Origin of the sequence: Nostoc sp. (genome assembly GCF_036919575.1) — a bacterium.
Taxonomy (GTDB): domain Bacteria; phylum Cyanobacteriota; class Cyanobacteriia; order Cyanobacteriales; family Nostocaceae; genus Nostoc.
This window is the reverse complement of sequence record NZ_JBALBY010000101.1, coordinates 1-53,412: the sequence shown is the minus strand read 5'-3', so window position 1 is coordinate 53,412 and position 53,412 is coordinate 1. Positions and strand designations below refer to the sequence as shown.

General features: G+C 42.2%; 52 protein-coding genes, 1 rRNA gene and 1 pseudogene. 29 read left to right on the top strand and 25 right to left on the bottom strand.

The features are described from left to right. Positions 1 to 90: ribosomal RNA gene (gene rrf / locus V7K27_RS36575) — 5S ribosomal RNA — on the top strand; the annotation flags it as partial. A 187-nt stretch (positions 91 to 277) separates the two neighbouring features. On the opposite strand, the pseudogene V7K27_RS25435 reads toward rrf, so the two are convergent. The 6 genes and pseudogenes from V7K27_RS25435 to pipX all read right to left on the bottom strand — a co-directional run. Next, positions 278 to 691: pseudogene (locus tag V7K27_RS25435) on the bottom strand (transposase); the annotation flags it as partial. A 65-nt stretch (positions 692 to 756) separates the two neighbouring features. After that, positions 757 to 3,432: a DEAD/DEAH box helicase gene (locus V7K27_RS25430; protein ID WP_334951005.1), complete on the bottom strand. Its 2,676-nt coding sequence runs from the start codon at positions 3,430 to 3,432 to the stop codon at positions 757 to 759. A gap of 113 nt (positions 3,433 to 3,545) precedes the next feature. After that, positions 3,546 to 4,364, bottom strand: coding sequence for a pyrroline-5-carboxylate reductase (gene proC / locus V7K27_RS25425; RefSeq protein WP_334951004.1), 819 nt, complete (start codon positions 4,362 to 4,364; stop codon positions 3,546 to 3,548). Between the two features lie 265 nt (positions 4,365 to 4,629). Beyond that, positions 4,630 to 5,229: a cell division protein SepF gene (locus V7K27_RS25420; RefSeq protein WP_334951003.1), complete on the bottom strand. Its 600-nt coding sequence runs from the start codon at positions 5,227 to 5,229 to the stop codon at positions 4,630 to 4,632. Between the two features lie 642 nt (positions 5,230 to 5,871). Further along, positions 5,872 to 6,540, bottom strand: a complete 669-nt coding sequence (locus tag V7K27_RS25415; protein ID WP_334951002.1) for a YggS family pyridoxal phosphate-dependent enzyme — start codon at positions 6,538 to 6,540, stop codon at positions 5,872 to 5,874. Further along, on the bottom strand, positions 6,537 to 6,815 hold the full coding sequence (gene pipX, locus V7K27_RS25410; protein ID WP_196514765.1) for a transcriptional coactivator PipX: 279 nt from the start codon (positions 6,813 to 6,815) through the stop codon (positions 6,537 to 6,539). Before pipX ends, V7K27_RS25415 begins: the two co-directional genes overlap by 4 nt. Positions 6,816 to 7,155: 340 nt before the next feature. Here pipX and V7K27_RS25405 point away from each other — a divergent pair, with 340 nt between their 5' ends. Continuing rightward, positions 7,156 to 7,377: a hypothetical protein gene (locus V7K27_RS25405; protein WP_334951001.1), complete on the top strand. Its 222-nt coding sequence runs from the start codon at positions 7,156 to 7,158 to the stop codon at positions 7,375 to 7,377. 172 nt (positions 7,378 to 7,549) lie between these two features. Here V7K27_RS25405 and V7K27_RS25400 read toward each other — a convergent pair whose 3' ends face one another. Together V7K27_RS25400 and V7K27_RS25395 are read right to left on the bottom strand one after the other, a co-directional pair. After that, a complete protein-coding gene (locus tag V7K27_RS25400) occupies positions 7,550 to 7,933 on the bottom strand; it encodes a hypothetical protein (RefSeq protein ID WP_334951000.1) in 384 nt (127 codons plus the stop codon). Positions 7,934 to 8,226: 293 nt separating this feature from the next. Beyond that, positions 8,227 to 9,564, bottom strand: a complete 1,338-nt coding sequence (locus V7K27_RS25395; RefSeq protein ID WP_334950999.1) for an Nramp family divalent metal transporter — start codon at positions 9,562 to 9,564, stop codon at positions 8,227 to 8,229. Between the two features lie 258 nt (positions 9,565 to 9,822). On the opposite strand from V7K27_RS25395, the gene V7K27_RS25390 reads away from it, so the two are divergent. From V7K27_RS25390 to V7K27_RS25375, 4 genes are all read left to right on the top strand, one after another. Next, complete coding sequence (locus V7K27_RS25390) at positions 9,823 to 11,811, top strand: heavy metal translocating P-type ATPase (RefSeq protein WP_334950997.1); 1,989 nt, start codon at positions 9,823 to 9,825, stop codon at positions 11,809 to 11,811. A gap of 115 nt (positions 11,812 to 11,926) precedes the next feature. Next, positions 11,927 to 12,172, top strand: coding sequence for a UPF0175 family protein (locus tag V7K27_RS25385; protein ID WP_292791702.1), 246 nt, complete (start codon positions 11,927 to 11,929; stop codon positions 12,170 to 12,172). Next, on the top strand, positions 12,169 to 12,663 hold the full coding sequence (locus V7K27_RS25380) for a DUF3368 domain-containing protein (protein WP_334950996.1): 495 nt from the start codon (positions 12,169 to 12,171) through the stop codon (positions 12,661 to 12,663). The genes V7K27_RS25385 and V7K27_RS25380 overlap by 4 nt, the downstream gene beginning before the upstream one ends. Further along, the gene (locus V7K27_RS25375) at positions 12,644 to 12,946 is read left to right on the top strand and encodes a hypothetical protein (protein WP_334950995.1); all 303 of its coding nucleotides are present in this window, start codon (positions 12,644 to 12,646) and stop codon (positions 12,944 to 12,946) included. The genes V7K27_RS25380 and V7K27_RS25375 overlap by 20 nt, the downstream gene beginning before the upstream one ends. A gap of 811 nt (positions 12,947 to 13,757) precedes the next feature. On the opposite strand, the gene V7K27_RS25370 is transcribed toward V7K27_RS25375, so the two are convergent. The 4 genes from V7K27_RS25370 to V7K27_RS25355 all read right to left on the bottom strand — a co-directional run bounded on the left by V7K27_RS25370 (position 13,758) and on the right by V7K27_RS25355 (position 17,381). Further along, entirely contained in the window at positions 13,758 to 14,846 is a 1,089-nt protein-coding gene (locus V7K27_RS25370) for an aromatic ring-hydroxylating dioxygenase subunit alpha (protein WP_334950994.1), read from the bottom strand. Between the two features lie 662 nt (positions 14,847 to 15,508). Beyond that, entirely contained in the window at positions 15,509 to 16,675 is a 1,167-nt protein-coding gene (locus V7K27_RS25365) for an EcsC family protein (protein WP_334950993.1), read from the bottom strand. A 105-nt stretch (positions 16,676 to 16,780) separates the two neighbouring features. Then, positions 16,781 to 17,146 (bottom strand): type II toxin-antitoxin system PemK/MazF family toxin, encoded by a 366-nt coding sequence (locus V7K27_RS25360; protein ID WP_334950992.1) that lies wholly within the window; start codon positions 17,144 to 17,146, stop codon positions 16,781 to 16,783. Beyond that, positions 17,133 to 17,381: a hypothetical protein gene (locus V7K27_RS25355; RefSeq protein WP_334950991.1), complete on the bottom strand. Its 249-nt coding sequence runs from the start codon at positions 17,379 to 17,381 to the stop codon at positions 17,133 to 17,135. The genes V7K27_RS25360 and V7K27_RS25355 overlap by 14 nt, the downstream gene beginning before the upstream one ends. 150 nt (positions 17,382 to 17,531) lie before the next feature. Between V7K27_RS25355 and V7K27_RS25350 the strand changes: the two genes are divergently transcribed. The 11 genes from V7K27_RS25350 (at position 17,532) to V7K27_RS25300 (ending at position 26,772) form a co-directional block, all read left to right on the top strand. Beyond that, positions 17,532 to 17,909: a hypothetical protein gene (locus V7K27_RS25350; RefSeq protein WP_334950990.1), complete on the top strand. Its 378-nt coding sequence runs from the start codon at positions 17,532 to 17,534 to the stop codon at positions 17,907 to 17,909. Between the two features lie 183 nt (positions 17,910 to 18,092). Then, complete coding sequence (locus V7K27_RS25345) at positions 18,093 to 19,001, top strand: nucleotidyl transferase AbiEii/AbiGii toxin family protein (protein ID WP_334950989.1); 909 nt, start codon at positions 18,093 to 18,095, stop codon at positions 18,999 to 19,001. A gap of 682 nt (positions 19,002 to 19,683) precedes the next feature. Continuing rightward, positions 19,684 to 20,010 (top strand): ATP synthase subunit I, encoded by a 327-nt coding sequence (locus V7K27_RS25340; RefSeq protein ID WP_334950987.1) that lies wholly within the window; start codon positions 19,684 to 19,686, stop codon positions 20,008 to 20,010. Between the two features lie 115 nt (positions 20,011 to 20,125). Next, positions 20,126 to 20,803: a F0F1 ATP synthase subunit A gene (locus V7K27_RS25335; RefSeq protein ID WP_334950986.1), complete on the top strand. Its 678-nt coding sequence runs from the start codon at positions 20,126 to 20,128 to the stop codon at positions 20,801 to 20,803. Further along, entirely contained in the window at positions 20,790 to 21,098 is a 309-nt protein-coding gene (locus V7K27_RS25330) for a F0F1 ATP synthase subunit C (RefSeq protein WP_334950984.1), read from the top strand. Before V7K27_RS25335 ends, V7K27_RS25330 begins: the two co-directional genes overlap by 14 nt. Positions 21,099 to 21,103: 5 nt before the next feature. Continuing rightward, positions 21,104 to 21,913 carry a F0F1 ATP synthase subunit B family protein gene (locus tag V7K27_RS25325; protein ID WP_334950983.1) on the top strand — a complete coding sequence of 270 codons (810 nt, stop codon included), beginning with the start codon at positions 21,104 to 21,106 and terminating at the stop codon, positions 21,911 to 21,913. Position 21,914: 1 nt separating this feature from the next. After that, on the top strand, positions 21,915 to 23,525 hold the full coding sequence (locus tag V7K27_RS25320) for an alternate F1F0 ATPase, F1 subunit alpha (protein WP_334950981.1): 1,611 nt from the start codon (positions 21,915 to 21,917) through the stop codon (positions 23,523 to 23,525). A 2-nt stretch (positions 23,526 to 23,527) separates the two neighbouring features. Beyond that, positions 23,528 to 24,472, top strand: a complete 945-nt coding sequence (locus V7K27_RS25315; protein ID WP_334950980.1) for a F0F1 ATP synthase subunit gamma — start codon at positions 23,528 to 23,530, stop codon at positions 24,470 to 24,472. A gap of 91 nt (positions 24,473 to 24,563) precedes the next feature. After that, positions 24,564 to 26,006 carry a F0F1 ATP synthase subunit beta gene (gene atpD, locus V7K27_RS25310; protein ID WP_334950978.1) on the top strand — a complete coding sequence of 481 codons (1,443 nt, stop codon included), beginning with the start codon at positions 24,564 to 24,566 and terminating at the stop codon, positions 26,004 to 26,006. Beyond that, the gene (locus V7K27_RS25305; RefSeq protein ID WP_334950976.1) at positions 26,003 to 26,413 is read left to right on the top strand and encodes a F0F1 ATP synthase subunit epsilon; all 411 of its coding nucleotides are present in this window, start codon (positions 26,003 to 26,005) and stop codon (positions 26,411 to 26,413) included. The genes atpD and V7K27_RS25305 overlap by 4 nt, the downstream gene beginning before the upstream one ends. Continuing rightward, positions 26,410 to 26,772 (top strand): AtpZ/AtpI family protein, encoded by a 363-nt coding sequence (locus V7K27_RS25300; RefSeq protein ID WP_334950974.1) that lies wholly within the window; start codon positions 26,410 to 26,412, stop codon positions 26,770 to 26,772. Before V7K27_RS25305 ends, V7K27_RS25300 begins: the two co-directional genes overlap by 4 nt. A gap of 233 nt (positions 26,773 to 27,005) precedes the next feature. On the opposite strand, the gene V7K27_RS25295 is transcribed toward V7K27_RS25300, so the two are convergent. Both V7K27_RS25295 and V7K27_RS25290 read right to left on the bottom strand, forming a co-directional pair. Then, entirely contained in the window at positions 27,006 to 27,848 is an 843-nt protein-coding gene (locus V7K27_RS25295; RefSeq protein WP_334950972.1) for an alpha/beta fold hydrolase, read from the bottom strand. A gap of 65 nt (positions 27,849 to 27,913) precedes the next feature. Next, positions 27,914 to 28,639 carry a lysophospholipid acyltransferase family protein gene (locus V7K27_RS25290; RefSeq protein ID WP_334950970.1) on the bottom strand — a complete coding sequence of 242 codons (726 nt, stop codon included), beginning with the start codon at positions 28,637 to 28,639 and terminating at the stop codon, positions 27,914 to 27,916. A gap of 383 nt (positions 28,640 to 29,022) precedes the next feature. Here V7K27_RS25290 and metG point away from each other — a divergent pair, with 383 nt between their 5' ends. The 5 genes from metG to menH all read left to right on the top strand — a co-directional run bounded on the left by metG (position 29,023) and on the right by menH (position 34,394). Next, positions 29,023 to 30,627, top strand: coding sequence for a methionine--tRNA ligase (gene metG, locus V7K27_RS25285; RefSeq protein ID WP_334950968.1), 1,605 nt, complete (start codon positions 29,023 to 29,025; stop codon positions 30,625 to 30,627). Positions 30,628 to 30,793: 166 nt separating this feature from the next. Then, positions 30,794 to 31,423, top strand: a complete 630-nt coding sequence (locus V7K27_RS25280) for a LabA-like NYN domain-containing protein (RefSeq protein ID WP_334951007.1) — start codon at positions 30,794 to 30,796, stop codon at positions 31,421 to 31,423. Further along, positions 31,423 to 32,631 (top strand): LPS export ABC transporter periplasmic protein LptC, encoded by a 1,209-nt coding sequence (gene lptC / locus V7K27_RS25275; RefSeq protein WP_334950967.1) that lies wholly within the window; start codon positions 31,423 to 31,425, stop codon positions 32,629 to 32,631. Before V7K27_RS25280 ends, lptC begins: the two co-directional genes overlap by 1 nt. 96 nt (positions 32,632 to 32,727) lie before the next feature. Further along, positions 32,728 to 33,129: a metal-sensitive transcriptional regulator gene (locus V7K27_RS25270; protein ID WP_334950965.1), complete on the top strand. Its 402-nt coding sequence runs from the start codon at positions 32,728 to 32,730 to the stop codon at positions 33,127 to 33,129. Between the two features lie 449 nt (positions 33,130 to 33,578). Further along, a complete protein-coding gene (gene menH, locus V7K27_RS25265; protein WP_334950964.1) occupies positions 33,579 to 34,394 on the top strand; it encodes a 2-succinyl-6-hydroxy-2,4-cyclohexadiene-1-carboxylate synthase in 816 nt (271 codons plus the stop codon). A gap of 7 nt (positions 34,395 to 34,401) precedes the next feature. Here the strand turns inward: menH and V7K27_RS25260 are convergent, their stop codons facing one another. Continuing rightward, on the bottom strand, positions 34,402 to 35,088 hold the full coding sequence (locus V7K27_RS25260; protein ID WP_334951006.1) for a glycoside hydrolase family 24 protein: 687 nt from the start codon (positions 35,086 to 35,088) through the stop codon (positions 34,402 to 34,404). 335 nt (positions 35,089 to 35,423) lie between these two features. On the opposite strand from V7K27_RS25260, the gene V7K27_RS25255 reads away from it, so the two are divergent. The 4 genes from V7K27_RS25255 (at position 35,424) to V7K27_RS25240 (ending at position 36,783) form a co-directional block, all read left to right on the top strand. Further along, positions 35,424 to 35,888: a DUF29 domain-containing protein gene (locus V7K27_RS25255; protein WP_334950962.1), complete on the top strand. Its 465-nt coding sequence runs from the start codon at positions 35,424 to 35,426 to the stop codon at positions 35,886 to 35,888. Positions 35,889 to 36,013: 125 nt separating this feature from the next. Next, the gene (locus V7K27_RS25250) at positions 36,014 to 36,199 is read left to right on the top strand and encodes a hypothetical protein (protein WP_292823047.1); all 186 of its coding nucleotides are present in this window, start codon (positions 36,014 to 36,016) and stop codon (positions 36,197 to 36,199) included. Beyond that, the gene (locus tag V7K27_RS25245) at positions 36,186 to 36,536 is read left to right on the top strand and encodes a type II toxin-antitoxin system VapC family toxin (protein WP_334950961.1); all 351 of its coding nucleotides are present in this window, start codon (positions 36,186 to 36,188) and stop codon (positions 36,534 to 36,536) included. The genes V7K27_RS25250 and V7K27_RS25245 overlap by 14 nt, the downstream gene beginning before the upstream one ends. 55 nt (positions 36,537 to 36,591) lie before the next feature. Beyond that, the gene (locus V7K27_RS25240; RefSeq protein WP_334950960.1) at positions 36,592 to 36,783 is read left to right on the top strand and encodes a hypothetical protein; all 192 of its coding nucleotides are present in this window, start codon (positions 36,592 to 36,594) and stop codon (positions 36,781 to 36,783) included. Positions 36,784 to 36,795: 12 nt separating this feature from the next. Here the strand turns inward: V7K27_RS25240 and V7K27_RS25235 are convergent, their stop codons facing one another. Both V7K27_RS25235 and V7K27_RS25230 read right to left on the bottom strand, forming a co-directional pair. Then, positions 36,796 to 36,927: a hypothetical protein gene (locus V7K27_RS25235; RefSeq protein WP_334950959.1), complete on the bottom strand. Its 132-nt coding sequence runs from the start codon at positions 36,925 to 36,927 to the stop codon at positions 36,796 to 36,798. 223 nt (positions 36,928 to 37,150) lie between these two features. After that, positions 37,151 to 37,807, bottom strand: coding sequence for an NAD(P)H-binding protein (locus V7K27_RS25230; protein ID WP_334950958.1), 657 nt, complete (start codon positions 37,805 to 37,807; stop codon positions 37,151 to 37,153). A 178-nt stretch (positions 37,808 to 37,985) separates the two neighbouring features. Between V7K27_RS25230 and V7K27_RS25225 the strand changes: the two genes are divergently transcribed. Continuing rightward, positions 37,986 to 38,660: a DUF1997 domain-containing protein gene (locus tag V7K27_RS25225; protein ID WP_334950957.1), complete on the top strand. Its 675-nt coding sequence runs from the start codon at positions 37,986 to 37,988 to the stop codon at positions 38,658 to 38,660. 51 nt (positions 38,661 to 38,711) lie between these two features. Here the strand turns inward: V7K27_RS25225 and V7K27_RS25220 are convergent, their stop codons facing one another. Further along, on the bottom strand, positions 38,712 to 39,182 hold the full coding sequence (locus V7K27_RS25220) for a DUF4079 domain-containing protein (RefSeq protein WP_334950956.1): 471 nt from the start codon (positions 39,180 to 39,182) through the stop codon (positions 38,712 to 38,714). Between the two features lie 396 nt (positions 39,183 to 39,578). Between V7K27_RS25220 and V7K27_RS25215 the strand changes: the two genes are divergently transcribed. Beyond that, a complete protein-coding gene (locus tag V7K27_RS25215) occupies positions 39,579 to 40,556 on the top strand; it encodes an aromatic ring-hydroxylating dioxygenase subunit alpha (protein ID WP_334950955.1) in 978 nt (325 codons plus the stop codon). A gap of 164 nt (positions 40,557 to 40,720) precedes the next feature. Next, positions 40,721 to 42,004, top strand: coding sequence for an ankyrin repeat domain-containing protein (locus tag V7K27_RS25210; protein ID WP_334950954.1), 1,284 nt, complete (start codon positions 40,721 to 40,723; stop codon positions 42,002 to 42,004). 857 nt (positions 42,005 to 42,861) lie between these two features. Here V7K27_RS25210 and V7K27_RS25205 read toward each other — a convergent pair. The 7 genes from V7K27_RS25205 to hpsJ-B all read right to left on the bottom strand — a co-directional run bounded on the left by V7K27_RS25205 (position 42,862) and on the right by hpsJ-B (position 52,544). Further along, positions 42,862 to 44,250: a PP2C family protein-serine/threonine phosphatase gene (locus V7K27_RS25205; protein WP_334950952.1), complete on the bottom strand. Its 1,389-nt coding sequence runs from the start codon at positions 44,248 to 44,250 to the stop codon at positions 42,862 to 42,864. Between the two features lie 1,119 nt (positions 44,251 to 45,369). After that, positions 45,370 to 47,025 carry a signal recognition particle-docking protein FtsY gene (ftsY, locus tag V7K27_RS25200; protein ID WP_334950950.1) on the bottom strand — a complete coding sequence of 552 codons (1,656 nt, stop codon included), beginning with the start codon at positions 47,023 to 47,025 and terminating at the stop codon, positions 45,370 to 45,372. A gap of 47 nt (positions 47,026 to 47,072) precedes the next feature. Further along, positions 47,073 to 48,299 (bottom strand): RNA-guided endonuclease InsQ/TnpB family protein, encoded by a 1,227-nt coding sequence (locus tag V7K27_RS25195; RefSeq protein WP_334950949.1) that lies wholly within the window; start codon positions 48,297 to 48,299, stop codon positions 47,073 to 47,075. Between the two features lie 160 nt (positions 48,300 to 48,459). Then, positions 48,460 to 49,101 carry a transcription antitermination factor NusB gene (gene nusB, locus V7K27_RS25190; protein WP_334950948.1) on the bottom strand — a complete coding sequence of 214 codons (642 nt, stop codon included), beginning with the start codon at positions 49,099 to 49,101 and terminating at the stop codon, positions 48,460 to 48,462. A 122-nt stretch (positions 49,102 to 49,223) separates the two neighbouring features. Then, entirely contained in the window at positions 49,224 to 49,937 is a 714-nt protein-coding gene (locus tag V7K27_RS25185; protein WP_334950946.1) for a DUF502 domain-containing protein, read from the bottom strand. A 736-nt stretch (positions 49,938 to 50,673) separates the two neighbouring features. After that, complete coding sequence (locus V7K27_RS25180) at positions 50,674 to 51,582, bottom strand: glycosyltransferase family 2 protein (RefSeq protein WP_334950944.1); 909 nt, start codon at positions 51,580 to 51,582, stop codon at positions 50,674 to 50,676. A gap of 119 nt (positions 51,583 to 51,701) precedes the next feature. Continuing rightward, entirely contained in the window at positions 51,702 to 52,544 is an 843-nt protein-coding gene (hpsJ-B, locus tag V7K27_RS25175) for a hormogonium polysaccharide biosynthesis protein HpsJ (protein ID WP_334950942.1), read from the bottom strand. Positions 52,545 to 53,412: the final 868 nt, after the last annotated feature.

Sequence of the window (53,412 nt, the reverse complement as noted above, 5' to 3'; positions counted from 1 at the left end):
ACTGAACCCTTCCCGAACTCAGAGGTGAAACGCTGCTGCGGCCACGATAGTTTAGGGGTAGCCCTACGCAAAAATAGCTCGATGCCAGGATTCATAATTTCAACTAAAACCCTCAAGCTGACATCACAGCTTGGGGGTTTTAGTTTATCCTGAACTTTGGGCATGGGTAAAATATCGATGCTCTAGAGAGCCAGTCCAGTAGAAGTAGTTGACAAAAGGTACAGTTTTTGCAGAGGCTGATTTATAGGTGATATCATGTCCGGGTAATGACTTACGATTAAGCGCCAGTTTGAAGCCACGAATGGAAACCCGTTAAGCCACGGATTAAATCTGGCTGTTGGAGTAAATATTGACACCGATGAAATAAAACGTCCTCTAAATCATGGAGTGTCTCAAAAGATTGATTAGCAATTGGTTCGTCTACCACAGTCCACAACCTTTCTGCGGGCTGTAATTCAGGTGAGTGAGATGGCAAAAATGTTAAATGTAGCCCTTCGGGAATCTCTAAACTCTTGCTGCTATGCCATCCGGCTCGGTCAACAGCTAAAAGGATGCGTTTATTAGCACCTAAGCCAAATTCCTGAGCAAAATCGGCTAAAACCTGATTAAACAATTCTGTATTGACGTCAGGAAGAATCCACCAATAAGTTTCTCCGGTTTGCGGATGTACAAAAGCATACAACCATAACCAAACTGGAAGCCCCGCTCACCTGAATGCTGTTATGCAACTTGTGCGAACAACTCAAATTGTCCTGTTCATTCAACTACCTCATTCACAGGGAATCTATCAATCAACTGCATCGCCCGATAGGCATTGCGTTGGAAAGAGTCTGGCAAATGGGGAACGTGGGGTATTTGCGATAATAAATCCAACGTCCGCCGTAAAATTCTCACCACATCGCCTTCATCCAAGGTGGTGTTCTCGCAGAGTTCTGTCCACTCCATTCCTAGCGCCCATTGTTCTACTATGGCAATTAACTCAAACTCCAACCATATAGGCAACGCTACGTTATAGCGCCGTTGTAGTTGGAACATTTGGCGGCGAATTCCCTGCAATTTTTTCAAGGCTTCTGTCACTTCATTACTGAGGTCAAAGTTAACCTTGCTATCTGGACGAGGTGTTTCCATCACCAAAGCTGCTGCTGCTGCTGCTAAATGCTGCGGATCTAAGTTGCCCAATTCACCACTAGCGAATACTAAACCCAGCCACAATTCATTCTCGCCTCGAATCGCGGCAGCGATTCGCCCTAATACTGTGGGGACTAAGTTATCCAAACCCCCAAAGTGTTGCAGAATTGAAATTAAATTCAAAAACTCTTCCCAATGACGTTGTGACTGTTGCTCTACTTGCCCTTGCAACTGTTCAAGTTCGGCTTCTAGTTCGACATAGCGGGCGCGGCGCTTGAAAAGCGTTGCCGCATTGCCTGATTCATGTAGGGGATGAGCTTCTAATTGCTCTTGGACGGCGGTAAGGCGACTGAGTTGTTCTGCTACTTCTGGTGCCAGATGCAAAGATTCTATTGGATTGGGAATACGCGTGGCGATCGCAAATGTTTCTTCATTGCCACGGCGCGACTGTCCTGGTTTCAAAGGCATCTCTGGCGGCGGTAGTACATCAGGTGACACCTCAACTCGCGGCAGTTCGGCATACAAATCGACTACATCCCCTGTCGTTGCTACATACCAGCGATTATCATGTCCCAAGCATACCAAGTAAGGAGCTTGACCCGAACCAGGCGATTTTCCCACTAACACTGCGGTTACGGGTGAAGAAACTGTGATATTTTTGCCCTTGAGACTTAACAGAGTCCCTGACACTGCAAAGTCCAACATCATCCCCAATTCTTCTTGGCGATCTGACTGCGCTTGCTCTTGCAAGGTTTTCAATATCTGGCGTTCCACTTTCAGGCGTTGCCGCAATTTCTCATAAACAGCCAGTTCATTTTCATCAACTGCGACGATTTGCTCATGAAGTTGAGCTAATTGTGTTTGCAGCTCGGCAATCTCATCGTATTCTGGTCTTAAATGCAAGGTGGCCATGTACTGCCCAAAACTACGTTCTATCAGTTCCCTGGTTTGCTCTAGGGTGTGGGTTTGCAGCAAATTGAGTACCATGCCATAACTGGGCGTAAACTGGCTAACTAGCGGGTCTGGCTTGGATGTTCCCAAATATGCCGCTTCTTTGGCTCCTTCAAAGGGAGTTTGGACTGTCACTACATGACCTTGTTTATCCATCCCCCGGCGGCCTGCCCGTCCCGCCATTTGCAAAAATTCGGAAGCGTTCAACAGGCGGTGTCCAGTGTCGGTACGCTTGGAAAGGGTGGAAATTACTGTTGTCCGGGCGGGCATATTAATTCCCGCCGCCAGTGTCTCGGTGGCGAATACTACTTTAATCAGCCCTTGCTGAAATAGTTCTTCTACCAGTGCTTTCCAAGCAGGCAAAATCCCAGCGTGGTGGGCAGCAATTCCCCGGTACAGGGGTGCAATTTGTCCAGAACGCCCGGCATCGGGATTGCGGGCTAAAAAGTCATCAATCTGTTCCCGTAAAATTTGGGACTCTTCACTATTTACCAGCCATAAATCACCCACTTCCGCCACCGCTTTATCACATCCACGGCGGCTGAAGATAAAGTAAATCGCTGGCAGCATATCCCGTTGCTCTAACTGGCTCAAGGTATAAATGATGCCAGGAGCCTCTGGTCTACCACTTCTCCCCTTCTCCCTTTCTCCCCCTCTCCCCTTCTTCTTCTGAAGGCGGGGGTTAATTTTGGTTTTGCTATCATTCAGCAGGGGAAATAACCCTTTGGGATTGCAAAAGTGAAATTCCAAGGGGACTGGACGAAAATCGGAGTAAATTAGGTCAGTTGGGCCGTGGACGCGATTTAGCCAGTCGGTGAGTTGATCGCTGTTGGCAACGGTTGCTGAGAGGGCTGCCAGTTGGACTTCACGGGGACAATAGATGATTGATTCTTCCCAAACTGTACCGCGCTGGCGATCGTTCATGTAGTGGCACTCATCAAGTATCACCGCTTCAACGTCTACTAATGAGATGCCGATTTGTCCAATGGGTGTGCCATAGAGCATATTTCGGAAAATTTCGGTGGTCATCACCAAAATCGGTGCATCCCTGTTAATGGAAGCATCTCCAGTTAACAGTCCGACTTGATCAAAACCAAATTTTTCTCGAAAGTCACGTAATTTTTGATTCGACAGCGCCTTCAGGGGAGTCGTATAAAATACACGTTTTCCTCGCACTAGGGCGCGATAAATGGCGTATTCCCCGACTAATGTTTTGCCCGAACCTGTCGGCGCACATACGACTACGGAGCGTCCGGCGTTTAGGGACGCGATCGCTTCTTTTTGAAACTGATCCAGTTCAAAGGGAAATATAGTCCCTAAGTCAAGTTCTGGAGACGGTGCAGAATAATTCACTCAATCACATTTGCAACCAGATTGTTTACTATACTAACGAGTCTTTTGTCAACTTCGTTATTAGTCATTTGTCTTTTGCAAATGACCAATGACCAATGACTAATGACTCTTTATTATTTTCCCAGTTCTTGCGATCGCTCTGTGGCAGCTTTGACTGCTTCAATTAAAGCTGAACGAAATCCTGCCTGTTCTAGCTTGGCAATCCCCGCAATAGTTGTACCACCGGGACTGGTAACACGATCTTTGAGTTCTGCTGGGTGCAGTTTGGTTTCCTGCAACAGTTTCGCTGTTCCAAGTACAGTTTGCAAGGCTAGTTGATTAGCAATTGCTCTAGGTAAACCTGCGGCTACTCCGCCATCAGCAAGTGCTTCTACTAACAGTGCCACGTAAGCCGGTCCGCTACCAGATAGCCCTGTGACTGCATCCATCAGCGCTTCTGACACTTCCACTACTTCCCCCACAGCAGAAAAAACTTGCTGTGCTATTTGGTGGTGCTTGCGGCTGGTGTATGCACCTGAACAAATCGCAGTAATTCCCGCTCCCACTGTTGCTGGGGTGTTGGGCATTGCTCTAATCACTGGCAATTGCACAAATGCAGCTTCTAACTGACTTAAAGTTACACCCGCTAAGATGGAAATGATTAACGGTGAGTGTTCTCTATTAAGAATATCAATATCTGCTAGTTCTTGAGCGATCGCACTAAACACCTGTGGTTTCACTGCCAAAAAAACAACTTCTTTTGCTTGGCTGAAAAGCTGGCTATTATCCGTTGTCACAGCAATATCGTATTGCTGTTTTAAAAAATCTAGGCGTGAAGATAGCGGTTCGCTAACGATGACTTCTGATGATTGATAAATTCCACGCGCAATAAGGCGGGATAAGAGCGCTTCTCCCATTACCCCGCCACCAATTAAACCAAATTTTATAGTCATTGATTATTAGTCATTCGTCATTCGTCATTCGTCATTTGCCATTTGTCACTATTCTCAAAACCCAGGACAAATGACAAAGGACTAACAACTAATTTAACTTTATCGTAAATCAAAGGGTTTAAGACCCCAAATCTTGGAGACGCACTCGCGTTAGCCTATATGTAGATTTAGTTTCAGACGGGGATTTAAACCCCGACTGAAACTCTCTTCTCTACGAGACGCTGCGCGAACAATTTTGAATGCGTGAATTTGGAATTTTGAATTGTTATTGTGCCATCCGGTTAGTTTCGTTGCCCCAGGTTTGATTTGAAGAACCTGTAGGACGAGAGGGACGTGCTGGCGGTTGTGGTACTTCATGAAGAACACCACCTTGGGTGCTAACTTGCACACAGCTTGGCGTAAACAAAAAGATGCTCTCGCCAATGCGCTCTTGATGTCCATCTAGTGCGTAAGTACCACCCGCAACAAAATCTACTGCTCGTTGAGCTTGATCTGGGTCCATGATTGTCAGATTTAATACCACTGACTTGCGTTCTCGCAGCGCTTGAATTGCCTGGGGCATTTCTTCAAAGGTGCGTGGTTCGAGTACTAAAACTTCCGAAATTCCGTTAATTGCTCCTGGCATACCAATCACATTCCCCATTGGCTTTGAACCTGCTGCTATATCATCTCCCATTGTAGGCACTGGTTCCCGCCAGCGTCGATTTTGAGAGGCTGTACTCTCTTGTGGTGCTGGTTGGGGATTTTCTTGCTGATACAGATTTTGGTAATTATTATCTGTTTCTGGCTCTTCTTCGTAATACTCATATTCCACTTGCTCATTTAGACCCACAAAGTCTCTGAGTTTGGAAAAGATATTGTTCATTGTGTGTGTACTCTCCTGATGCGAATAGCCTGCATTGACTTGGCTTAAGATTGATTGAACTAGGAGCGATGCCTACGGCGGTAAACTACGCTACATCGGTGGATACTTCAGCAAATCTATTGCTATTTGTAGCCTATACTACGGGTTTTGGCGATGAACTGACACTTCTTGGAAAGGTCTGTGCATCGCCTAAACATCATTTGGGGTCAACATTATATCCTAAGGTTTGTCCGAAGGAAAGTTGTTTATACCCCATTTTCCCTTGGCGATTACTCTTGTCAATACTATATCCTTTGTTTCCAATTGCACCAGTCTCTTACAAAATTCTTGCGATCAAATTTTGAGCTTCTATTAATACTGCCCTGCAAGGTTGATGAACAATAGGCTAAGAGCGATCTTTTAAAAGTATTGCGCGAATATAATTCGCTACTACGCAAGCGAAGTCCACCGACCTGGACTAATGCCAAATCAAAGAAAATCGGCGGGAATCCCACCCCTTCAAGGGGTGTCCGGGATAGCCGCCCGCCGATTTAGTCATTAGTCATTAGTCATTGGTCATTGGTACTAATGACAAATGACAAATGACAAATGACTAAAAACTCCACCCACAAGGGGATGGAGTTTTTTATTTGTTGGAAATCCCTAAGAGCGATCGCCAAACAATATGGTTCCTAATCGTACCATCGTTGCGCCTGCTTGCACTGCTAGTTCGTAGTCGCCTGACATACCCATAGACAGGTGCTGCATTTTAATGTGCGACCAGTTTTGCTCCTGGATTTCTTTTGCCAGTTCACGATTGAGATTAAACACACTTAAAATTTCGGAATCATTTAATCCTGAAGGGGGAATTGTCATCAAACCTTGAATTTGTAAATTTTTGTATTGATTGAGTGTGGGTAAATCAGCCAACAATTCTGCTACACTCCAACCAGACTTGTTGGGATCAGGAAGAATTTTCACTTGTAGGCAAACCTGGGGACTCACTCCTAGCTGTTGTGCCAATTGATCTAAACGCTGTGCCAGCTTCAAATTATCCACGGAGTGAATCCAAGGGAATTGTTCGATGGCTTTTTTGGCTTTATTGCCTTGCAAATGTCCAATAAAGTGCCAGGTAATATCCGGTAAGTCTTGCAACTCGGCTTGTTTGCTGGCGGCTTCTTGAATACGACTCTCCCCAAAATCACGAATTCCTGCGGAGTATGCAGACCGAATGGCCTGGGCAGAAACTTGCTTGCTAACAGCAATCAATCGGACTGAAGTTGGCAGTGAGGAGCGAATGGAAACAATACGTTCGTAAATCGAACTGCTCATTGGAAGGTGCGTTGGAAAACACTCTGAAGCTGATCGTACTCTTGAGATTGTCCACTGCGCCGCAGAGTACGTAAGCGATTTTCCAACATCATTCTAGCCTCAGTACGTCCTAGAGACTGGAATTTAACACCTTTAACGTCATTTGCGACCAAAAAAAATAAGCGCTGGGCATAAAGCGTGGTGAACAAATCCTGGTTCTCATCAACCATACAGATTTTGTAGAGTAACCCCCAAGTTGGATGGTTTATGTAAGTTTCTGCGTTTTCTGAATTCATTTAAGAGTCAAGGTGTAGTCAAGGTGGGAGTATGTATATCTTTTCGCAGTGAATTCCAAACATTCAGACGATAATACCAACATTCGTCAGAATATTTGCTTAAAATACAAAACTGCGGTTACGAAGACCTTGATCTAGTTCTTAATGGGCAGATGAAGCTAGTGGTAGTGAGGCGAAATGGTACAACAGAAGCCGCGAAGCGTAGATTGACAGAGTAGAGGCTGATTGATAAACATTACCATCTGCTTTGGTGACTTCAATTTATCAATCTGTAGGGAGAAGGCACAAAATAGTCCTGATCCTCTTGTCGAAAGTTCAGCGTGGCAAGGAAAAACACCCTTTGAAGTTCCCAACGGCAACAGCGAACTTTTTAACTTCTTTCTATATTGCCACAAATGTCGCCCAATGGCGCAAAATTCTGAATGGGGAGTGGGGAATGGGGAATGGGGAGTGGGGAATGGGGAGTAGGTACACAAAAGAAAACTATCCTTACTATCCTCTATTGATTATTTCTTTGCGTAAGAGTGTCTGTCCATCTGTGCGTCCTCTTCGTCAACATTAATTTGAGGGGTTTGGAGTAGTGCTACAAACCGCCCCAACAATGAATTTAGATTTGACCAAATAATAGTAGTGGTATCTAGTTAAAAATGCTTTTTTGGTTTCGTATATCTTCTATACGTGATTAATCACGTTTATCTAACAGAAGTTATAGTCGCTATCAGCCCTCTTCAATCTTAGTACACCAAGTTTCCAGTACCGCGTAACTGACGCAAAGAATTTATACACAATGGACAGTCACATTTAAATAACTTAATTGCAGCATCACTTTCCTCGTCGGTAAAATTCAACATGGCAACATTCTGATCTGATACTGATGTGACAATGGTTGAGGAACGTGTAGATGAGGTATACGGTTGCTTTCTCTCTGAATCTCGAATGCACACAAAATCTGTTCCACCATGTGGGTTCGTGATACAGGTACGACCGTCTTGGGTGTGCATTAATCGCTGAGTAATACTACTACTAGCATGGGCAGGATGAAATACTGCCAGGGTAGACATCAGCGACACAAAAATTGAGGAGGTGGAAAGCAAATTCAGGATAATTTTTTTGTTCATAAATTCCTTGAGAAAATTGTCTACTAGCTTAGGGTATTCGATTCACTTTCAAACTTCAAGTGAATTTTTACTGAGAATAGCTAGATTGACACTTGTTACCCAAAAAAGTTCCATATCTACACAGATAGATCGAAAATTAGGTGGGTATAAATAAACATAATACCGAGAACCCAGACTTTTCGCCATGTCCTGAGCGTTTTATGTTTAATTAGGTTAATCTACTTACCTGGTTAAAGTCTGCGTAGACGCGTAGCGGTGAAGCAGCGCTGCACAGAGAAGTCGGAGTAAACATTCTAGCTAGGACTCGTAAACAGCCAGCTTGAAATAGTTTGCAATAACAGCCAAGCATTTAAACTGCCGATAATAATCGCTACTAACCACGATAAAATCTGCAACCACCAAGGATTGACAAACTCACCCATTAAGGATTTATTACTTGTAAACATCACCAATGGTACGACGGCAAATGATAGCTGTAAACTCAAAATCACTTGGCTAAAAATTAGTAAGCTACCTGTACTCTTTTCTCCCAAAAGCATAATTGAAATTAATGCTGGGATAATGGCAATTAATCTAGTTGATAACCTACGTAACCAAGGTTTCAGACGCAGATTCAAAAAGCCTTCCATGACAATCTGCCCTGCTAAGGTGGCGGTAAGGGTTGAACTTTGCCCGGAAGCAAGTAATGCCAATCCAAAAATTGCGCTGGCGGCATTCACACCCAATAAGGGAGAGAGCAATTTATAAGCATCTTGAATTTCTGCAACATCCTGATAACCAGAAAAATGAAAAGTGGCAGCAGCAATAATCAAAATTGCTGAGTTGATAAACAAGGCGAAACATAAAGCAACTGTACAATCGATTGTGCTAAACTTAATAGCTTCCCATTTCTTTTGGGATGTTGATTCCCAATCCCGTGTCTGTACGATTGATGAGTGCAAATACAGGTTGTGTGGCATCACTGTTGCCCCCAAAATACCAATAGCAATGTAGAGCATTTCTGGGTTCTGCACAATTTCTATTTTGGGAACATATCCTAATAAAACTCCTCCCAAATCAGGACGTGAAAAGATGATTTCTGCTGCAAAGCAGATGCCTACAGTTGCTACTAACAAGATTACCAAAGCTTCTGTATAGCGAAAGCCTTTGTTTTGTAGCAGTAACAATACAAATACATCTAGGGCTGTTATACACACGCCCAAACTCAAGGGAATGCCAAAAAGCAGTTGCAGCGCGATCGCACTTCCCAAAACTTCCGCTAAGTCACAAGCGGCGATCGCTATCTCACAAAGTACCCATAACCCAAAGTTGACACGCGGATTGAAGTGATCTCGACAAGCCTGCGCTAAATCTCGCCCCGTTGCTACTCCCAACCGCACACACAACGATTGCATTAAAATCGCCATCAAGTTGGAAAGCATAATCACCGTTAGCAGCGCATAACCAAATTTAGCCCCGCCAGCTAAATCAGTCGCCCAGTTACCAGGGTCCATATACCCTACAGATACGAGATATCCTGGCCCTGCATAAGCCAGCATCTTGCGCCAGATGCTTTTGGTGTTAGGAATTTTAATGCTGCGGTGAAGTTCAGGTAGGCTGGGCTTCCTGTCTGGGTTTTCTGGAAAGGGCATTTGTTTACACTCTCAATTTTTCATAATTCTGTCATAATTTCTGAAAAAACTGACAAGAATAGCTACCTTGATAAGGTTACAAATCTTAATATTCGCTAAATATGGCTAAATATTAGTAGAAAGATTCAACAATAAACCTAAATTTTGTATTGATATAGATTCTCGTTCTTAAATTCTCAACTTGTAAAAACTTCTTTTTTTCATTACATTTGAGAACAGGCTCATATATCAAATAACTTACTAGCCTTAACAGATAAAATGAAGCAAAAAGTACATTCAGAATCTTCAGATTGTTCCCACTGTGAACACGATCATCACGAGAATCATAACCATGATCATACTCATGATGAGAATCATAACCATGACCACAATCACGACCACGGTGGAGAATTCAATCTGAAAAATGAGGTATTGCCCTTGGTAGTGATTTTAAGTTTATATGCGCCTGGTGTAATTTTTGAAAATCAATTACACAATACACTTTACTCAATAGGTGAATATCTGCTTTTCATTCCTGCCTATTTATTAAGTGGATGGAGTGTTTTAAAAACTGCTGGGCGGAATATACTCAGAGGTAGAGTATTTGATGAGACATTTTTGATGACAGTAGCGACAGTAGGGGCGATCGCAATTCATAAATTACCCGAAGCTGTCGGAGTCATGTTATTTTATAAAATTGGGGAATTGTTCCAAGATATTGCCGTTAGTCGTTCCCGTAATTCTATTAAAGCTTTATTGGAAGTACGCCCAGATTATGCCAATATTCAAACAGAGGGAGAACTCAAGAAAGTATCGCCAGAAACAGTAAATATTGGGGATATTATCGTCGTCAAACCCGGAGAAAAGATTCCCTTAGATGGCGAAATTATAGATGGTAATTCGCAAGTTGATACATCTGCACTAACTGGAGAATCTGTGCCGCGAACAGTGAGGCTGGGAGAAACAGTTTTGGCTGGGATGATCAACAAAATGGGTGTTCTCAGCATTAGAGTCACAAAACTTTTTAATGAATCTTCCATTGCTAAGATTTTAGACTTGGTGCAAAATGCCAAAAGTAAAAAAGCAGAAACCGAAAAATTTATTACTAAATTTGCCAGATATTATACACCAATAGTAGTTTTTACATCTCTAGCAGTTGCACTATTACCTCCTTTATTCATTTCAGGTGCAACTTCTTCAGAATGGGTGTATCGCGCCCTAATTTTATTAGTTATCTCGTGTCCGTGTGGACTGGTTATCAGTATTCCATTAGGTTACTTTGGAGGTGTGGGAGGTGCAGCTAGACGTGGTATTTTGGTTAAAGGCTCTACTTTTTTAGATACTTTAAATGCAGTTAATACAGTAGTTTTTGATAAAACTGGAACGTTAACCAAAGGGGTATTCAAAGTAGTAAAGATAGTACCTTTAAATGGCTGGAATGAACAAGAATTGCTACAATTAGCTGCCCAAGTAGAATCGCATTCAAATCATCCGATCGCTCAATCTATCCGCAAGGCTTATGGTGGAAAAATCGATGAATTTGAGGTGAAAGATTATGAAGAGATCGCAGGTTATGGAATTAGAGCCAAGATTGAAAATAGGGTAGTGATAGCGGGAAGCGATCGCCTATTACATAGAGAGAAGATTGCTCATGATAATTGCGAGTTAGACGGAACAGTTATTCATGTAGCAGTTGATGACATTTACGCTGGATATATAGTCATTGCTGATGAACTAAAAGAAGATGCCAGACTTGCTATTCAAACACTCAAGCAAATGGGTGTAGAGAGAACAGTAATGTTGACAGGAGATAATCAAGCGATCGCTTCCCGGATTGCTCAACAGCTTGGCATAGATACCTATGAAGCAGAGTTATTACCTGAAGAAAAAGTTAATGCCATTGAAAAATTAATTAGCACCGCCGGCAAGCATGGTAAAGTTGTCTTTGTTGGGGATGGCATTAATGATGCGCCAGTGATTGCTAGAGCAGATGTTGGTATGGCAATGGGCGGCTTAGGCTCAGATGCAGCGATCGAAACTGCCGATATTGTGATTATGACAGATGCACCGTTAAAAGTGGCAGAAGCAATACAAATAGCCAGAAAAACAAGGCAAATTGTTTGGCAAAATATTGGGTTTGCTTTAGCAATTAAAGGTGTATTTATTGTATTGGGTATTTTAGGTATAGCGACAATGTGGGAAGCTGTTTTTGCTGATGTCGGAGTAGCAATACTTGCAATTTTAAACGCAACTAGAGCGATGAAATAAATCAGGAGCGCGGAGCAAGGGAAAAGCTCCGCCGAGGCGTCAAAATACAGAATTGGTGAATACTCTACCATAAATGGATAGTGCTACGATGCAATCATGAGTTAATGAAACTTCTATGAGCTTGGTTATTCCAGACGAACTTCTTAAAATTAGTGGTCTTTCAGAAGAGGAATTATGGCAGGAAATCGTAATTTTGCTTTTTCAGCAAGATAAAATTAGCATCGGTAAAGCCAGCAAATTAGTTGGAATGAATCAACTAAAATTTCAAAAATTACTAGCTAATCGCGGTATTTGCATACACTATGATGTGGCTGAATTTGAAGAAGACCTCCAGCACTTACGTGAAAAAGGCTGGCTATGATTGTAGTCAGTGACACGTCACCATTGAGCAGTTTAGCCATAGTTGGGTATATATCTCTTTTGCGAGAGATATACAACACAGTAATAATTCCTGAAGCAGTTGCTAATGAATTAGCAAACACAAGTGATGAAGATGAACGAGTAACAGCCGTACTTTCTTTGGATTGGATTGAAATTCGACGAGCTACTGATCAAGAAGTAGTTGCAAGGCTTCAAAATGAGCAAAGACTTGATTTAGGTGAATCGGAAGCAATAGCCCTGGCGCTCGAACTTAATGCAGACGAGTTACTTATTGACGAACGGCTTGGTAGAAGAGAAGCGGCTAAATTAGGAGTCCCAATTACCGGATTATTAGGGATTCTTTTGGTAGCTAAACATAGAGGTTTAATTGCTATTGTCAAACCAGTTATAGATGATTTAATGACTGAAGCGGGTTTTCGAGTCAGCATTGAGCTTTATACTGATATTTTGAATGCAGCAGGAGAATATTAATAGCATACAAATCAAATGTGATGTCTGGCGACAAGCAGTTTCACATTTACACACCACTAATTTAACTGCTAGACAGCGAAGGCGATCGCAACAAAAACTAGGCGCACTTCAGGCAGAATTTGACATCCCCAGCGAGAAGTTTAAGCAGATAAAGAAAGCTGTAGCAATAGAGGCTGGTACGGCAGTCAAGTTTCAATTAGAACAGCAGCTTCTTGATGAAAAGACAAAACTGGCACATCTTAGCGATGAACTGGATAAAATTGAGTCTTCATTGCAATCATGAGACTTACAACAGAATTCAGAATTCAGAATTCAGAAGTAAAACAGGCTTTGAGACGAATCATTGTGTACTTCACTTTCCTTGAAATCTGCTGTATGTAAATATACAGTTATTTGGCTGATGTAAATCAGGATTTCCTAACCCAGACTACAAGAAAAACAGAGATATTCAGCTAATTGGTATTTGTTTATACTATTTCAATTTTTTGTAGTCGTTATACTCATGACTTAGGTTCTACCTGGGAATTAGGAAGTGGCTTTGCCACTTCTTTTTATTAATCTCGTAGCCCAGTAATAAATTAAAAATTAAAAGTAATTTCGTTGAACTTTTAACTTTTATCGAACAGCAATATTGGCGCCAGTCGTCAGAATTCATGTTAGGTATTCTGAACGAAAAAGCGGATGAATAATCGGCGTTTTTGCACCCCCACCAAAAATTCTAGTTTTGTGGTGCAACAATTCCTGCGCCGGTCCCATGACGCCAAGCCGTAGAGCGTCTCCGGCTCCGCTCCTGAATTCTGACTTCTGAATTCTTCTTCAATAATTGTTATACTATTTGACAAAATACCTGCTAAGTTGATGTGCAGCTAAATTGTATAACACGAAAACCCAAAAATATTGTAGTGCGGGCAACATGAGCGCGTCCAATATACAAATTAAATACGCAACAGCTTACACCTACATTGATAAGGGCGTGTAACTATACGCCCCTACAACCGATTCATTAGTTACAAAGATAGTTGACAATGCTATGATTTCGTGTCAGTTTAATTGACCAAACAGTTTGACGGGATTATAGCTATATAGACATGATACTAATCATTACTCATTGTATCTTGCCATCTCTCACGCTTGGGCTTACTCTCCACATCGCGCGATCGCGCTTCTTGCCAAGTCCCCCACATTAGGGATTGCTGGTTTTCAACATGGTTAATAAACTGCATGATTGATTGATCTGCCTTGATGGGAGTTTTCAAATCAAACTTGATTGTTTGGACAATCTTGATGTCACCCATGAGAAAGTACTTACCTGCAATCTTAGTCAGCCATAGCACAACTCGATTGCATAACCAACCAAAAATTCCTTTACGTTTCTTAGTAATCAACATGATTTGACCTTCAGTTTTTCCCCCTTCATGAAGGCGAACTGCAAACATCGTGTGGACATGGAAGAAATCGGGGCCAAGTGTCACAATACCAATGCTACCATACCAATAGCAAATACTGTAAGTTATGGCATTTTTGTAGAAAAGACGGATGAGCTTAATGAAAAAGAAATTGTCTTTGATGGGCGTAGTATTGCTGAAGATAATAGCATTATCGTTGAGTTCTTGTCTTTCAAAAATAACTTCTAATGGCAGTTTATGAACTGCATTGAGGTGTTGAGCATCAATCGCATTAATCATCACCACATTGGGGTGACAGTTCATTACGAAATGAGAATGAATGGCGACATCACACTCTTTTTGTTCCAACTCTGGAACAAAAGGTAGGGGTTGTTGTGGTATTTCTCCAGTCCAAACCCAAATCATTCCATATTTCTCAGCAGTAGGCCAAGTTTGTAACTTTAAGGAAAGCGGCGCATCTAAACATGGGATATCAATACACATCCCTTCAGCATCAAACTTCCAGTGGTGGAAAAAACAACGTAGTGCATTACCCTCAACTTTGCCTTCAGCAAGGTGAGCGCCCATATGTGGACAGTAGGCATCAAAGGTAACTACTCTTTTGTCTTTACCACGGTAAATCACTAATTCTCTGCCCAAAATCGTGACAGGTTTTACTTCACCCACCCGCAGATTTTGAGAAGGTATTGCCCAATACCATCCCTCAATAAAACGCTCTGGATTATTAAAATTTTTAGGTTTACGGGTTGAGCTAAAAGTCTGCGAGTTGAGATTCATTTTTATGGTTTCACTTGAAGTGAAGCAGTTAATCTAGAATTAACATGGTGACTTTAAAAAAACAGTTACTTTCAGTACCATGACAAGCTAGCCTCTCCATTTCGGATCAGCTACCGTCTACACACAAGTCATCAAATTTTACCTAAAACAAAACCTCACCCTGTCCTAACGGACATCCCTCTCCTTAGTAAGGAGAGGGACAGGTTTTGCGTAGCAGAACCAGGGTGAGGTTTCTTTGAGCTAATAAAATATCAGCGAAATTAAGCTAATATTCATTCATAATAGATATTTGAAAAATTAAGACTTAGTAAAATCTCTAATTAGATAAAAATTTCAACTACTGATGCTAAACAAAAAAATAGTGAAGATGCGTAGGCGTAGGCCGTCGTAGACATCGCACGACAATTAATTTCCGAGTTTTGTGGTCAACAAGTCGTTTTTACCCTTGATGCAATACAGTGCCAAAAAAACTGTATCACTGATCATCAATAGTGGCAATAACTACCTGATTCGATTAAAAGTTTTTTCTTTCTTTGTATGAAACCACCCTGCTTCCCTAGTAGGGAAGAGGGAGAATTCAAAGCCTCTGCCCTTCAAGATTTGGAGAGAGGTTTTCCAGATAAGAGGGAAAAGTCAGATCCTCAATGCTCCATCCCCATACTCTATGTCTGAATTGGATTTGTATCAATGTCAAATTTGTTAGCGATCGCGTCTATTATTTCTTGCTCAACTGGTGTAGTCTGATTGTCAAGTTGGGCAATTTTGTAACACTGAGTCAACAAGGGTATGGCAAAATCACGATTTAGCTGATTGAGCAATATATCTAAAGACTTAGGTGATTTGATATTTTGGGCAATGGCATCCAAGGAGGTAGAACTGAGGTTTACAGCTTGTAATTCTGGCAAAATTTGTTCCCAAGTCTTCTCTGGATGACTAGCAAGGATCATGTGAACTAAAATTTGATCCATGATGGCTTGTTGAGCGATCGCACTTTCGAGATATTTCTCACTTTCAGCTTTTAATGTTGCTAGTGTCTGTGGCGATGTGAGGGAAGTTGATTCATCGAGTTTAGCTTCGTAAAATCGACAAGCAGCATACCCCAATGAATAGATCATCGTTGCATTTGAACTAGCTGCGATCGCTACACCCGCCAAGGGCACATTTCGCAACAAGCCTAATCCCGCAGCTTTCAAAAGACGCTCTCCACCCAAAGCCAAACCAAAGATTGCCAAAACCTCACCTTTACGAGCCGGATCTTTTAAATTTAGCCCGTAGACAGATGCAATTTGATAAAGCATTTCTGACTGCAATTTTGTTGTCGCTGTTAAATCAATTGCAAACAATGCCACTGCTAGTCCTGGCAAAATACTAGTTGCTAGTCCAACTGTGGCTGCTTGGGTTGCTTTTTCCACCATGATTCGGTGAGCAATCTGGCTGGGTGATTCATTGGGATACTTTTGCTTAAGCTTGTTTACCGCCGCTTCTGCTTTTTCCAAATCAATAAGGTTAGTAGTACCAATTAGCCAATTGAGATTTAACACTCCAGATAGTTTTCTAATCAGCCAATTTTCGCTAAGGTGATTCACAGCCTGACCGCTAGTTTGAGTTGTTTGCTCAATTAACTTGTGTGTTTGTTTTGCGATCGCTTCTCCCACACTTACTCCTGTGTCTAAAACTGCTTTGCCAGTCTGAGCAACAGTTTCAACAAAAGACTCTAATCCAGACGGTTTATTTTCTACTGATGATTGAGCCTGGATTTTTACTTCTGAAGTTTCTCTGGGTGAATTAACTAATTTATTCACCTGTATTTCTTGCGGTTTGTCTGCCATTTGACACCATCCTGTAAAGCCTCTCTCTTTAAACTTGTAACGAAAAAGTGAGTGGCTTGACATCCCTCTAGAAACGTAAATATCAGTTTAAGATTAACTATTTTTTTATCTGAACAACTGTGTTAATCCATTAGTAATAGGAACATATTGCTCAGGGGTGAGTGTTCCCAAATACGCCAAAACTCGATTTATATCTAATCCCCGTGTTTGATCTAGTAAGAGAATAGAAGACAGAGGTAAACTACCAGCACCAACTAACAAACGCGGGTATAAGCTGGGATTATTGAACACCCAAGAACCACTCTGGGTAGTTAAAGGTGCAATCATTAGGATTGGATAGCGGACTTCTCCCCAAGGTATACCGACCACTACAGCAGGTCGAGTTCCTTGCTGTTCAGGTTCTCTAGGAGTACTAGTAGGCAAAGTCACTATAACTACGTCGCCACACTCAAGCAAATCAGGTTGGAGCATCCTTGCCACCAACAACTGTTAGCCCAACTCCAGAGATATATTCTACTGGTTTGTTTTTTGGCTGTCCTTGGGAACCCCAATCATAAGAGTCTTCTTGAAGCAAAATTCCTTCGCCTTGATTAATTTCCTCATTTAATAATTGCCACAGTTGATGTTTTTCTTCTAAAGGAAGGTTGGCAATGGCATCTAGGAGTGATTCAAAAGGAATTTGCAGTTTGACTGTTGTTTTGGTCATAGTGTGTTTTGAGTTTGTTTAACAAAAAAAATTAAAGTATTATAGCATGACAATGACAGCAGATGCTAAAGCGGTCAGAGCATCGCCAATCCGGGACAATTAAGATGGATTTAACTACATTGAGTACTCAGTAGCACTTTGGAGTCGATAATGGGAGAAGCGAAACGGCGCAAGAAGTTAGACCCCAATTGGGCTAAATCAGGGGGATTCAGTCAGCCTAACAAACCAAAAATTACCTACTTGACTCAAGAACACTCCGACTATGAAAAAGCTAGTGAGTTAAAAAATACCTTCTACCCTAACAAAAATCGAGTTTACCTAGTCCGCCTAGACTACCGTGATGGTGATTACTTCGTCGGAGCAGTACACGCATTTTTGCAAGGATCGGAAATTGCAGTCAACGCTATGTGGTCAGCTAACCCCAATACTCAACGCACGGGTCTAGAGGTCATACAAAGTATTCGTCGAGACATTGGTTTGAAGGCCAGAGACGAAATGAGTCAAGCCTCGGTCATAATTGTGGAATAATACCCCACTGTGTTCTCTTCTCCTTGGCTGTGGAACATGGAAGGACATAAGTAAGCTAGAGAGAGAATTTTGATATGACTGCCAAGTTCTGAAGAAAACTTAGTAACCACTAAAACAATAGTCGAAAGGTTTGACAATATTTTAAGACAATTAACTACAAGATAAAATTTAAAAATTAATTTGATGCTCAATCCACAAAAGCTACCATTTCTAGAGTCTATTGGTTGGCAGCTAAAAAATGTATATCAAATGAGTGAGAAAGAAATTGTTCAATTGTATCAACGCAATTGGCATCATCAAACTACCTTCAAAAATTTAAAACAAGAAGAAAAGGATTTTGTTCATTATTTAGCAAAAAAATATAACTCTTGGATATTACCGGATTTTGAAATGTTTAATCTCGACCATCACAATAATATACTTAAAATCCTTAATGCTTTCAATCCAGAAGTTTTTAAAAAAGCTTCTGCATACTTTGGCGGTGGTACACTCTTGGCGTTAGAGTATGATGAATACAGGCTTAGTAAAGATATTGATTTTCTCTTCCCTTATGGAACTGAAAATTACAGGTATTTAAGAAATTTGATTGACGACGAAGGAATTGTAGCATTATTTCAAAGTACAATAGATATCAAATTAGGTGACAATACAATAAATCAATATGGTATTCGTTTCCCTGTTGTAGTCAATGAAACAACTATTAAAGTAGAAATTGTAGCCAATGGTATTTTTACTTTAGACCCTCCTGTTTATCCAGAATGGACAAAAATTCCTTGTCTGAGTATAAGCGATAGATTTACATCAAAACTAATGGCTAATGCTGACCGATGGAACGATTCAAGTACACAATCTAGAGATTTGATTGACTTAGCAATATTGCGTGTAAATAACGAAATACCCGCACGTGCAATCGCTAAAGCTTCAGAAAGCTACGAAGTAAAAAAGCCATTAGTTAAAGCCATCACTAATTTTACTGAAAAAGAAAGATATAGAGATAAATGTTTTCAGGAGTTAAACATACCTTCAGAAAAATTTCCAATAATAATGGATGGAATAAATTGGCTTCTTGTTGACTTTGAATCTATGAATTAAAGGAATTTAAAATGCAATCATCACTACCATTATCTGACCGCGTGATAAATCTTGCATTAGCATTGGTAGGAGAATTTGCTTGTTTGTGGTTATGAAGAGTGGCTGAAAGAAGCTGAATAGAGCTTATCTCTTACCTCGTTGAACCCTCATTTCAAAAAGAAGTTCTGCATATTCTTATAGGAGAAGCTCAAGCGATGCCTACGGCGGTAAACTACGCTGTTTCCCAATTTTTACTCGCTTGGATTCAATAGAAAAAGCTGACTCGTTCATGAAATACTTTCTTTGAGACGAGCAAGCAAATCTAACTACTAATACTGTGACACTACGAGTACAAATCCTCAAGGCTCGAATGGCACGTTGAATTTGGTAACGATTTATATCGTAATCAATCAATTCAATCAATAAATCAAGCCATAGCCCCTCAGAGTAGTTAACAAGGAGAGTTATGTGAAACCTTGTTAAAGAAGTCGGAAGTCGGAAGTACACTTTTGCAACGGGGATTTAGCGCACTTATTGCGGTCTTGGGGTCTCCCCAAGAGGAGCAACTCAAGCAAGACAGACCCCGCCACAAAACTTTCTGCCTGTCAAGAGGGGGGAATTAAACCCCCGAACTCTGTTTAACAACATTGGCATAAAATTCACGCGCGCATAACTTTTCAAACAGCCTCTGAGGAGATTTGATATGAACAGCCTCTTCTTTTTACCTGTTACTTTATTGTTAGGAATTTTGCTGGGAAATCTCTACTTTCGTGGCTTGTGGACAACGGTGCAGAAATTATCTACAACCCAAAACCCAATTCTATTAACGTTAGGCAGCTTTTTTGGGCGGTTAGCGATCGCGATCGCCGGATTTGCTTTCGTACTAGCGATCGCCCAAGAGAACGCACTTTGGCATCTGATTGTTTGCTTAGGTGCGTTTATTTGGGTACGCAATCGCATCATTGAAACTCACATTATACACTTCAAAATGTCATATTTTAATACTTCAACAAATCTGAGAAAAAACTGACCACATTATTAAACATTAACCGTGATATTTTATCGGGTCAATCAATTTGGGATTGAGGAAAAGCCTCTAACAGGATTAATCTAAAATCTAAAATTGGCAAGGTCAAGGAGACTCAATGCAGATTAGTCCAGATGAAATAGTGTTTTGGAATTGGGGATTTGTGACGATCAATGCCACTTTAATATTTACATGGATGATCATGCTACTGTTGGGCATTGGTGCTTGGTTGGTGACGCGCAAACTATCCACTGACACGCAGCTATCCCACTGGCAAAACCTGCTGGAAGTCTTAGTTGTGAATTTACGCGATCAAATTCAGCAAACCAGTGGACAAAATCCCGATCGCTATTTGCCCTTTATCGGCACCCTGTTTGTTTTTATTGCCACTTCCAATTTATTAGCGATCGTTCCTGGTTATCACCCGCCCACTGCCTCACTGTCTACCACTGCGGCCTTGGCAATATGTGTATTTTTTTCCGTTCCCGTTTTTGGTATCAGTCAGTCAGGAATCTGGAAATACCTCCACCACTACATAGAGCCAATTCCCATCCTATTTCCCTTTTATATAATTAGTGAACTCTCACGGACTTTAGCTTTAGCAGTGCGTTTGTTTGGGAATGTGATGAGTGACGGCATGATTGGGGCGATTTTAATATCGATCGCACCATTCTTCTTTCCAGCCATTATGCAGGCTTTAGGATTGTTGACAGGCTTAATTCAGGCATATATTTTCGCGGTTTTAGCAGTTGTTTATATTGGTTCTGCGAGTAATGAAGACTATGGCTCAAAATGAATCGCTATCACTTGTACTGGGAATTGTTGGCACTGTGTCAATCTTAACGGCAGGGCTGACTATGGCCATCGGCTCCATCGGCCCAGCCCTCGGCGAAGGTAAATCTGTTGCTCAAGCACTCAGTTCCATCGCCCAACAACCCGACGCAGCAAATACAATTACCCGCACATTATTTGTGGGATTAGCATTTATCGAATCCGTGGCAATTTATTGCTTTGTAATTGCGCTAATTCTGCTGTTTGCCAATCCATTTTGGAACTATGTGGTTGGTGCGATCGCCAAAGCAGGAGCCTAGATAAAGTGGAGATTAACTGGTTTACCTTCGGGGCGCAAATCCTCAACTTTTTTGTCTTGATCTTTGTGCTGCAACGCTTTTTATATAAACCGATTACCAAGGCAATGGCACACCGTGAGAAGACAATCTCCGATCGCTTGTCGTCGGCATCTGAACAAAAAGAAGAAGCAGAACAGGAGGTTAAGCATTATCAGGAAATGCAACAGCAATTCAGAGACCAAAAGACAGAATTGCTGACTCAAGCAAAATCAGAAGTGGAAGAAACCCGCGAACGCTTGTTGAAGGAAATGCGTGAGTCAGTGGCGAAGGAGCGATCGCAATGGCAAAGCAATTTGCAAGGTCAGAAAGACTCTTTTTTGCACGAAGTGGGCGATCGCACAATGCAGCAATTACAAGCAACCGTGCGGCGGGTGTTGACAGACTTGGCAGAGTCGGAACTAGAAACACAAATTGTTAGGGTATTTTTGCAGAAATTGCACGATCTCACCGAAACAGAACGTGCCGAACTGGTGACAACTTTAACTGATTCGACAAAAGATAGCATTCCGTTGACGTTGGTTAGTACCTTCACCCTACCGCCGGATATTTGTGCAGCGATCGCTACGGTTTTGCAAGACTACTTTAAGGCGATAGATTCAGGCAAAATCGAACCGACTTATGAGATTGAATCTAGTCTGATTTGTGGGATCGAACTACGCGGCACAGGCTACAAACTAGCGTGGAGTATGGATACTTATTTAGATAGCATCACCGAAAATTTGGTTACGGTTTTTGCAGCAGAAGCTGAAACAAATCAGAACTCAGAGGAGGGATGATGTGAAGAAGGAAGAAACCTTACAGACAGTTTTGCAAGATACTTTTGCACTGTATAGTCAAGTTCTCGATCAGCATGAAGCAAAATTGCGATCGCAGGAGATCGGAATTGTGCAATCGATTGGTCAAGGAATTGCCAAAATCGCCGGTTTACCGAATGTACAGTCAGAGGAAATTGTCAGTTTTACTGGCGGTAGTTTGGGGTTAGTGTTTAACCTCGATCCCGAAGAAGTTGGGGTAGTTTTGCTTGATTCTAGTGAGCAACTCCAATCAGGTACCCAAGTGCGGCGCACTGGCAAAGTGCTTGATGTCCCTGTGGGCGACGCGCTGTTAGGAAGAGTGATCGATCCTCTCGGTCGCCCCCTCGACGGTAAAGGCGTGGTGCGAACTTCCCAACGCCGTCCCGCCGAACGCGATGCCCCTAGTATCATGGATCGTGCCCCCGTGAATGTGCCTTTGCAAACTGGAATTAAAGCGATCGATGCCCTGATTCCCATTGGACGTGGACAGAGAGAATTGATTTTAGGCGATCGCCAAACGGGTAAAAGCGGTCTTGCCCTCGATACAATCATCAATCAAAAAGGCAAAAATATTCTCTGTGTCTATTGCGCGATCGGACAGCGTAGTGCGGCTGTTGCCAAGGTAATTGCCGACCTCAATGAGCATGAGGCGTTTGCCTACACTACCGTCGTCATGGCAGCAGCAGAAAAGCCACCGGGCTTACAGTATGTCGCTCCTTATGCTGCTACTGCGATGGCGGAATATTTTACAGATCAAGGGCGCGATGTCCTAATCGTTTACGATGACCTCACCAATCATGCTCGCACCTATCGAGAAATCTCTCTGTTAATGCGCCGCCCACCTGGACGCGAAGCCTATCCAGGGGATATTTTTTATATTCACTCGCGCTTACTCGAACGCTCTACACATTTAAACGCCAAACGAGGTGGTGGTTCCTTAACTGCGCTGCCAATCATTGAAACAGAGGCACAAAATATTGCTGCGTATATCCCGACTAATCTAATTTCGATTACCGATGGACAGATTTATCTTTCACCAATCCTCTTTCAAAAGGGAGTATTACCTGCGATCGATGTCGGGAAGTCGGTTTCGCGGGTGGGTGGTAAAACCCAACTTCCTGCTTATCGCAGTGTTTCAGGAGATTTACGTCTTTCCTATTCTCAATTTGAAGAACTAGAGGCTTTCTCTCGCTTTGGTACGCGTTTAGAAGAATCGACTCGCCTCACTTTAGAACGCGGGCGACGGGTACGTGAGATTCTCAAACAAAAGCAATATGCGCCAATGCCGGCTGCTGTGCAAATAGCTGTAATGCTTTCGGTGACGGCAGGCTTGCTCGATTCCGTCCCCATCACTAAAATTGCGATTGCAGAGCTTGCGATCGCCCAAGCCATATCCACCGAGTTAGCCGATCTTTGCCTGCAAATCGAAAGTGGAGCCGTATTGAAGGATGCCGATCGCGATGCCTTACTAAAGGTTGCTACAACTGCGATTGCAACAGTTGTAAAGGATACAAAAGATCCAAAGGATACAAAAGATCCAAAGGATACAAAAGATCCGAAGGATACAAAAGATCCGAAGGATATAAAGGAGTAGCCATGTCATCCATTGAGCTTTTGCAACGCCAAATCCACACTGCCCAAGAGCTGCAAGCCGTGGTGAAAATGATGAAAGTATTAGCGGCCTTAAACATCCACCAATACGAACAGGCGGTTGCGTCCCTCGCGGAGTATAACCGGACTATCGAAATGGGTTTGCACGTCGTACTGAAGGCAATACATACACATGAGGCTTCCCTCCTACATAGTAACGGTGATGGCTTTAAAACTTACTCACAATCTTTTTCGAGTGACCTTGGTGGTTGCGGCGTAATTATCTTTGGCTCTCAGCAAGGGATGTGTGGTCAATTCAACGAACAGATTAGCCACTATGCGATCGCTGAATTAGAGAAGTTAAAGCTCTCACCCGAACATCTGGCGATTTTTGCCGTCGGATCGAGATTGATTTCCCATTTAGAAACCGCAGGCTATGGAATTGAGCAAACTTTCGCCATGCCAAGTTCGCTAGCTGGGATCACATCAATGGTTCAAGAAATCTTGCCGCACATTGCCAGATGGCGCGATAGCGAACAAATTGGCCAAATTCTCTTGTTTTACAACCACTTACATTCCAATACGTTATGCGAGCCATATAAGCTGCAACTATTGCCACTTGATGGCGAATGGCTACAACATATCTATTGCCAAGAATGGCTAGCGGTGAACGCAGTCGAACCGCGATCGCGAACTCTACCAACTTTTACGATGCCGAGCGATGTTTTGGTTGCGTCTTTATTACGACAATATTTTTTTATCTTGCTCTATCGGGCTTTTGGTGAGTCCCTCGCTGGTGAAAATGCTAGCCGTCTCGCTTCGATGCAAGTTGCCGAGAAAAACATCGAAGAGCGGCTGACAGAATTTACTAGTCAATTTCAGCAAAAACGCCAAACTGCAATTACAGATGAATTACTAGAAATTATTTCCGCCTTTGAGTTAAGCCATTAGATGATTGCTTATTTCAATGTTACAGTTCTATCCGTCATTATTTAATGTCATCGCCAATAAAGTTAAAACATAAAACGAGCGACGAAATCAGATGAATGGAAATCAAAGTATTAAATCATCTTCCCAATCAAATCATTCCCAAGAGCAAAATCTTGGTTCTATCCTCTCCGTGCGGAGCAGCATCATCGATATCCATTTTCCCAAACGTTTGCCATATATAAATAGCCAGTTACAAACAGGGAAAGGAGGTAATCTGGCGATCGCGGTGGTTTCACATCTGGGCGCTCAGGTGGTGCGGGGTGTAGCACTTGCCCCAACCGCAGGTTTGACACGCGGTGAGATTGTGATTGATACTCAGCACCCGTTACAAGTTCCAGTGGGCGATCGCCTTTTAGGAAGAATGTTAAACCTATTTGGCGAAGCGATCGATGAGAAAGAAGCGATCGCAGGTGGCGAATGGCGATCAATTCATGCCACGCCAATTGCGATGTCAGAACGAGTTACCAAAGCGGAAATCCTCAAAACTGGGATCAAAGCCATCGATCTACTCACACCTTTGGAGCGAGGTGGTAAAACAGGTTTGCTTGGCGGTGCGGGCGTTGGCAAAACGGTGCTAATTACGGAAATGATTCACAATATGGTTAAGCAACACCAAGGTGTAAGTTTATTTTGTGGGATTGGTGAACGCTGTCGAGAAGGTCTTGATCTATATCAAGAAATGGAAGCAACCGGCGTTCTCCCAAATACAGTTTTAGTCTTCGGACAGATGAATGAAGCACCGGGAGTCAGATTTTGGGTAGGACACGCGGCGCTAACAATGGCAGAATATTTTCGCGATCGCTCCCAAAAAGATGTATTGCTTTTAATCGATAATATCTTTCGCTTTATCCAAGCAGGTTCAGAAGTATCGGGACTGATGGGGATACTACCTTCACGGGTGGGTTATGAACCAACCCTCGCCACTGAACTCGCTCAACTAGAGGAGCGGATTTGCAATACATCGGCAGGGGCGATTACTTCTATTCAAGCGGTTTATGTACCTGCGGATGACTTCACCGATCCCTCTGCTGTCGCTGTGTTTTCCCATCTGTCAGCCGCAATTGTGTTGTCACGTAAACGGGCGAGTGAAGGGCTTTATCCTGCCGTGGATTTGATGGAATCGAATTCCAAAATGCTGATGCCTCATATCGTTGGCGATCGCCATTATCAGATCGCTCAAGCAGTACGCAAAACCATCAGTACCTATGAAGAACTAAAAGATATTATTGCCATGTTGGGCTTAGAAGAATTATCGCCAGGCGATCGCCAAGTAGTATCCCAGGCGCGACGTTTAGAACGTTTTCTCACTCAACCCTTCTTTTCCACTGCTCAGTTTACAGGTTTGACAGGGAAATTAGTCGAATTAGACGATGCCCTAGAAGGATGTGAACGCATTCTCAATGACGAGTTTGCTGATACACCAGAGCGATCGCTCTACATGATCGGCTCAATTGATGAAGCCGTAAAAGCTCCAAAAGAGGGCAAAAAATCATGACCGAGCCATCCTCAGAAATGCGACTCAAAGTTGTCTTACCAACCAAAATCCTGATAGAAACAGCCGCAATCAAAGTGATTGCAGAAGCGGAGAATGGGATGTTTTGCTTGCTACCTCGCCATATAGATTTTGTGGCGACCCTTATACCAAGTTTGTTATCCTTCGTCTCACCCCAAGGACAAGAACAATTCCTCGCCATCGATCAAGGAATTTTGATCAAGCATGGGGATGAGGTAACAGTTGCGACCCAAAATGCAGTTCCAGGTGGCGATTTGGGAATATTGAGAAAAACCGTTGAGCAGGAGTTTCACTTAATCGATGAACGCGAAAAAACAGCACGTTCCGTTTTAGAAAACCTAGAGATAAACACAATTCGGCACTTTATCGACTTAGGTAAATATCCATGAAAACCCCACCCTCTCGTAAGTCTCGCTCCCAAACACATCTCAACGCCAAAGCGATCGCTAATCAAGCACGTCGCAAACTTTATGCTCGCCAAGCGAAACCTCATGGTGGCGTTTTGTTTGGCTTAGGTTTTGTCGGCTTGGTCGGCTGGTCAGTCGTCGTACCAACTTTATTAGGAATGGCACTAGGCATCTGGATCGATTTCCAATTTCCCAGTGGTTTCTCATGGACATTGGCACTGATGCTGGCAGGTTTAAGCATTGGTTGTTTGATTGCTTGGGAATGGGTATCGCAAGAGCAACAACGTATGGCAAGAGATCAACCACCCGATGATTCTCCTAACCAGGAACAAAGAGACTGAACCCAATGGCACGAAGATAAGACCAGCTTGTATTACTCATGTAATATCTCTTAACTCGGTTTTCTGCGCGAATGCTACTCATACCCCGAATAGCGATCGCGGTTAGAGGAGAAACTCAAATGTCCCGAAGGTTTAAGTCCCCAGCAAGATAGGCAGCGTGTTTTGATGCCTCAGCTAAATCCCCGTCACAAAACGTAATTACGAATTACGAATTACGAATTATTTTAAGGGGGTTAGGAGGGATCTTCGAGTTTGAAAACATTCCCTAGCCCACCTATATCAGCATTACTTTCTAAAAAGTCGTTATTTTTAAGAATTTCATAGAGATTAGTATCTTGCTCTAGCAAGCAAGCGTGTCCACAATGGGGCAACACCACAATCTTGTTATTTGGTAAGATATTTCCTATCCGCTTCACTTCAGTTACAGAAGGCAAAAGGCGATCGCTAGCACCAGCAATCAACAAAACTGGTTGAGTCAAGCGACCTAACTGTTGCTCATCAACATGAAACTCTCGCAGTAAAGACAACCGCCAAAGAACGGTTTCTGATGGGACAGAACGCATAGTTTTTAGCAGATCATGGCGATCGCTTGGAGAAATGCGGGGCAAAGATGCTAGAAAAGGCAACAAGCCCAATGCACCAACATCATACAACCCTGATGGCACTAAGTAAGTAAGTTGGGATGCCCAACTCAACCAAGGACGAAGATGAAAGGACGAAGCTGGATTAATTAGAATAATTCGCTTAAATAAATGCGGTGTTTGGATTGCCACTTTCATTGCCAAGCAACCACCAAAGGACTCACCACACAGGTAAACTGGCCTCTGAGAGCTTTTTTCTAATTCGGCGTGGATCAAGTCCAATACACTCTTAGTTAACACATCCCAAGTGTTAAGGTCTTTGCGGGGGATCGCCAAACTGCGGATGTCAAAGCCAGCTTCTAATCCAGCAGTTTGCGATCGCAATAGTTGACCAGTTCCATCCATTCCTGGCAAATATACCAATAGTGGATACTCTGGCTGTACTCGTTCAGGAGTCAGAAAACAAGGATTTAGCTCAACTTCTGGAATAGTCATTAGTCAATGATATAAAACTTTTGGAGTACTGATTGTTACTTATAAAAGCTTCCGTGTTTTTGATTCTAATAGCAACCTTGACGCAGTAAATTGCTAATTTCGCCCTGACAGTGTTCCGTCAGTTCAGCCACAACAGTTCTGGCCTGTTTACCGTGATATTTTTTCTGATGTTGGGGCGTAATCCAATAAGGGCGACCGATTAACACCGCAACCCGCCGATAAATTACCAAAGGATGCCAACCACCTTGGTTAAATAAAGGTTCTGAAGGGTCAAATACACTCAAAAGCTTTAAGGGGAAGCCATTGGTGTTTACCTCTTCTAAGGAGGCGATCGCGATCGGCAAAATAGCTAAATCCTGCACCTTCGCTCTCAATGCCAAATGAGCAAATCCCCGATGAAATTCACCCACCTGGTTTGGCTGAGTCAATTTCACCATTGGTTCAGTCCCTTCTGGAAATACTCCCACCATCTGCTTCGACTGCAATAGCACCTGCGACTGCGAAAAAAAGCTTTGCTGGCGGTTTTGAGTTTCCTCTAAAGGAAAACACCCCAATTGTCCGGTGACAATCTCCCGCATTACTGGCACTTGTCCCATATAGTGATGGCAAGCAAAGCGAATCGGACTCGATAACGCCGCCATTAAAATCAGTGCATCCATAAAGCTGCGGTGATTGCTGACTACTAACACGCTAGCATCGTGGGGAATGCGGTCTTCATAATAGCGAAACATTTGCGTTGAGAATGCCGCCACCAAAGCGCGAGAAATCTCCAGGGGGCTATTTCTACTCATACCTAATCAATATATTTTTCCGGTAAATATGGCAGTTTATCTTAAATTAATTTTTACATTTCTTTACTATTGCCATCACCGTCTTAAGATAGAAATGTCTGATCCACAAAAGCAGCTAGATTTTCTGCGTTTGGGATTATGTATTGCTGAACACAATAATATGATCTAATAGTAACTATTTAAAAAAACTATGATTAGTTATTTTCCATCTTTTAGGCAAAAATCAGCTGAATTGATCCATATTACAAAAGGATTCTTGACCTGAGAAATTTGCTAATATTAAGTTATTATTGGAAAAAATAGGAATAGTATTGTATAATTTCCTGGTTTTACCGGCCAAACCAAAGATGTAAAACGTTTTAATAAGTTAATTTATATTTTGCATGAATCTAGTGAATAAAAAAGAATTGACATTTGCACTGACAACACCGCTATATTATGTCAACGATGTCCCACATATAGGCAGTGCTTATACGACGATCGCAGCAGATGTAGTCGCGCGATTTCAGAGGCTGCTGGGGCATCGGGTATTACTAATTACAGGTACAGATGAGCATGGGCAAAAAATACAGCGATCGGCAGAAAGTTTAGGCAAAGCACCACAAGAGTTTTGTGATGAGATTGTCCCTAGCTTTGTGAGTTTGTGGCAGTTACTAGACATTCAATACGATCGCTTTAGTCGGACTACTGCACCTCGTCATGAAGCGATCGTCAAAGAATTCTTTGAGCGAGTCTGGGAATCTGGTGATATCTACCAGGGACAACAAAAAGGCTGGTACTGCGTATCCTGCGAAGAATTCAAAGAAGAACGGGATCTGCTAGAAGGACACCGTTGCCCGATTCATATTAACAGAGAAGTCGAGTGGCGAGACGAGCAAAACTATTTTTTCCGCTTATCGAAATATCAAACTAAGCTGACAGAATTTTATCAATCTAAACCGGATTTTATTCAACCAGAAAGTCGGCGTAATGAAGTCCTCAGCTTTGTAAATCAAGGGCTGCAAGACTTTTCAATTTCACGGGTAAATCTAGATTGGGGTTTTCCGGTACCAGTTGATCCCAAGCACACCCTTTATGTCTGGTTTGATGCGCTGCTAGGTTATGTCACAGCATTACTAGAACCAGATGCAGAACCGACTTTAGAAAATGCTTTAGAAACATGGTGGCCGATTAACTTGCACCTAATTGGTAAGGATATTTTGCGCTTCCATGCAGTTTATTGGCCAGCAATGTTGTTGTCGGCTGGCTTACCCTTGCCAGGGCGAGTATTTGGACATGGGTTTTTGACCAAAGATGGTCAGAAAATGGGCAAAAGTCTGGGTAATACCCTTGATCCGGTGGCGTTAGTTCAGCGCTATGGTAGTGATGCCGTTCGTTATTACTTCCTTAAGGAAATCGAATTTGGCAAGGATGGAGATTTTAATGAAGTAAGGTTCATTAATGTTCTGAATGCAGATTTGGCAAATGATTTAGGTAATTTGCTCAATCGCACCTTGAATATGGTGAAGAAATACTGCGCCCAGAATCATGTCCCATCAATCGGCAATGAAGGGATTCCTGACGAAAATCCATTGAAAGCAATTGGTTTACCTCTAGGAGAACAGGTAAAACAAGCATACCAGGAGCTAGCTTTCAGTCAAGCCTGCGAGTCCATCCTTTCACTGGTGCAAGCCAGTAATAAGTTTATTGATGAACAAGCTCCTTGGTCATTATATAAACAGGGACAACAGGAGTCGGTGGAAAAGGTTCTCTACGCAGTTCTAGAATCAGTTAGACTAGCAGCTTATCTGATATCCCCAATTATTCCGAACATCAGTAGCGATATTTATCAGCAGTTGGGCTTCGGAATAAACTTTAACGATCAAATACAAACTTCAGTTATCGCTCCTTTTGCCACCCATGCGACATGGGGGATACTATCTAGTAAACAACAGTTGGGTACACCCCAACCGGTTTTTAGGCGAATAGAACCCCCGAAAAACGATTAGTCCTTATCAAACTCTGATTTTGTTCAATTTGTTATTCTCTCAAAAAATTTATCGGGGCTTAACTTAAATTAGCCCCGAAACATTATCATAAGCCGCTGTGACTAGCATCTAAAAGTTGGTAATTTGTATCAAAAATAACAGGGATAAAAATTGAGGTATCACAATGATGTTGAATAATTTTGAAACCGATTCAATCTTTACACCAGAACAAGTTTTGGAGAATCGGGGCAGGGTTGCCATATTTATTGATGGCTCAAATCTATTTTACGCTGCATTGCAACTAGGGATCGAAATCGATTACACGAAGCTCTTGTGTCGATTAACTGGAGGTTCTAGACTACTGCGTTCTTTTTTCTACACGGGTGTAGACCGGACAAACGAGAAGCAACAGGGGTTTCTGCTGTGGATGCGTCGCAATGGCTATCGAGTCATTGCTAAGGATTTAGTCCAGCTACCAGATGGCTCTAAAAAAGCTAACCTGGATGTAGAAATAGCTGTAGATATGATGGCGCTAGTAGATTCTTATGATACCGCAGTTTTAGTTAGCGGTGATGGAGATTTGGCTTATGCGGTAAATTCAGTTAGTTATCGCGGCGTGCGAGTAGAAGTGGTGAGTTTACGTTCGATGACCAGCGACAGCTTAATTAATGTCAGCGATCGCTACATTGATTTAGAAGCCATCAAAGAGGAGATTCAAAAAACCCCTCGCCAAAGCTATCCATACCGGCCTTTATCTGGTATCGGTTTTTTGGAAGACCCCAGAACTAGTGATGGACACCTAGAAATCCAAGAATAATGGCGTATCAATTTCATCAAAGGGGGAGACGGGGAAAGAAAAAAAGTCAAAATTTCTCCTCCACTTCTTCCTTCCTTCTTTTACCATTGACCTTTTTCTTGGTATTTGGTTTAGTTGCTTGCGGGGGGAAAACCCCCTCAGCTTCTCAACAAAATACTGGGGGATCATCTGATCAAGATAACAATTTAACTTTCTTTGATGTCACCTTAGAACAAGCAGATGAAGTGGGAAGACCGATTTGGAAAGTCAGAGCTAAACGGGCGAAATACACCAAAGAAAAACAAATTGGTCAGGCTGAAAGTCCTTATGGTGAACTATACCAAGATGGCAAAGTTGTTTACAAAATCAAGGCAGATGTAGCAGACATTGAACAGGATGGAAAGCAGTTACTTCTTAAGGGTAAGATATTTGCTATAGACCCTAGTAATGGAATTGTGTTGCGAGGTAATGAATTAGAATGGCGTCCTAAAGAAGATTTGTTGATTGTCCGCAATCAGATTAACGGTACTCATAAACAACTACAAGCAGTGGCGCAGGAAGCGCGAGTTAAAACCCGCGAACAGCGCATGGAATTTTCTGGAGGGGTAGTAGCCAATTCCACTGATCCCCAAATGCAAGTCCGAACTGAGCATTTGATCTGGAATATTAAAGAAGAAAAATTGATTAGCGATCGCCCCATCCAAATTGACCGCTACAAAGATAATAAAATTAGCGATCGCGGCAGAGGAAATTCTGCTGAAGTCAACCTAAAAACGAAAATTGCCACTATTCAACAGAATGCTCAATTAGAATTACTAGACCCACCAGTGCAAATAGCTAGTAACTCTATGATCTGGAACATGAATGCCGAAACTGTCACTACAAATTCTCCCGTGCGGATGTTCCAGCGTGTTGAAAATATTACTGTTACCGCCAATCAAGGTGAAATGAAAATACCGCAAAAAACGGTTTATTTAACAGGTAATGTCAACGCCATTGGTCAGCGTCGCCAGTCTTTGAAATCTAATACATTAACTTGGTATTTAGACAATAAGTTAGTTGAAGCTCAAGGAAATATACTTTATCGGCAAGTTGACCCACCTTTAAATTTTACGGGTGAGACAGCCGTTGGTAATCTGCAAACAGAAAATATTGTTGTCAAAGGTGGCAGTTCTAGCGGTAGAGTAGTAACGGAGATAATTCCTCAAGAAAAAGCCAGTCGTCAGTAGTAGAGTTAGGGGGAATGAGTCCCACCTTCACTCAGAAATTTTGGGTTGGTCGAGTACTAGGCTAGGATCATACTACTACAAGTCCTTTGATAACTCATGAATGGATCAAACCGATTAGGCAAGGAATCCTTGTCAATATCCCAACAAGCAGAACATTCCCAACATCACGATACAGATCATGAGCATACAGATCATACTCATGGGACTGGAGATTTGGCTCATGCTCACATCCATAGCGAAGAGTCTTTACGGCGAATTGTCAATCGATTATCGCGTATAGAAGGACATGTTCGCGGTATTAAGACAATGGTGCAGCAAAGTAGCCCTTGTCCTGATGTTCTATTGCAAATTGCCGCAGTTCGCGGCGCATTGGATCGGGTCGCGCGAATTGTTTTGGATGAGCATTTAACTGACTGTATTGCTAGAGCCGCAGAAGAAGGTAATATTGATGTTGAAATTAAACAGTTGAAAGCTGCTTTGGATCGATTTTTACCTTAAGAATTAAAAAAAATAAAAAATTAACTATAGCAGTCTGCTTTGATTTCTGTTCGCGCAGCGTGGCGTAGCCATAATTATTTGCGTAGACGCGATTAATCGCGTCTGTGAGGAAGAAGCCTTTTCGGGGTGTACTGATTTTTTTCAAAAATCAAATACGAGTCCTATAGCACGACAAGACATTTTGTAGAGATGTCAGATTTGGTGTATTGACTCAGGTAGAGGGTTATTTATGCCAAAATTAACACAAGTGTCTCACAGTCATAGCAGATAGTCTGGGCAGTTCCAAAGCATGATATTACCTATCTTGTCAAGGATTAAAATAATTCCAGGACTTACGCAAACAATAGCCGAAACCCTTGTTTTCAGGTAGGGGCAATTCATGAATTGCCCCTACAGCGTGTACTTTTGCGTAAGTCCTAAATTCGTAATTCGTAATGACGCTCGCGGAAATGACTTTGAAAAAATATAAATTTAACTATTATTTAAATGTCAATATCAATAAACCTCTAATTCTTTTCTTGCACGGCTTCATGGGAAACATTAATGAATTTGATGAAGCCATAAAATTACTAGCTGAAGATTTTTCTTATCTCACTATTGACTTACCAGGGCATGGTAAAACCCAAGTTTTAGAAGGTGATGAATACTATAAAATAGAACCTACGGCTCAAGCAATAATCAATTTATTAGATGAATTAAAAATAGATAAATGCCACTTAATTGGTTATTCAATGGGCGGAAGATTGGCTTTATACCTAACTCTACATTTCCCAGAACGTTTTATTAAAGTTGTATTAGAATCAGCTTCACCAGGTTTTGCAACAGAAGCAGATCGATTAGAACGAGTTAGACGTGATGCTCAGATAGCTAGAAAATTAAGCAGAAGTATTATTCAAACTGATTTTGCTACTTTTCTGTCAAATTGGTATAGTCAGCCAATTTTTGGTTATATCAAAAATCATCCAGAATTTGAAAGATTGCTAGAAAATCGTTTGCAGAATCATCTGACTGAATTAACGAAATCACTCCAATTTATGGGGACTGGTAATCAACCATCTTTATGGGAAAAACTCAAAGACAATACAACGCCTTTACTTTTAGTAGCTGGTGAAAATGATCAAAAGTTTAGAGATATAAATACAGAAATAGCTAATATATGTAAAGTTGCACAACTCAAAATAATTAGTAATACTGCACATAACATTCACTTTGAAAATCCTGTAGAATTTGTGCAAAATATCAGAGAATTTTTCAATAAGCAGTAAACTTATTTTACTGCTTCTTTGGCTGCTTACCTAATGGCTGAATTTGGGGAGTTGGGGCTAACTTTACTTTTGGTGGTTGCTTCGCTGCGGTTAATTCCTCTTGCAACATTTTCTGATAAATCTTAGACAAAGAGCTACTAACAGAATTAGTTTCTATGCCATATCCTAAACTTGTCCAGGTGGGAGAGAGTAGCCGCAAAACATCATTTAACTTTCCCTGACGCAACAGTTGAGAAATATCAGTTCCCCAAACTTTAGAATCACTTAACCAACGGTAAACTACTACATCTTGATATTCTGCTTCAAAACTATAACCAGTCCAAAACATCATCTGCATCGGCTTTGGATGATAACGGGGAGCTAAACGATACCAAGTAATGTTGATAATTTGATATCTGCCAGCAGCAGTGGAACAATTACCTATGTTGGGGCCTGTGACAATTGTGACGCATATCTCAGGATGTCGGCTAAGGTCGTTGACTTGCTGTCCACCATACAACAGCGAATAGGGACGGTTGCCACTTGCCTCACTCGCCGAGATGGTTCGCATTAAAGCGCGGATATAGGGGTCGCCCTGTTTCATCACCAAAGGCGGCTGTTTATTTTCAAAGACGGGATCAGAAGGCGATCGCAAGTCTCCAATATACCATTGCAACAAATACACAAAGCCGAGAAGCGCAGCTATTGGGCCAATAAGTTTTTCAACACCTTTGAATTCAAAGCTTTTCAGAGTCCGACTCCTTCAAATTTGCTCTCTTTGCTAACAACAATGATTGACGCGCTCATTCTGGCAAAGTTCACACCTTCTTGTCAGTTATCATTCCCGATTCGCTCATTTTTTTAAGAATTAGAAAAACCCAGTATAAATTAAGTATAGCAAAGGACATACTCCCAAAAATAGCAAGCGATCGCTCGTCTATCGTGAATGAGTGTAAGGGTAAAGCGCATTGCTAAACCCTTTTGAATGTGGAATAGTGCGATCGCTTACCTATGTTATAATTAGAGAATTGATTTTTCCAGCGATTAGCTATGACAACAGAAATATTAAAATCTGTTGAACCTACCCTTTACGATGAAGATTATTATTTATGGGTAGAAACAACGCTTAAACAATTAGAAAATAAAGATATTGAAAATCTTGATTGGCAACATTTAGCAGAAGAAATTGAAGCTTTGGGAATTGAACAAAGACGAAAAGTAGAAAGTTACTTAAAACAATTATTAATCCATCTTTTACTTTATCGTTATTGGGAAACTCAAAAAGAAGATTGTCAAAGAGGCTGGCAAATAGAAATAACTAATTTCCGTGATGAGCTAGAATTTTCTTTTCGTTCCAAAACACTTTATAACTATTCTCTTAACTGCTTAGATATAGTTTATATTAAAGCCAGAAGACAAGCAATTCAAAAAACAGGTTTACCGCCGGAGATTTTCCCAGAGAAATGCCCTTTTACTCCTGAAGATATTTTCAATAGTGAGTACTTTCCAGAATGAAAGTGATTTTGTGGTGAATGTGCGTATATGTTGTGGTATGCTGCATCTACGCCCGCCGAAGGGCATCGCTTGTATCTCAATGAGAGAGTATAATAAAATCAGCTTGTATCCATCTCTTAAGCAATATGAAAGGATATATCCAAAATCAAACTATTATTCTCCAAGACAGTTTACCCAACACATTACAAAATGGTGATGAAGTTGAAATTGTGATCATTTCTATCAAAAAACAAAAATATCATTTTCCTACATTCAAACTGGATATAAAAGAGGAATATTTAGATCCAGAAAAGATTTATGAACAAGATTAAAGTATTTTTTGATACTAACGTTTTAATCTATGCTCATGATGAATCATCGCTTTACCACCATAACTCTGCACATCTATTAAATCTAGTATTTGAAAATAAAATTCAGGGAGTTATTGCAGAACAAAATATCATAGAACTATACAGAATTTTAACTAATCCTGCTGCAATGCAGAATAAATCATTAACCTCTTGGGAGGTTAATCAACTGATTACTGAAATTTATTTAAGCGGTAAATTTGAAGTACTATATCCTAACCAATTAACCACAGAAAAAACCTTAGAATTAGCCGTTAATTATAACTGTATATCAGCAAGAATTTTTGATATTCGTCTATAGTAATCCGCTTTGATTATTGAACTTATTTGCGTAGGCAGGGAGTAGGGAGTGGGGAGTGGGGAGTGGGGAAGAAGCCTTTTCGGGGTGTACTGAGTTTTTTCAAAAATCAAATAGGAGTCCTATAGCAGGATTAGTGATTACGTATCCAGTAGATTACTTTGCAACTTATAATATTAAGCACTTTCTCAATATTGAAGGTTTAACGGCTATGACACCTGAACATATTTTGTCTCTTTTATCATACTAAAATTGCATTTTTTCAGAGGTAATTTTTCAGAGCGATCGCTTGTCTGTCCTGAATAAGGGGTTTAGCATTGCGCTTTACCCCTACGTTTTGGGTATGGAATGGAGCGATCGCTTTACGGAGTAGAATCAAGGGGCGGTCAACCAATTTTGGATTTTGGATTTGCGATTTTGGATTAACCTCGCTCACCCTTCTCTACGAGAGGCTACGCCAACGACAAGCTCAGGGCATCGCTTGGGGACAAGGCTTGAAGATGCAAGGATTTTGGATTTTGAATTTATTCCGCTTGACTTCGGGCGGGGCATGAACCGAAACAATCTAAAATCTAAAATCTAAAATCTAAAATCGCTAGGTCAATTTAGATCGGATATCAGCACTGTTGAAATAGCTCCTTAAAACTTTTTGAGGCTGCTTCCGGTTTGGCAACAATTTCGACAATTTTATTGCGTGCATCTGCTTCAAACAGCGCCTCAACAGCAACTTGAGCGACTTTTTGCCTGGGGATGCTACCCTCGAAAAGTGTATCAGCACTCTGCATCACGATCGCGTCGAGGTTATCTTCATTCTTCAAACCACCAGGCCGCACAATCGTATAAGTAAGACCACTTTTCTGGATGTACTCTTCAGCTTGTTTTTTCCACACCAAAATCAGCCAAAACAAGTTGAGTGGATGGAATAACTGCGAAGTACACAAAGAAGAAACAAAGACAAAATGCTCAATTCCCTTTGCCTTAGCAGCATTTACTAAATTTTTAGTCCCTTCAAAATCCACTTTATAGGGGCCAGTGGGGTCAAAGCTAGGTTTTGCCCCAGTCGCAACCAACAAAACTGTGCTATCTCCCAACGCAGCATTCAGAGTTTCTGGTTGTAATACGTCGCCTACTACCAATTCGGCTTCAGGAGACAGAATACCCCTAGCTTTCTCTATATCCCGCACCAAGGCTATGACGGGAATATTCCGCGCTATCAACTCTTGCACAATCCGGCGGCCTGTTTCACCCGTTGCCCCTGCTACAAATGCTTTCATGAGAAATGCTATCCTGGAAAACTATTATGTGCTTGTTCAGTTCTTTATTTTAGTAATTCTATGGAGTTGATGGCAGATTAATGAGGTTTCGGTAAAAATGGGATACTAGTACTAAATGACCCAAGCATCTGGGGAACTATAAATATAGACGATCAAAAAATTATACAGTAACGCATTTATGCTTTCAAGAAAAAGCGAATATAAATCCTGGGAAATAACAGAAGCAGTTTTACCTGTAGCGTCCAGCCAAGAACAAGCCCAGGACGTATTAATCCAAGCAAATGTAGCGACGCTCACAACATTTTCCGGTAGTTATCAAGATTGTATGGAAATGCCTGCCCCAAGAGAGAAGGTTGCTGAATATCTTAATGCTCACGCCTCATGGTTTGCTCATTGCGCCCAACCCATGAAAGTGCAATCACTTGGGGAAAATGGCTACGCTTTAGTAATTGGTCGTTTTGGTGCTTTTGGTTATGAAGTCGAACCGAAAATTGGTTTGGAATTGTTGCCCCCAGAGGAAGGTATTTACCGCATCCGTACAATCCCCATTCCTGATTACCATCCGCCTGGTTATGACGTAGATTATCGGGCATCTCTACAGTTAATAGAAACCGATCCTTCCACTAGCATTGCTGAGGTTACGAGAGTTGAATGGGAATTGGATTTAAAGGTTTATTTGCACTTTCCCAGGTTTATTCAGCGCTTACCCCAAGCTATAATTCAATCTACAGGCGATCGCTTACTTAACCAAATTGTCCGCCAAGTCTCCCGCCGCTTAACTCGCAAAGTTCAAGAAGATTTTCAGAAATCTTTAGAAATACCCTGTGGTGGCAATTCCAAGCAAAAACGGTGAGTCATTTGTCAGTTGTCATAAACTAATGACAACTGACAAAGGATTACTTAACTATGCTTTAGTGAGAATTTTTTGGACAATTTGCACGCCAGTAACAGCCTGCCAAGCAAAAAGTCCCAAAAGGGTGAAATTCAACAGAATGTGAGTTGCACGCGCCCAATTTGCTCCTTTCTGCATATAAGGAGACAAAGCAGCAGAAAATGCAATCAAAGACATCATACCCAGTCCTGCTAGTAAGTGAGACCCGACAAATAACTTTTGGTTATTAATGTAAGTGACAGCCATAGCAGCGATCGCACCTGTCACCATCAAAGCTAGGAGTATAGACCCCATTTGGTAGTGTCTGAGGTTATATCTACCTTTAATCAGTTCTTTCTTTTCTTCCCCCTGAGCATTTCTGGTACGCTGTACTTGCAGCCCCAAGTAGGCAGCATAAATTGAGAGTGCTAATAGCGCCCACATCAGCACCGGATGAATGAAGTTCAGCCAATATTTTACCGACGCAGAAAGTTCCAGACTCATAGTGTTCTCGCCCAAGTATTAAATATTCATAAAAATTAGCATAACTCTATTTTATGTGCTTAAAGTTGCCCAAATTAAAAGAGACTGAGGGATGAGGAGAGAAGAAAAGAGTTGGACTAAATTTGTGAACTTAATGAATGCACCCATAGATAAAGTACGGTTGGCTTGACCGAAACTTAACGCCTCTGGACAAGAAGATGCCGACATCCTTGGTTGAAGGGGGAAGAAATCTCTATTCTTAGCTAAGGCTCAAGTTTAGGTAAGTATTTTTAAGCAGATAGTCAAAAATATCAAGAACTACGTAAAATTCTTTGTGAACATGATAGGCGTTTAGGATCGCGTTCCAAATTAAGATGATTAAGATATAGGTATTTAACCTGATGGGTGTCGATACTCATGGTGCAAGACCAGATTTTGCAGAATGATTGGCATGTAATAGCGCGATCGCAAGACCTCAAACCGGGAACAGTCCTGCACAAGCGCTTATTAGGCTCAGATATAGTCCTCTGGCATAATGGCAACAAAGTCTTAGCTTGGCAAGACGTTTGCCCTCATCGTGGTGCTCGTCTTTCTCTAGGATATGTCAATAAAGATACCCTTGTTTGTCCTTACCACGGTTTAGCCTTTAACAGCGAGGGTAAATGTGTACTAGTTCCAGCTAATCCAGACCAATCGCCCCCCGCACAAGCTTGTGTAAAAACTTACCAAGTTCAAGAGCGTTACGATCTGCTCTGGGTTTGTTTAGGGACACCAAAACAAGACATAGCTCCGTTTTCTGAGTGGGATGATCCGGTCTATCGCAAGATTTTCTGTGGCCCCTACTACTATCACTCTAGCCCTCTGCGGGCGCTGGAAAATTTCATCGATCCGGCACACTTCCCAATTATGCATTCGGGATTATTTGCCCTCGCCAGTCGTCCTGAGTTGACGCACTATGAATTAGAGTCTCTTCCAGATGGGATTAGTTTCAAATGTGGTTTGTGGGAACTAGATTTTAATTCGGGTAATCCTCTCGAAGCACCACTGATTTTCAACACTTACGATTACCGCATCTTCCGTCCGCTAGTGGCATACTTTAAACTCGGTCCTGGAGATCATCGTTTAAATATCTTCTATACAATTACGCCAGTCGATGAAGATGAGTGCGTAGCGCAATATTGGTTAATGGTGAACAGCGTCCGTGAAGTAAGAGTGGAAGTCTATCTAGATATTCAAAATCAAGTTGCTAGTCAAGATATTGCCATTGTCGAGTCCCAGCAACCCCGACGCTTACCTTTGGATTTGCAAGCAGAAGTACATTTACCGAGCGATCGCTATTCTATTGCATACCGTAAGTGGCTCAAACAACAGGGCGTTACTTTCGGCACTATTTAGAACTTGGCGATGCTTCTCATTATGGTTAAGAAAAAAGATTTAGATCACCTCAACTCACTCGCATTCATCCCACGCCATAATCTTTGATTATGGCGTGGGATGAATGCTACTTGAGCTAAATTTTAAGAATAGACGAACAAAACCCCCTGTATGGGATCTCATCCATGACTGAAAACAACGATACTTTGCTGCTAAAAGCTGCTAAAAGTGGCGATATCAAGGGGCTGTGTGCGGTACTGGCCGCTGGGGTCTTGGTGGATGTGTGCGATCGCCAAGGCACGACGGCGTTAATGTTTGCTGCGAATTTAGGCTACACCGAAATTGGGCGATCGCTGTTAGATGCCGGGGCAAATATCAACTTGCCCAGAAAACTCTATGGTTTGACAGCTTTGATGTTGGCAGCTAGTGCCAAACAGCTTGACATTGTGCAGCTTTTATTATCCAGAGGTGCTGATGTCAATGCCACTAATGAAGATGGCAGCACAGCTTTAATGGCAGCAGTACTCAAAGGTCATATCGATGTAGTGCGAGTTTTATTGGCTGCTGGTGCCCAAGTTAATATCGCAGACAAAGATGATGATACTGCGTTGAAACTCGCCGTTAAGCAGGGAAAAATAGAAGTTATAGAAGCAATTCTCCAAACTGGTGTCGATGTCAATATTCAAGATCAGGAGGGTGAGACAGTCTTAATGCTAGCGGCAGACTTGGGACATCTGAAGATTGTGGAAGCACTCCTAGCAGCAGGGGCGGATGTGAATGTGAAAAACGCTGATGGTGGAACTGCTTTATTAGCAGCAGCAGCAGCTGGACAGAGTGCGATCGCAGCAGCTTTACTAGATCGAGGTGCCGAGATTAATCTCCAAGACCAAGATGATGAAACTGCCCTACATCTTGCCGTTGTGGAAGGCTACATTGATGTAGTGCAAGTGTTACTTAACAGGGGTGCAGATGTCCATATTAAAAACCATCTGGGTGATACACCACTGCTTGTAGCAGCGTTGCAGGGATACAGCCAAATTGTCGAGGCATTGCTGCATTCTGGGGGAGATATTAATGGGAAAAACCTTGGTGAAGTACCTTTAACGTTGGCTGCATCACAAGGACACACCCAAACAGTGAAAGTATTGCTAGACTATGGTGCTGATGCCAACACTCCGGGGGATGATGGCAAAACTGCTTTGCTCAAGGCAACCGAACGCAAGCACACAGAGATTATACATTTACTGCTGGCAAAGGGGGCAGATGTGAATTTTCAAGACTCCGCCAGGGCGACATCATTGATGTGGGCTGCCTCAGCAGGTTATGACGAAATTGTACAGTTATTACTCCAAGCTGGGGCAGATGTGAATTTAAAAAACCGGGGTGGTTATACTGCTTTGATGATTGCAGAATTTAATGGTTATAAGAATGTCGTGGGGAGTCTGCAAAAAGCTGGGGCGCAAGAATAAGCTGTTGCGTATTTAATTTGTATATTGGACGCGGGCTTTTCGGCCCGCACTACAATATTTTTGGGTTTTCGTGTTCTACAATTTAGCTGCACATCAACTTAGCTAATAGCCATCTGAATTCTTCATCTAAAATTTTCTCATAAATATCTTGACAAATCATTAAATCAAGGTTATCGACTTAAATACCAAGAAGTTTAAAAAAAACTAAATCTGGACGTGAGAAACAAAGAAAGCAAAACTCCGTCGTAGCTGTTGTGAACTTGCTACGGCGGAGAAAGGAAAAATTAAAACGCCAAAACGGAGTAGGCTAAATGCTTGCGTCACAAGGATAGAAATAAAGCAAAAATGAACAAGTAAATTTACCTTTGACTTTTTACCTTGTACCTTTTACCTTTTACCTAGTCTCCCCCTTGGCGTTTCCTACTGTGCTAGATGTGCAAAATATATAGTTTTTACTTGAACAGAAAAGTATTCTAAGGATCATTTTTTATGTATAATCCTAAAGGCTAAATACAAACAAGTCACCAAAAAAGGCTGATGTGAGACTATTTGGGCGATCGCTACCGAAAGTCAAAGAAAAAATAATTGAAGAAGAATTCAGAAGTCAGAATTCAGGAATCAGAATTCAGAATTCCGAATACTCTACCCATAAAGGGATAGAGTTTTAAGGCGAGAATATTTTAATTTTTTTCGCCCACCCTTCGACAAAGCTACCTCGGCTGCACTCGGCACAAGTCAGGGCATCGCCAGGGGCGAGGTTTTAACCAATATTCATCACCCACTCGTACAGAATTCATGACTTTATTCTGACCGGAGGCGGAGCGTCTCCGGCTCCGCTCCTGAGTTCTGAATTCTTCTTATAAAATTTGCAGAACAACTAGTGTCATATCATCAGTGTTTTGCTTATCAGCACCGATGAATTGCTGAACTTGGTCAAATAGGTAATCCACAATCTCTTCTGGGCCATTGCAGTACTTACAAGCCGTATTGAAGCCAGTGACAAAATTCTCTTCATCGAAGCGATCGCCACCTGCGGCAGCAGCATCGGTCAAGCCATCTGTATAATAAATAATCGTATCCCCAGACTCTAACTGTACCTGGGCATCTTCATATTGGCTGTTAGCATCCAAACCGATTAACATTCCTAGAGTATCTAAACGGCTGACAGTTTTCGTAGCTGCGTGCCACCACAAAGGAGGATTGTGTGCCGCATTACTATAAGACAAAATTCGGCTGTAGGGATTATATTCTGAGTAAAATAGCGTTACAAAGCGGTGGGAATTTTCCAAATCCGCATACATAACTCTATTTAAGTTTTGTAGAATTCCGGCTGGGGAATTACCATGTAGCACTTCTCCCCTTAGCATTCCCCGCATCATCGTCATAATTAGCCCAGCCGGGACACCTTTGCCCATGACATCTCCAATAACCAAACCCCAGCGACTAGTTTCCGTGCTGTCTTTAGTCTTGGGCTGAATCTTATTGTGATTGGTAGCAATAAAGTCGTAGTAGTCTCCGCCGACGCGATTGGCAGGTTTACAACGTGCCGCCAGGACTACTCCAGGGATTATGGGGCATTGACGTGGCAGAAGTCGCCGTTGAATTTCTGCGCCAATTTCTAGTTCTTGGTCTAAGCGTTCTTTTTTTCTTAGTTCTACAGCTAGTTCATCGTTTTCGATCGCTACTGCTGTTTGGTCTGCCACTAACCTAACTAACTTTTGCCTAGTTTCTGTCCAACTATATTCTGGATCGCGGCTCAAGACATAGAGCCATCCCCGTTCTGTATGCTTCACCAGAATCGCCGTACCAAAGATTTGTACATCTGGCCCCAAATAGTGATGCATCTGGTCATCCAAAATCCCCGTGGCATTGGCTAGAGGGGCAGTATTGGGTATAAGCGTGATTTGACTGCTGGCTATTTCTAGCGCTTTGCGGATATTTTTTCGCTGGCGACTATCTTGCCAATGTAACTGCTCTAACCTGACTTGACCATGTTTGTAGAGAAACAGGGCGCTGCCGTCTGCATCCGTCACTCTTGTTGCCATCAGCGGGATCAGTTCCAAAAACTGATTCAAATTATTGAAACTTCTCAGGGCAAATCCTAAAGAACTTAGCAAATCTTGAATTTTGTTCTGTTCCCGGTGCAACCTTGCCACGAGTTCTTTGAGTGCCACGACTGGTGTGACATCCGTCGCAGCACTACTATTGTTTTCAGTGGGTTGAGAGGGCAGTTGAGACACAGGCACAGGTACTATTGCACTTTATATTGGTAGATTTTAGATTACTTATAAATCTTTTGGCTTTGGCATTGCTAAACCATATTTAGACAATACTTGTGATTTTAGCAAGAGTATAAAGACGTAACAGGCAAATTTTATAAGTATTTTATTTGCTTATTGTATTTCTGATGGAATATTCGTAATTTCAAATCATGTATTTTTAGTCCAAATCCAACCCGTAAAAATTACTAGTTTCGGTGATAGTTAAGAAAGCTTTTCATTTTTTCATAACTTAATTCCCAAAGCATATCTCTAAAGTTATAAAAATACTCTATTCAAAGAATAATTCCTAACGTTTTCAGAGTGACTGTTTGGCAGAGGCAACTAGGAGACTAGAAGTATTTTGAGTGAAAACCTCTAGAAGCGCTCAAATCGAGCTTGGGTTGGGAAAAAACAGACTTACACTCATTCCCAAACCTGAGAATATGTAAATAAGTCCTCAAATACTTAATTTGTATACCATAATTGTCGGGATAATGGCCAAAATTAAGCTTTTCCATTTTGAATTTCTCGTTTTAGGAATTTTGAGTTGCTGAAGATGCAAAACTTAAACCCATTGAAACGAGACAAAAGTGAGTTAAGCTATCTTTTGAGTCAGGTTTATTGGGACAAACTCATGGTTTTAGGGCTTGAGATGTTTCCAGTATTTTGTTTCTAGTACAACACGGCGTAAATAAAACACCAATTCAAAATCAATGAAACGCTTACGGGAGCATCTCACTTTCTTAAAAAGCCTTGTAAAACCTCACCCCAACCCTCTCCTTAGTAAGGAGAGGGAGCAAGAATCTTTTTTCTCATCTGGTATATTTGCAAAACTGAGATGCTCCCAACGCTTACGCTGTATACCTGTTTTAATTTTGAATCAGTGAATTTTGAATTCCGCCATAGTGTACTAGTACAGCACGGCGTAAATAAGCCACCCATTTGAAATGTCTAAAACCCTTACGGAACAGTAATTACGAATTACGAATTACGAATTACGAATTACGCAAAGCGGTACTAGTTAGTTCAAGTGATAATACCAGATTTAGTCATCCCTAAATTTATCAGCTTGTCAAGAAAAATTTTTAACTCCAAATTTTTCAACTAGCCACTCAAGAGGGCCTCCACAAACTCATAGCTGGAAAAGGGGCGCAGGTCTTCAATTCCTTCGCCAGCACCAATAAAGCGAATGGGTAAACCTAGCTGCTGCACAACAGCAAGGGCAACGCCGCCTTTAGCGGTGCCATCCAGCTTGGTTAAGACAACGCCACTCAGTTGGGCAGCTTGAGAGAAAACTTCAGCTTGCCGCAGTCCATTTTGACCTAAAGTGGCATCTAGAACTAAAAGAGATTCTACTTTGGCATTTGGGGCTTTTTTGTCGATAATTCGCCGGATTTTACCGAGTTCGTCCATTAAATTTTTCTTGTTTTGCAGTCGCCCAGCTGTATCTATCAGAAGTAATTCGGTTTGACGCGCTTGAGCGGCTGCGATCGCATCAAACACAACTGCTGCCGGATCTGTATTCTTTCCCGGATTGGCAATTACTTCTACACCACTTCTGCTACCCCAAACCTTCACCTGTTCGACGGCGGCGGCGCGGAAGGTATCTGCTGCCCCAATCAAGCATTTATAGCCAGATTTTTGTCCCAAGTGGGCAATTTTGCCGATGGTGGTGGTTTTCCCGGCACCATTCACCCCGGTGATTAACCAAATGTTTAAGGTTTCTTTTTCTGGGGTAAAGGTAGTTTTATGGGATGTAATGCTTGGTGCATCCAGCATATCCCGGAGGATTTTTTTCAGGTAAGCGATCGCTTCTTCTGGTGCGGTAACTTCTTCTCGAAGTTTTTTCTGTAGGGCATTGATAATAAAGTCTGTCGCCTCTACACCCACATCAGCTTGCAGGAGCAATGCCTCAATTTCCGTCACGGCAGCTTGGTTAAGCGGTCCTTGACCAACGATCGCTTTGAGTTGGTTGAGAATACTACGGCGAGTTTTGTCTAACCCTTGCCGAAGCTTTTTCAGCCAGGTAATTTCTTCAATAGAAACGTCTTCTGGACTTCTACCTTGAGCTGCTAGGACTCTCGCCGACCAGACAAACCCATCATCAAATACCAGTCCAGGAATTTCCTCTCCTGTCTCTGAGGTTGCAGCTACTGGCTGTACTACCTCCGCTTCTGGGACTTCAATGGCGGTGGCTACTAGTTGTTCCAGCTTGGCTTGCCGTTCTGCCGCCGCCCGTTCTAAGAAAGATAGTCCTGTTGACTGTGCTGCCTCTGGCGTAGCTAGTGGTTCGGTGGGTATTGGTTCAGCTTCACTTGTGGTTAGTTCTGGGCTTTTGATATCTGGCTGATCGGGAATTGCTGCCACTGAGGAATCTTCTGTAATTTCTGACTCAGTAGCAGCTGGGATAACTTCTGGCTGTGCAATTTCTACCGTTGTACTAACAGGTTCCTCAGTTGCTTCTGGTTCGGCGATTTGGGCAATTGCCGTTTCTGGAGTTTCAGGTTGTGCTGAGGTATCTGCTGAATCTGGCGGGGTTTCTACTACCTCGGCTTGTTGTTTTTGCTGAATATTTTTGTAGGCAGCTTTAGCAAACGCCAACAAATCTGCCGTTGTGTCTGGTGCAGTTTCAGCAGTTGGTATTGACGTTTCGGCTGGCTCTGGTTGGGGTTCTTGTGCAGGAGGAGTTTCTTCCTGCTTCTTTTGAGAGGGAGTATCAGAAGAATCGTTATATTGACGACGGAACCAATTAAAAACCATTGCAGAAGTATTGGTTATATGAATTATGAGTTTAGACACTCTCAGGGCTAAAGCCACTGAGATTCTTGGTTCAATGACTCGCCGTTAGACGACAGGTTTGCACCAATCGCCCAAGAGGGCAAATCTCCCCAAACGTAAGTTCCCGTGTGCCCCACGGTACTAAGTCCTAATTTTAAGATGTTGATGGCTGCATTCACATCTCTGTCTTCTGTGTACCCACAATAGGGACAAACATGAGTTCTAGTAGACAGAGATTTTTTCACCTTCTGACCACAGTTAGAGCAGTTTTGGCTTGTGTTGTGGGGAGGAACGGCGACCGTTACCTTCCCATATTTATGTCCAAAGTATTCTAACCATGAGCGGAAAGTTGACCAGCCAATATCACTGATTGACTTAGCCAGATGTCGATTACGTACCAAGCCCTTAACATTTAAGTCTTCATAGGCGACCAAATCGTTAGATTGGATGACGGAGTATGCAACACGCTTGCAATACTCTTTTCGCTGCCTACTTACTCTTAAGTGCTTACGGGCATATCGATTTCTAGCTTTGTGGTAGTTGGTTGATTGCGGCTTTTTGGCTTTTTTCTTTTTCGGATCGTACTTCTTGGATTTCTTGCGGTTAGCACGATTTAGCTGCTTTTCAGACTTGCGGTAAAACTGGGGTGACTGCTCCACGTTGCCTTTATTATCAGCAATGAAATATTTCAATCCCAAGTCAATACCAACTACCTGCCCAGATGGTTGTGTTTCGACCCTAACATTAACGTCAATCGCAAATTGTGCATAATACCCATCGGCGCGGCGCACCAAGCGAACACGCTTAATCTGCTTAATCTCGTAGTAATTTAAGTCGTAGGTTCCCTTTAGTTTCAGAGAGCCTATTCCTTTTTTGTCTGAAAAAGTTATAGCTTTGCGAGTTTGTGAAAGCTTCCATCCTGATGTTTTATATTCAACAGAACGGCAGTTTTTCTTAAACTTTGGATAGCCTTTTCTACCCTTAACTTTTTTCTTGCAGTTATTGTCAAACCGAGATATTGCACTCCAAGCACGTTCAGCAGCAGATTGCCTAGCCATTGAATTGAGTTCATCGGCGAAGGGAAATTCATTAGCTAATACAGCACAATATTTATTGAGGTCATATCGTCCAGCATTTTTATTATCCATCCAATAGCGTAAAGCTTTATTTTGAATGAATTGGCTGGTACGAATAGCGTCATCTATTGCACGATATTGCTTATCTTTTCCTTTAATTTTGAACTCGTAAACTATCATCGGCTCGACCTACCAACTACAATCTTATGTTAACGTAACCTACATAAAATAGCCAGATATCATCAGAATACGGCGATTAAAATCGCACGCGTCGCTTATATCTCAGCCCTAAGGGGACTGAGTTTTACGCTTACCGAGTGTCCATATAAGTATAAAAAAACTACGCACTCTTTTTCTGGTCACTGACTCGGCGCAAAACACCGTTAATAAACCGATGACCATCGTCTCCACTGTAGCGTTTGGCTAGTTCCACAGCTTCGTTGATGGCGATACTGTCTGGAACTCCTAAGAACTTCATTTCTGCCACAGCGATTTGGAGGATATCGCGGTCAATTTGGGCGAGGCGAGTTACTTGCCAATCTACTAAGGCAGTAGAAAGGAGTTGATCTATAATGTGTCGATTTTCGTTGACGGTAATCACAAGCTCTTTTGCGTAATTCCGAACTCCCTTATCCTGATTAGCTAACTGAATCAATACTGGGAAATCAACTGCGGTACCCAACTGATTGATTGCTGTCTGGGTGCAGGCGATCGCTTCTTGCAGCATTGTTCTAGCAGTATTGATGTCGGAAGCCCTAGTTTGGCTACTTAAGAGGCGATCGTTACTGCGTTGCAGTTCACCTGCGGCATTATCGAGGGTATCTTGCACTTCTGAGGTCAGAGTGCGTACTGCTCCTAGCACCAACTTGGATACTAGTTGATCGTCTTCCAATTTATCTAATTTCTTTGGGTTGACTGGCAATTGGCTAAGGCTTAAAAGCGCCAATTCACGAGCAATTTGCTGGGGTTTCCGAGGTTGCATAAAAGTGAGGGGTGATTGTGCGAGAACTGATTAACTAGGCGGGACAAACTTATAAGTCTATCAACTTTGGCACAGTCAAACAACAACATTACGCATTTGCTTGTGAGTATGCCAGATTGATTTTAAGTTTCTTCAACGGGAATAACCTGCTGCTTGATTTCGTCGTGTTTCACTTCCAGTGTGGATTCTTTGGCGAAAACCAAGGGCGTATTGGGGGCGACAATCCCACCTGATACAACTATTTTAAAGGCATCTTCAATGGACATAGAGAGGTTCACCACCTCGTCTTCAGGAACGACTGCGTACCATCCGGTAGTGGGATTCGGGGTGGTGGGGATAAAAACACTTAGCACGGGACGAGACATCTGGGCTTGAATATCACTGCTGATTGCACCCGTGACAAAGGCGATCGCCCAAATTCCTCGCCGGGGATACTCTACCAAAATTACCCGGCGAAACTTGCCATTAGAATCTTTTAAGATTGTTTCTAAAAGCTGTTTGAGGGTTTTATATACCTGTCCCGCTAAAGGAATTGCGTGTAATAATCGCTCACCAAAATCTAACAACCAGCGCCCAGCAATATTGCGAGCCATCAAGCCCATTAATAATATACTTAGTAGTGGTACAGCTAATCCTACTAATAAATTCAGTATATTTACTAAAATTGGGTTTAACCCATCAAAGGGATTCAGTTGTTTGGGAATTTGGGTGAGGAAGTTGATTACCCAAGTAGCAATGGTAATTGTCAGCCAGATAGTGGTTGCTAGGGGAATTATTACCAACAAACCAGCAATCAGGTCGTTTTTTAAGTCCTGTTTTAGGCGATCGATTACCAAGCCCCGATTCTCCTGTTTTAAGCTAGAGGAACTTTTGTTATTGGCAGGACTTACGCAAACAATAGCCGAAAAGAGTGATTTTCTTCTTAGGGCAATTCATGAATTGCCCCTATAGCGTGTGGTTTTGCGTAAGTCCTAATTGGTATCCATACCAGCAGATTCGTCAAATTCCGAAGACTTTAACTTTGGCAACTTCTGCCGCAAGTAACTGTCCAAAACGCTAGCACCTTGGCTGCTGCCGCAAAAACACGTACTTGTTGCTGGAAATCAGCTATTTTCCGATAGCATACACATAGACATCAACCAATCCGATGGCGAGTGGCTATTCTCAGAGGATGTTACTTTTCTTTGTAAGACTTGTAAATGATTGTTGCAAGTCTCTTAAATATTACTAATCTACCGCGCTCAATCAAAATTTGGTGATGATTGCGAAAGCACGGCCAGGTAAATTGAGGAATGATTTTATCTGGCTAGTTGAGCAGGAGCGGCTTTTATGAAAATGTTCCGTTAAAAATCTTAATTTATTATATATTGATGGCAGTTCTAAATCATCAGAAACAACATCCCCGACTTTTCCAAGAAGTCAGGGATCTATGGCTTTCAATTTTCAGTGCTTCTCGTTTAGATGTAGCACTCCTGTACTACCCTAATCAATAACTCTTGAGTTCTAAGTTCTGATTTTGCGATCGCATACCCGCCCACCAGAGGCGATCGCTACTTTTGAATCAAAACTTCTTCACGCCACATCAGCCTGTGTAGTTTCAGAATCGGCGCACTGCACCTGTTCTATACTCTCCTGTGCCAGAATTACTGTTGCGTCTAAATTAGGTTTTGGTAGATACTTCATTTCCCAGACTTTGAGCAAAATCAGATATTCGTAGAATGCCTGCAATGTACACCAAGCAAGTCCAGCGCGTCGATCTAAACAGCCGCCTAAGATAAAATACATATATATAAACCGTAGCAACGGTCTAGCGGGTAAACGCAAAGACAAATCTTTCAGGGCGCGGCGTTTTTCGATTTCCGATTTGCCAAAGAATAAATCTCGCCAGTTTACCTTTCCTTGCTCTAATTGATACAATGTTTCTTGAGCTTCATCTGTAGAATAACGGTTATGTTTTTCAATCCATCGGCTCAAGCCTTTGCTAGAAGTGTAGTGAGGATATGTTTCTTTTAAAAAGCTAGTTGCACCCTCACAAACTTCCCGCTCAGTATGACCGTAGTCTGTAAACCACACTTTACCGTGGCGGAAGAGGCGCATTTGGTAACGGGGATACTGTGTGCTGTAGCGAATCCAATGATTCATGAACATGACACGTTCAGCCACGTAGTAACCGATGTAGTCTGGATTCTGACTTGCCTTTTCGCATTCCGCGAACAGTTCTGGTGTCATGCGCTCGTCAGCTTCGAGAATGTAAACCCATTCGTGCTGTGCGGGGATAGACTCTAACATCCAGGTGCGTTGGCGTCCGTGGCTTTCAAAAGCGTGTTGGATAACGCGGATGGGATAGCGACTAGCGATTTCCACAGTGCGATCGCTACTGCATGAATCCACAACAATGATGTCATCCGATAGCATCGCCGATTCGATACAAGCAGCAATATCTAGTTCTTCGTTATATGTCAGGATGTAAATTGAGAACATTAGCCAAGTTTTATAGTGATTTTACTCAGTGATAATTGCCTTTTTATGGTTATTGGGCGCATGGCAGTATCAGCCGTCAACAATTATTGGATACGTCCTACTGCCATGCCAATAGTAGATTAACGTGCAGTAGCTCTAGGTTTACCACCTTGTACAGCACCTCTACCTCTTAAGCCTGTCCAGCCAATGATAATGTAACCAATGGATAACAGCAAACTGCTAATTCCAATCCGTAGTCCAGACTTCCAAGCAGTATCTTTAGCTTGTTGCTGTGCTTCGTCTCTGCGCTGGCGAAGTTGGCTCAGTTGTTGAGTTTGCAGCGTCTGAATATCTGTTTGTTGTTCGATAGCTTTGTCAAGTATTTGAGGATCTTTTTTAGCCTTCCTCAGTAAATCTTTGATATTTGCGGGAATTTGAGAGCTTTCAAGAGCTTGCTTATATTTTTGGTCATCTTTGAGGATTTCACTAAACTGAGCTTTGGTTTGGTTTCGCAGCTGCTCTAGTTGAGCTTTTCCTTGGTCAGTAGTCAGTTGTGCTTGCAATTGCGATAACCGAGTGTTCAGTTGATTTTCTGCCTGATCTGCTTCTTGGGTGATGCGGTTGACTGTTTGAGTCTTAGCTTGATTGACGTTATTGAGGTGCAAGGGAAAAATTAGCAAGAACATCAACCCTAAAATACTTGAGAGGATCACGGCGGGAAATCTTAAATCGATACCTTGGGGGCGATCGCTTCCGGCATCAGCACTATCAATCCAATAGGCAGTAAACAGAAGCCCTAAACCTACTAAAGGAACAATTCCCCGATCAACTAGCGCTGTTGCCAAGTTGATTTGCCATACCCGATCAGTAGGTTGAAAGGGTAACAATAGAATCAAAAAGTCCACGAAAAAGGACAAAATACAGATTATTCCAACTACCTTAACAGTGAGGGCAGTACTCACGGAAGTAAAACGGTTAACCATAGTTTTTCAAACTGGCGGTGAATACGAGTGATGTTCATATTTCAAGCTACTTGAATATTGTGCCTATCACCGTGACTGTTGTATAGAAACACAAAGCAGATTCAATACTGGTAAAGGCTATCTGCCTCTTGGTTTTCAACTAGCCACACAGTAACATTTGTTATGTGCAGTGTCTTCAGGAAATTCCTAGTATTTGAAGATACGCAGCTAATGCGGGGATGAAGGAAAACTCACATCTTGCACCTAGTCCTGGCGATTAGAAATCGCACGCCAGTTGCTCATGGGGGAAACCCCCAAGACCGCACTGGCTTGGCTATACAAACGAAGTCCACCTCCGTGGACTAAGAGAAAATCAAAGGTTTTTATTTTTAACCCACGGAGGTGGGTAAAGTCTCGTGTAGCCGCGACTTCTAGTCGCCTGGTGCAAGATATAAGAAAAGACTGATGTGCGTGCGTGCGATTCGTTAGAGGTTGTTTGAAAAGTCCTCTTCTTGGTAGCAAAACGTTCTAGATCCCCCTAAATCCCCCGATAAATTGGGGGACTTTGATTCCGGTTCCCCCCTTTTTAAGGGGGGTTAGGGGGGATCTAGAAGTGCCTAAAATCACAACTAAATACTTTTCAAACACCCTCTTAGCCCTAGCGAATAGAATTCGCGGCTATACAAGCGAAGTCCGCCTACGCGGACTAAAAAAAAATGAGTGTTTGAAACCCACGGAGGTGGGTAAAGTCTCGTGTAGACGCGGTTTCTAACCGCCCTTTTAACTATTAACTACATCTCCCTCATCTCCCTCATCTCCCTCATCTCCCTCATCTCCCTCATCTCCCTCATCTCCCTCATCTCCCTCATCTCCCTCATCTCCCTCATCT

What these genes read in the sequence shown, in the direction of transcription:
- proC (WP_334951004.1), bottom strand. Translation starts at nt 4,364, where the DNA reads ATGACTATAAAATTTGGTTTAATTGGTGGCGGGGTAATGGGAGAAGCG.
- V7K27_RS25420 (WP_334951003.1), bottom strand. Translation starts at nt 5,229, where the DNA reads ATGAACAATATCTTTTCCAAACTCAGAGACTTTGTGGGTCTAAATGAG.
- V7K27_RS25415 (WP_334951002.1), bottom strand. Translation starts at nt 6,540, where the DNA reads ATGAGCAGTTCGATTTACGAACGTATTGTTTCCATTCGCTCCTCACTG.
- pipX (WP_196514765.1), bottom strand. Translation starts at nt 6,815, where the DNA reads ATGAATTCAGAAAACGCAGAAACTTACATAAACCATCCAACTTGGGGG.
- V7K27_RS25400 (WP_334951000.1), bottom strand. Translation starts at nt 7,933, where the DNA reads ATGAACAAAAAAATTATCCTGAATTTGCTTTCCACCTCCTCAATTTTT.
- V7K27_RS25395 (WP_334950999.1), bottom strand. Translation starts at nt 9,564, where the DNA reads ATGCCCTTTCCAGAAAACCCAGACAGGAAGCCCAGCCTACCTGAACTT.
- V7K27_RS25390 (WP_334950997.1), top strand. Translation starts at nt 9,823, where the DNA reads ATGAAGCAAAAAGTACATTCAGAATCTTCAGATTGTTCCCACTGTGAA.
- V7K27_RS25385 (WP_292791702.1), top strand. Translation starts at nt 11,927, where the DNA reads ATGAGCTTGGTTATTCCAGACGAACTTCTTAAAATTAGTGGTCTTTCA.
- V7K27_RS25380 (WP_334950996.1), top strand. Translation starts at nt 12,169, where the DNA reads ATGATTGTAGTCAGTGACACGTCACCATTGAGCAGTTTAGCCATAGTT.
- V7K27_RS25375 (WP_334950995.1), top strand. Translation starts at nt 12,644, where the DNA reads ATGCAGCAGGAGAATATTAATAGCATACAAATCAAATGTGATGTCTGG.
- V7K27_RS25370 (WP_334950994.1), bottom strand. Translation starts at nt 14,846, where the DNA reads ATGAATCTCAACTCGCAGACTTTTAGCTCAACCCGTAAACCTAAAAAT.
- V7K27_RS25365 (WP_334950993.1), bottom strand. Translation starts at nt 16,675, where the DNA reads ATGGCAGACAAACCGCAAGAAATACAGGTGAATAAATTAGTTAATTCA.
- V7K27_RS25360 (WP_334950992.1), bottom strand. Translation starts at nt 17,146, where the DNA reads ATGCTCCAACCTGATTTGCTTGAGTGTGGCGACGTAGTTATAGTGACT.
- V7K27_RS25355 (WP_334950991.1), bottom strand. Translation starts at nt 17,381, where the DNA reads ATGACCAAAACAACAGTCAAACTGCAAATTCCTTTTGAATCACTCCTA.
- V7K27_RS25350 (WP_334950990.1), top strand. Translation starts at nt 17,532, where the DNA reads ATGGGAGAAGCGAAACGGCGCAAGAAGTTAGACCCCAATTGGGCTAAA.
- V7K27_RS25345 (WP_334950989.1), top strand. Translation starts at nt 18,093, where the DNA reads ATGCTCAATCCACAAAAGCTACCATTTCTAGAGTCTATTGGTTGGCAG.
- V7K27_RS25340 (WP_334950987.1), top strand. Translation starts at nt 19,684, where the DNA reads ATGAACAGCCTCTTCTTTTTACCTGTTACTTTATTGTTAGGAATTTTG.
- V7K27_RS25335 (WP_334950986.1), top strand. Translation starts at nt 20,126, where the DNA reads ATGCAGATTAGTCCAGATGAAATAGTGTTTTGGAATTGGGGATTTGTG.
- V7K27_RS25330 (WP_334950984.1), top strand. Translation starts at nt 20,790, where the DNA reads ATGGCTCAAAATGAATCGCTATCACTTGTACTGGGAATTGTTGGCACT.
- V7K27_RS25315 (WP_334950980.1), top strand. Translation starts at nt 23,528, where the DNA reads ATGTCATCCATTGAGCTTTTGCAACGCCAAATCCACACTGCCCAAGAG.
- atpD (WP_334950978.1), top strand. Translation starts at nt 24,564, where the DNA reads ATGAATGGAAATCAAAGTATTAAATCATCTTCCCAATCAAATCATTCC.
- V7K27_RS25305 (WP_334950976.1), top strand. Translation starts at nt 26,003, where the DNA reads ATGACCGAGCCATCCTCAGAAATGCGACTCAAAGTTGTCTTACCAACC.
- V7K27_RS25300 (WP_334950974.1), top strand. Translation starts at nt 26,410, where the DNA reads ATGAAAACCCCACCCTCTCGTAAGTCTCGCTCCCAAACACATCTCAAC.
- V7K27_RS25295 (WP_334950972.1), bottom strand. Translation starts at nt 27,848, where the DNA reads ATGACTATTCCAGAAGTTGAGCTAAATCCTTGTTTTCTGACTCCTGAA.
- V7K27_RS25290 (WP_334950970.1), bottom strand. Translation starts at nt 28,639, where the DNA reads ATGAGTAGAAATAGCCCCCTGGAGATTTCTCGCGCTTTGGTGGCGGCA.
- metG (WP_334950968.1), top strand. Translation starts at nt 29,023, where the DNA reads ATGAATCTAGTGAATAAAAAAGAATTGACATTTGCACTGACAACACCG.
- V7K27_RS25280 (WP_334951007.1), top strand. Translation starts at nt 30,794, where the DNA reads ATGTTGAATAATTTTGAAACCGATTCAATCTTTACACCAGAACAAGTT.
- lptC (WP_334950967.1), top strand. Translation starts at nt 31,423, where the DNA reads ATGGCGTATCAATTTCATCAAAGGGGGAGACGGGGAAAGAAAAAAAGT.
- V7K27_RS25270 (WP_334950965.1), top strand. Translation starts at nt 32,728, where the DNA reads ATGAATGGATCAAACCGATTAGGCAAGGAATCCTTGTCAATATCCCAA.
- menH (WP_334950964.1), top strand. Translation starts at nt 33,579, where the DNA reads ATGACTTTGAAAAAATATAAATTTAACTATTATTTAAATGTCAATATC.
- V7K27_RS25255 (WP_334950962.1), top strand. Translation starts at nt 35,424, where the DNA reads ATGACAACAGAAATATTAAAATCTGTTGAACCTACCCTTTACGATGAA.
- V7K27_RS25250 (WP_292823047.1), top strand. Translation starts at nt 36,014, where the DNA reads ATGAAAGGATATATCCAAAATCAAACTATTATTCTCCAAGACAGTTTA.
- V7K27_RS25245 (WP_334950961.1), top strand. Translation starts at nt 36,186, where the DNA reads ATGAACAAGATTAAAGTATTTTTTGATACTAACGTTTTAATCTATGCT.
- V7K27_RS25230 (WP_334950958.1), bottom strand. Translation starts at nt 37,807, where the DNA reads ATGAAAGCATTTGTAGCAGGGGCAACGGGTGAAACAGGCCGCCGGATT.
- V7K27_RS25225 (WP_334950957.1), top strand. Translation starts at nt 37,986, where the DNA reads ATGCTTTCAAGAAAAAGCGAATATAAATCCTGGGAAATAACAGAAGCA.
- V7K27_RS25220 (WP_334950956.1), bottom strand. Translation starts at nt 39,182, where the DNA reads ATGAGTCTGGAACTTTCTGCGTCGGTAAAATATTGGCTGAACTTCATT.
- V7K27_RS25215 (WP_334950955.1), top strand. Translation starts at nt 39,579, where the DNA reads ATGGTGCAAGACCAGATTTTGCAGAATGATTGGCATGTAATAGCGCGA.
- V7K27_RS25210 (WP_334950954.1), top strand. Translation starts at nt 40,721, where the DNA reads ATGACTGAAAACAACGATACTTTGCTGCTAAAAGCTGCTAAAAGTGGC.
- ftsY (WP_334950950.1), bottom strand. Translation starts at nt 47,025, where the DNA reads ATGGTTTTTAATTGGTTCCGTCGTCAATATAACGATTCTTCTGATACT.
- V7K27_RS25195 (WP_334950949.1), bottom strand. Translation starts at nt 48,299, where the DNA reads ATGATAGTTTACGAGTTCAAAATTAAAGGAAAAGATAAGCAATATCGT.
- nusB (WP_334950948.1), bottom strand. Translation starts at nt 49,101, where the DNA reads ATGCAACCTCGGAAACCCCAGCAAATTGCTCGTGAATTGGCGCTTTTA.
- V7K27_RS25180 (WP_334950944.1), bottom strand. Translation starts at nt 51,582, where the DNA reads ATGTTCTCAATTTACATCCTGACATATAACGAAGAACTAGATATTGCT.
- hpsJ-B (WP_334950942.1), bottom strand. Translation starts at nt 52,544, where the DNA reads ATGGTTAACCGTTTTACTTCCGTGAGTACTGCCCTCACTGTTAAGGTA.